Annotated in this window: 67 protein-coding genes and 1 pseudogene (1 of these 68 only partly in view); 33 read left to right on the top strand and 35 right to left on the bottom strand. The window is 55.5% G+C overall.

Annotated elements, in window-relative coordinates; translation table 11 throughout:
* Positions 1-1,126: the 5' portion of a hypothetical protein gene (locus tag ABIB48_RS12865; protein ID WP_354213224.1), read on the bottom strand. It extends 38 nt beyond the left edge of the window; the window shows 1,126 of its 1,164 coding nt (coding positions 1-1,126); its start codon is at positions 1,124-1,126; the stop codon falls past the left edge of the window.
* 140 nt (positions 1,127-1,266) lie between these two features.
* Here ABIB48_RS12865 and ABIB48_RS12860 point away from each other — a divergent pair, with 140 nt between their 5' ends.
* Positions 1,267-1,848, top strand: a complete 582-nt coding sequence (locus ABIB48_RS12860; RefSeq protein WP_354213223.1) for an HIRAN domain-containing protein — start codon at positions 1,267-1,269, stop codon at positions 1,846-1,848.
* Positions 1,849-1,884: 36 nt separating this feature from the next.
* Complete coding sequence (locus ABIB48_RS12855) at positions 1,885-2,343, top strand: hypothetical protein (protein ID WP_354213222.1); 459 nt, start codon at positions 1,885-1,887, stop codon at positions 2,341-2,343.
* Positions 2,344-3,293: 950 nt separating this feature from the next.
* On the opposite strand, the gene ABIB48_RS12850 is transcribed toward ABIB48_RS12855, so the two are convergent.
* From ABIB48_RS12850 to ABIB48_RS12810, 9 genes are all read right to left on the bottom strand, one after another.
* Positions 3,294-3,530: a hypothetical protein gene (locus ABIB48_RS12850; RefSeq protein WP_354213221.1), complete on the bottom strand. Its 237-nt coding sequence runs from the start codon at positions 3,528-3,530 to the stop codon at positions 3,294-3,296.
* Positions 3,531-3,556: 26 nt separating this feature from the next.
* Positions 3,557-4,006: a hypothetical protein gene (locus tag ABIB48_RS12845; protein ID WP_354213219.1), complete on the bottom strand. Its 450-nt coding sequence runs from the start codon at positions 4,004-4,006 to the stop codon at positions 3,557-3,559.
* 270 nt (positions 4,007-4,276) lie between these two features.
* A complete protein-coding gene (locus tag ABIB48_RS12840; protein ID WP_354213218.1) occupies positions 4,277-4,804 on the bottom strand; it encodes a hypothetical protein in 528 nt (175 codons plus the stop codon).
* A 95-nt stretch (positions 4,805-4,899) separates the two neighbouring features.
* Positions 4,900-5,142, bottom strand: coding sequence for a hypothetical protein (locus tag ABIB48_RS12835; protein WP_354213216.1), 243 nt, complete (start codon positions 5,140-5,142; stop codon positions 4,900-4,902).
* Between the two features lie 109 nt (positions 5,143-5,251).
* Complete coding sequence (locus tag ABIB48_RS12830; RefSeq protein ID WP_354213215.1) at positions 5,252-5,977, bottom strand: hypothetical protein; 726 nt, start codon at positions 5,975-5,977, stop codon at positions 5,252-5,254.
* A 62-nt stretch (positions 5,978-6,039) separates the two neighbouring features.
* Complete coding sequence (locus ABIB48_RS12825; protein ID WP_354213214.1) at positions 6,040-6,807, bottom strand: hypothetical protein; 768 nt, start codon at positions 6,805-6,807, stop codon at positions 6,040-6,042.
* A gap of 200 nt (positions 6,808-7,007) precedes the next feature.
* Positions 7,008-7,229, bottom strand: a complete 222-nt coding sequence (locus ABIB48_RS12820; RefSeq protein WP_354213212.1) for a hypothetical protein — start codon at positions 7,227-7,229, stop codon at positions 7,008-7,010.
* Between the two features lie 630 nt (positions 7,230-7,859).
* A complete protein-coding gene (locus ABIB48_RS12815) occupies positions 7,860-8,051 on the bottom strand; it encodes a hypothetical protein (RefSeq protein WP_354213210.1) in 192 nt (63 codons plus the stop codon).
* Complete coding sequence (locus ABIB48_RS12810; protein ID WP_354213208.1) at positions 8,038-9,543, bottom strand: recombinase family protein; 1,506 nt, start codon at positions 9,541-9,543, stop codon at positions 8,038-8,040. Before ABIB48_RS12810 ends, ABIB48_RS12815 begins: the two co-directional genes overlap by 14 nt.
* Here ABIB48_RS12810 and ABIB48_RS12805 point away from each other — a divergent pair.
* From ABIB48_RS12805 to ABIB48_RS12790, 4 genes and pseudogenes are all read left to right on the top strand, one after another.
* Positions 9,542-10,438, top strand: a pseudogene (locus ABIB48_RS12805) (ATP-binding protein); the annotation flags it as partial. The gene ABIB48_RS12810 and the pseudogene ABIB48_RS12805 sit on opposite strands and share 2 nt — an antisense overlap.
* A gap of 315 nt (positions 10,439-10,753) precedes the next feature.
* A complete protein-coding gene (locus ABIB48_RS12800) occupies positions 10,754-10,936 on the top strand; it encodes a hypothetical protein (RefSeq protein ID WP_354213207.1) in 183 nt (60 codons plus the stop codon).
* 67 nt (positions 10,937-11,003) lie between these two features.
* Positions 11,004-11,870, top strand: a complete 867-nt coding sequence (locus ABIB48_RS12795) for a toll/interleukin-1 receptor domain-containing protein (RefSeq protein WP_354213205.1) — start codon at positions 11,004-11,006, stop codon at positions 11,868-11,870.
* 97 nt (positions 11,871-11,967) lie between these two features.
* Entirely contained in the window at positions 11,968-12,264 is a 297-nt protein-coding gene (locus ABIB48_RS12790; RefSeq protein ID WP_354213204.1) for a hypothetical protein, read from the top strand.
* A 134-nt stretch (positions 12,265-12,398) separates the two neighbouring features.
* On the opposite strand, the gene ABIB48_RS12785 is transcribed toward ABIB48_RS12790, so the two are convergent.
* The 10 genes from ABIB48_RS12785 to ABIB48_RS12740 form a co-directional block, all read right to left on the bottom strand.
* Positions 12,399-12,893 (bottom strand): DUF3846 domain-containing protein, encoded by a 495-nt coding sequence (locus ABIB48_RS12785; protein ID WP_354213203.1) that lies wholly within the window; start codon positions 12,891-12,893, stop codon positions 12,399-12,401.
* Positions 12,894-12,962: 69 nt separating this feature from the next.
* Positions 12,963-13,499, bottom strand: a complete 537-nt coding sequence (locus tag ABIB48_RS12780; RefSeq protein ID WP_354213201.1) for a putative PDDEXK endonuclease — start codon at positions 13,497-13,499, stop codon at positions 12,963-12,965.
* A gap of 574 nt (positions 13,500-14,073) precedes the next feature.
* Entirely contained in the window at positions 14,074-14,724 is a 651-nt protein-coding gene (locus ABIB48_RS12775; protein WP_354213200.1) for a hypothetical protein, read from the bottom strand.
* A gap of 28 nt (positions 14,725-14,752) precedes the next feature.
* A complete protein-coding gene (locus tag ABIB48_RS12770; protein ID WP_354213199.1) occupies positions 14,753-15,283 on the bottom strand; it encodes a hypothetical protein in 531 nt (176 codons plus the stop codon).
* Between the two features lie 9 nt (positions 15,284-15,292).
* A complete protein-coding gene (locus tag ABIB48_RS12765) occupies positions 15,293-15,661 on the bottom strand; it encodes a hypothetical protein (protein ID WP_354213197.1) in 369 nt (122 codons plus the stop codon).
* The gene (locus ABIB48_RS12760; RefSeq protein ID WP_354213195.1) at positions 15,654-16,028 is read right to left on the bottom strand and encodes an HAD family hydrolase; all 375 of its coding nucleotides are present in this window, start codon (positions 16,026-16,028) and stop codon (positions 15,654-15,656) included. The genes ABIB48_RS12765 and ABIB48_RS12760 overlap by 8 nt, the downstream gene beginning before the upstream one ends.
* Before the next feature lie 704 nt (positions 16,029-16,732).
* On the bottom strand, positions 16,733-17,206 hold the full coding sequence (locus ABIB48_RS12755; RefSeq protein WP_354213194.1) for a J domain-containing protein: 474 nt from the start codon (positions 17,204-17,206) through the stop codon (positions 16,733-16,735).
* Positions 17,207-17,311: 105 nt separating this feature from the next.
* Positions 17,312-17,518 carry a hypothetical protein gene (locus tag ABIB48_RS12750; RefSeq protein ID WP_354213193.1) on the bottom strand — a complete coding sequence of 69 codons (207 nt, stop codon included), beginning with the start codon at positions 17,516-17,518 and terminating at the stop codon, positions 17,312-17,314.
* Positions 17,511-18,314 (bottom strand): ArdC-like ssDNA-binding domain-containing protein, encoded by an 804-nt coding sequence (locus ABIB48_RS12745; RefSeq protein WP_354213192.1) that lies wholly within the window; start codon positions 18,312-18,314, stop codon positions 17,511-17,513. The genes ABIB48_RS12750 and ABIB48_RS12745 overlap by 8 nt, the downstream gene beginning before the upstream one ends.
* A gap of 2 nt (positions 18,315-18,316) precedes the next feature.
* Positions 18,317-18,850, bottom strand: a complete 534-nt coding sequence (locus tag ABIB48_RS12740; protein ID WP_354213191.1) for a WhiB family transcriptional regulator — start codon at positions 18,848-18,850, stop codon at positions 18,317-18,319.
* Positions 18,851-19,487: 637 nt separating this feature from the next.
* Between ABIB48_RS12740 and ABIB48_RS12735 the strand changes: the two genes are divergently transcribed.
* Positions 19,488-19,835 carry a hypothetical protein gene (locus ABIB48_RS12735; protein ID WP_354213190.1) on the top strand — a complete coding sequence of 116 codons (348 nt, stop codon included), beginning with the start codon at positions 19,488-19,490 and terminating at the stop codon, positions 19,833-19,835.
* Positions 19,836-20,065: 230 nt separating this feature from the next.
* On the opposite strand, the gene ABIB48_RS12730 is transcribed toward ABIB48_RS12735, so the two are convergent.
* The 4 genes from ABIB48_RS12730 to ABIB48_RS12715 form a co-directional block, all read right to left on the bottom strand.
* On the bottom strand, positions 20,066-20,557 hold the full coding sequence (locus tag ABIB48_RS12730; protein ID WP_354213189.1) for a hypothetical protein: 492 nt from the start codon (positions 20,555-20,557) through the stop codon (positions 20,066-20,068).
* Positions 20,558-21,508, bottom strand: a complete 951-nt coding sequence (locus ABIB48_RS12725) for an ERF family protein (RefSeq protein WP_354213188.1) — start codon at positions 21,506-21,508, stop codon at positions 20,558-20,560.
* Between the two features lie 21 nt (positions 21,509-21,529).
* Complete coding sequence (locus tag ABIB48_RS12720) at positions 21,530-21,832, bottom strand: hypothetical protein (protein WP_354213187.1); 303 nt, start codon at positions 21,830-21,832, stop codon at positions 21,530-21,532.
* A gap of 331 nt (positions 21,833-22,163) precedes the next feature.
* Positions 22,164-22,499, bottom strand: coding sequence for an HNH endonuclease (locus ABIB48_RS12715; protein ID WP_354213186.1), 336 nt, complete (start codon positions 22,497-22,499; stop codon positions 22,164-22,166).
* A 327-nt stretch (positions 22,500-22,826) separates the two neighbouring features.
* Here ABIB48_RS12715 and ABIB48_RS12710 point away from each other — a divergent pair, with 327 nt between their 5' ends.
* The 4 genes from ABIB48_RS12710 (at position 22,827) to ABIB48_RS12695 (ending at position 24,662) form a co-directional block, all read left to right on the top strand.
* Positions 22,827-23,540 (top strand): replication-relaxation family protein, encoded by a 714-nt coding sequence (locus ABIB48_RS12710; protein WP_354213185.1) that lies wholly within the window; start codon positions 22,827-22,829, stop codon positions 23,538-23,540.
* A 500-nt stretch (positions 23,541-24,040) separates the two neighbouring features.
* Positions 24,041-24,289, top strand: coding sequence for a hypothetical protein (locus ABIB48_RS12705; protein ID WP_354213184.1), 249 nt, complete (start codon positions 24,041-24,043; stop codon positions 24,287-24,289).
* Positions 24,286-24,480, top strand: coding sequence for a hypothetical protein (locus ABIB48_RS12700; RefSeq protein ID WP_354213183.1), 195 nt, complete (start codon positions 24,286-24,288; stop codon positions 24,478-24,480). Before ABIB48_RS12705 ends, ABIB48_RS12700 begins: the two co-directional genes overlap by 4 nt.
* Positions 24,477-24,662, top strand: coding sequence for a hypothetical protein (locus tag ABIB48_RS12695; RefSeq protein WP_354213182.1), 186 nt, complete (start codon positions 24,477-24,479; stop codon positions 24,660-24,662). Before ABIB48_RS12700 ends, ABIB48_RS12695 begins: the two co-directional genes overlap by 4 nt.
* A gap of 58 nt (positions 24,663-24,720) precedes the next feature.
* On the opposite strand, the gene ABIB48_RS12690 is transcribed toward ABIB48_RS12695, so the two are convergent.
* The 3 genes from ABIB48_RS12690 to ABIB48_RS12680 all read right to left on the bottom strand — a co-directional run bounded on the left by ABIB48_RS12690 (position 24,721) and on the right by ABIB48_RS12680 (position 26,820).
* Complete coding sequence (locus tag ABIB48_RS12690; RefSeq protein ID WP_354213180.1) at positions 24,721-24,933, bottom strand: hypothetical protein; 213 nt, start codon at positions 24,931-24,933, stop codon at positions 24,721-24,723.
* Between the two features lie 1,162 nt (positions 24,934-26,095).
* Entirely contained in the window at positions 26,096-26,365 is a 270-nt protein-coding gene (locus tag ABIB48_RS12685; RefSeq protein ID WP_354213179.1) for a hypothetical protein, read from the bottom strand.
* Positions 26,366-26,460: 95 nt separating this feature from the next.
* Positions 26,461-26,820: a hypothetical protein gene (locus tag ABIB48_RS12680; protein ID WP_354213178.1), complete on the bottom strand. Its 360-nt coding sequence runs from the start codon at positions 26,818-26,820 to the stop codon at positions 26,461-26,463.
* 53 nt (positions 26,821-26,873) lie between these two features.
* Here ABIB48_RS12680 and ABIB48_RS12675 point away from each other — a divergent pair, with 53 nt between their 5' ends.
* The 7 genes from ABIB48_RS12675 to ABIB48_RS12645 all read left to right on the top strand — a co-directional run bounded on the left by ABIB48_RS12675 (position 26,874) and on the right by ABIB48_RS12645 (position 30,385).
* A complete protein-coding gene (locus tag ABIB48_RS12675) occupies positions 26,874-27,371 on the top strand; it encodes a PH domain-containing protein (protein ID WP_354213177.1) in 498 nt (165 codons plus the stop codon).
* A gap of 33 nt (positions 27,372-27,404) precedes the next feature.
* Positions 27,405-27,548, top strand: a complete 144-nt coding sequence (locus ABIB48_RS12670; protein WP_354213176.1) for a hypothetical protein — start codon at positions 27,405-27,407, stop codon at positions 27,546-27,548.
* 947 nt (positions 27,549-28,495) lie between these two features.
* Complete coding sequence (locus ABIB48_RS12665; RefSeq protein WP_354213175.1) at positions 28,496-28,702, top strand: hypothetical protein; 207 nt, start codon at positions 28,496-28,498, stop codon at positions 28,700-28,702.
* A gap of 50 nt (positions 28,703-28,752) precedes the next feature.
* Positions 28,753-29,094: a transglycosylase SLT domain-containing protein gene (locus ABIB48_RS12660; RefSeq protein WP_354213174.1), complete on the top strand. Its 342-nt coding sequence runs from the start codon at positions 28,753-28,755 to the stop codon at positions 29,092-29,094.
* A 12-nt stretch (positions 29,095-29,106) separates the two neighbouring features.
* On the top strand, positions 29,107-29,478 hold the full coding sequence (locus tag ABIB48_RS12655) for a hypothetical protein (protein ID WP_354213173.1): 372 nt from the start codon (positions 29,107-29,109) through the stop codon (positions 29,476-29,478).
* Complete coding sequence (locus ABIB48_RS12650; protein WP_354213172.1) at positions 29,475-30,008, top strand: hypothetical protein; 534 nt, start codon at positions 29,475-29,477, stop codon at positions 30,006-30,008. Before ABIB48_RS12655 ends, ABIB48_RS12650 begins: the two co-directional genes overlap by 4 nt.
* A 2-nt stretch (positions 30,009-30,010) precedes the next feature.
* Positions 30,011-30,385 (top strand): hypothetical protein, encoded by a 375-nt coding sequence (locus ABIB48_RS12645; protein WP_354213171.1) that lies wholly within the window; start codon positions 30,011-30,013, stop codon positions 30,383-30,385.
* 117 nt (positions 30,386-30,502) lie between these two features.
* Here the strand turns inward: ABIB48_RS12645 and ABIB48_RS12640 are convergent, their stop codons facing one another.
* Entirely contained in the window at positions 30,503-30,922 is a 420-nt protein-coding gene (locus tag ABIB48_RS12640) for a hypothetical protein (protein ID WP_354213170.1), read from the bottom strand.
* A 284-nt stretch (positions 30,923-31,206) separates the two neighbouring features.
* On the opposite strand from ABIB48_RS12640, the gene ABIB48_RS12635 reads away from it, so the two are divergent.
* From ABIB48_RS12635 to ABIB48_RS12590, 10 genes are all read left to right on the top strand, one after another.
* Entirely contained in the window at positions 31,207-32,904 is a 1,698-nt protein-coding gene (locus ABIB48_RS12635; RefSeq protein ID WP_354213169.1) for an Eco57I restriction-modification methylase domain-containing protein, read from the top strand.
* A 72-nt stretch (positions 32,905-32,976) separates the two neighbouring features.
* The gene (locus ABIB48_RS12630; protein WP_354213168.1) at positions 32,977-33,645 is read left to right on the top strand and encodes a PaeR7I family type II restriction endonuclease; all 669 of its coding nucleotides are present in this window, start codon (positions 32,977-32,979) and stop codon (positions 33,643-33,645) included.
* A 34-nt stretch (positions 33,646-33,679) separates the two neighbouring features.
* Positions 33,680-34,174, top strand: coding sequence for a hypothetical protein (locus ABIB48_RS12625; protein ID WP_354213167.1), 495 nt, complete (start codon positions 33,680-33,682; stop codon positions 34,172-34,174).
* 229 nt (positions 34,175-34,403) lie between these two features.
* Entirely contained in the window at positions 34,404-34,922 is a 519-nt protein-coding gene (locus ABIB48_RS12620; RefSeq protein ID WP_354213166.1) for a hypothetical protein, read from the top strand.
* Entirely contained in the window at positions 34,915-35,427 is a 513-nt protein-coding gene (locus tag ABIB48_RS12615; RefSeq protein WP_354213165.1) for a terminase small subunit, read from the top strand. The genes ABIB48_RS12620 and ABIB48_RS12615 overlap by 8 nt, the downstream gene beginning before the upstream one ends.
* Entirely contained in the window at positions 35,399-36,712 is a 1,314-nt protein-coding gene (locus tag ABIB48_RS12610; protein ID WP_354213164.1) for a PBSX family phage terminase large subunit, read from the top strand. Before ABIB48_RS12615 ends, ABIB48_RS12610 begins: the two co-directional genes overlap by 29 nt.
* Positions 36,713-36,728: 16 nt before the next feature.
* The gene (locus ABIB48_RS12605) at positions 36,729-38,681 is read left to right on the top strand and encodes a phage portal protein family protein (protein WP_354213163.1); all 1,953 of its coding nucleotides are present in this window, start codon (positions 36,729-36,731) and stop codon (positions 38,679-38,681) included.
* Positions 38,656-39,453, top strand: coding sequence for a putative phage head morphogenesis protein (locus tag ABIB48_RS12600; protein ID WP_354213162.1), 798 nt, complete (start codon positions 38,656-38,658; stop codon positions 39,451-39,453). The genes ABIB48_RS12605 and ABIB48_RS12600 overlap by 26 nt, the downstream gene beginning before the upstream one ends.
* A 47-nt stretch (positions 39,454-39,500) precedes the next feature.
* A complete protein-coding gene (locus tag ABIB48_RS12595; RefSeq protein ID WP_354213161.1) occupies positions 39,501-40,730 on the top strand; it encodes a phage protease in 1,230 nt (409 codons plus the stop codon).
* A gap of 2 nt (positions 40,731-40,732) precedes the next feature.
* Positions 40,733-41,107 (top strand): capsid cement protein, encoded by a 375-nt coding sequence (locus tag ABIB48_RS12590; protein ID WP_354213160.1) that lies wholly within the window; start codon positions 40,733-40,735, stop codon positions 41,105-41,107.
* A 206-nt stretch (positions 41,108-41,313) separates the two neighbouring features.
* On the opposite strand, the gene ABIB48_RS12585 is transcribed toward ABIB48_RS12590, so the two are convergent.
* The gene (locus ABIB48_RS12585; protein ID WP_354213159.1) at positions 41,314-41,652 is read right to left on the bottom strand and encodes a recombinase family protein; all 339 of its coding nucleotides are present in this window, start codon (positions 41,650-41,652) and stop codon (positions 41,314-41,316) included.
* On the opposite strand from ABIB48_RS12585, the gene ABIB48_RS12580 reads away from it, so the two are divergent.
* The 5 genes from ABIB48_RS12580 (at position 41,651) to ABIB48_RS12560 (ending at position 46,539) form a co-directional block, all read left to right on the top strand.
* The gene (locus tag ABIB48_RS12580; protein WP_502914134.1) at positions 41,651-42,319 is read left to right on the top strand and encodes an ATP-binding protein; all 669 of its coding nucleotides are present in this window, start codon (positions 41,651-41,653) and stop codon (positions 42,317-42,319) included. The genes ABIB48_RS12585 and ABIB48_RS12580 overlap by 2 nt on opposite strands.
* Before the next feature lie 92 nt (positions 42,320-42,411).
* The gene (locus ABIB48_RS12575; RefSeq protein ID WP_502914136.1) at positions 42,412-43,674 is read left to right on the top strand and encodes a DNA-processing protein DprA; all 1,263 of its coding nucleotides are present in this window, start codon (positions 42,412-42,414) and stop codon (positions 43,672-43,674) included.
* A gap of 105 nt (positions 43,675-43,779) precedes the next feature.
* Positions 43,780-44,829: an LCP family protein gene (locus ABIB48_RS12570; RefSeq protein WP_354213157.1), complete on the top strand. Its 1,050-nt coding sequence runs from the start codon at positions 43,780-43,782 to the stop codon at positions 44,827-44,829.
* Positions 44,830-44,894: 65 nt separating this feature from the next.
* Entirely contained in the window at positions 44,895-45,830 is a 936-nt protein-coding gene (locus ABIB48_RS12565; RefSeq protein WP_354213156.1) for a tyrosine recombinase XerC, read from the top strand.
* Between the two features lie 205 nt (positions 45,831-46,035).
* Entirely contained in the window at positions 46,036-46,539 is a 504-nt protein-coding gene (locus ABIB48_RS12560) for a DUF3145 domain-containing protein (RefSeq protein WP_110107372.1), read from the top strand.
* Positions 46,540-46,704: 165 nt separating this feature from the next.
* On the opposite strand, the gene fabF is transcribed toward ABIB48_RS12560, so the two are convergent.
* The 6 genes from fabF to ABIB48_RS12530 all read right to left on the bottom strand — a co-directional run bounded on the left by fabF (position 46,705) and on the right by ABIB48_RS12530 (position 53,330).
* On the bottom strand, positions 46,705-47,964 hold the full coding sequence (fabF, locus tag ABIB48_RS12555) for a beta-ketoacyl-ACP synthase II (RefSeq protein WP_110107374.1): 1,260 nt from the start codon (positions 47,962-47,964) through the stop codon (positions 46,705-46,707).
* 132 nt (positions 47,965-48,096) lie between these two features.
* Positions 48,097-48,342 (bottom strand): acyl carrier protein, encoded by a 246-nt coding sequence (locus ABIB48_RS12550; protein ID WP_354213294.1) that lies wholly within the window; start codon positions 48,340-48,342, stop codon positions 48,097-48,099.
* Between the two features lie 86 nt (positions 48,343-48,428).
* Positions 48,429-49,490 carry a beta-ketoacyl-ACP synthase III gene (locus tag ABIB48_RS12545; RefSeq protein WP_354213154.1) on the bottom strand — a complete coding sequence of 354 codons (1,062 nt, stop codon included), beginning with the start codon at positions 49,488-49,490 and terminating at the stop codon, positions 48,429-48,431.
* Positions 49,487-50,440 (bottom strand): ACP S-malonyltransferase, encoded by a 954-nt coding sequence (locus ABIB48_RS12540; protein ID WP_354213153.1) that lies wholly within the window; start codon positions 50,438-50,440, stop codon positions 49,487-49,489. Before ABIB48_RS12540 ends, ABIB48_RS12545 begins: the two co-directional genes overlap by 4 nt.
* Positions 50,441-50,667: 227 nt before the next feature.
* Positions 50,668-51,900, bottom strand: a complete 1,233-nt coding sequence (locus tag ABIB48_RS12535; protein ID WP_354213293.1) for a PucR family transcriptional regulator — start codon at positions 51,898-51,900, stop codon at positions 50,668-50,670.
* A 77-nt stretch (positions 51,901-51,977) separates the two neighbouring features.
* Positions 51,978-53,330: a DUF2254 domain-containing protein gene (locus ABIB48_RS12530; protein WP_354213152.1), complete on the bottom strand. Its 1,353-nt coding sequence runs from the start codon at positions 53,328-53,330 to the stop codon at positions 51,978-51,980.
* Positions 53,331-53,568 lie beyond the last annotated feature (238 nt).

Below are 53,568 nucleotides of genomic sequence, written 5' to 3'. Positions count from 1 at the left end.
ACGCCTCGTGTCGCGCTTCAAGGGCATCCAACAGCCGAACCATGGAAAGAAAGTTCCAGAACATCCATTCTAAATATTCTTCTCGTTCCTCGCTTTTCTGATTCACACGATGTCGGATTTCGTAGGTATTTGCGATCTTGAATATGTCGTCGACGTCACCCTTGGACGTCTTCCCTTCGAGATATTTTCTCTTGGGTTCTAGACGTCCAGCCAGAAGTGCTAGTGCGGCTCGTTTGTCGATGTTGTTAGCGTCACGAGCACGAAACATTCGGATAGCGTGCGCGACTTCATCAACTGGGTTCGCTTTTCGGTTCTCAACCTCGTCAGCCAAGAGCGTGTCTTGTACGCGGCTGAAATGGTGAATCAGTCGACCACGCTCAGCACCAACCATGCCTAACCTCAGGGCGGCCGTGTGCGATTCTAGGAGTGCGTTTACCCGCCAGCGATAGACTGCTTCGCCTGATTCCCGATTGTATTGTGAATAGTCGTATCCGCAGTTGTCCCAGTTATGCCACACTGCGGCACGGGGTCGTTGGGCATGATCGTGGAAATATTCGATCAAAGTGAACACGACCACGTCTGGGAGCAAACTGGCCGCCTCTGAAGTGAGAGGCCAGTCCACCTTTAGCTTCGTGGCCCGGCGTATCTCTTTGGAAACGTCTATGGAGTCTGACTGATCGTTGTCTTGGCATTCTTTCGGTAGGATCTTTGGAAAGTATCCCCCTGCGGACATCACTCCTATGAGCTCGATGAACTCCTCTCCCAAACTGATCCAATTACTCGGTTCTGAATCAACAAGACCGTCAGAATGACGTTCCGCGAAATAGACGGGGGACTGGTAGGCCCTTAGTCGGGACTCATCTGTCGTTAGAGCTTTGAGCCAGAGACGAGGTGAGTTTTCTGTCGATGGGGTCGGTGATGGAGTATCCCAAGAGTTGAGTACCAAGGTTGTAGTCGAAAACTTGGCCTCGAAGGTTTCTGGTGTTCCTTCGTCGTCGAACGATTCCCGTAGAAGTTGCTTGGTCCACGGGACTAGCTCGGATTCTTTGGCGTCATGAAGGATTCGCGTGGCCTCCCATACAAATAAAGTGCGGGGCCAAGACAAGGTATAGACAGGATCACTCATGGAATAACTCTAGTTGGTGACACAGACAACCAGGGTGCCAGTGAATCTAGGTCAATGTTTGACAAGCGCAGATTCTCGGCGCATCGCCGTCACTGTCTGCTCGTAATTATCTGGGATGGGGTCGCTGATAGGATTCGCTCATGGGGATACTGGGGCGCATTTTTGGTAGGTCGGAGCGGCAGAAGAGCGCCGAAGTGGCGAAGGTGGCGGAGTCTTTGCCCGTCGCGGAACCGGTGCAAGTGCGGACCGTCGAGGCTCCACCTCCGGTACAGCCTCGGGATGTGTTGCCGTCCGTACAGCCTCGCGAGGCCCCCGCGGAGCCAAGCCGGGCGGCGGGGGTAAAGTCCGTTATGTTGCCTCGCGGCGATTTGTCGATTCTCGATTTGCGAAGTGTCCAGTTCAAGCGAACGCGCATTGTCGGCTCGGCGTACTGGGTGACAGAGCGGGAGCGTTCAAGGTACGGAGGCACTGAGTATCTGCTCGTGCGGGAGCCTACAAACAAGTGGGACCAGTACGCCGTGGCCGTATACGGAAGGGGACGCAAGGTCGGGCACCTTTCCGAGGCGAAGGCGGCAGCGTTTGCGCCTATTTTGGATGCCCTCGGCTATGACGGTTACACCGTAGGCGGGGCGTCGGTGTCGGTAAATTCGATCCGGCTATGGGTAGATTTGCCGTCGATTCCGGCGCTTAGGAAGTTTGCGAACGAGCACGCGGCGGCTTAGTCGCTACGGGTCAGTGGCTCGGCTTAGGCTTATGGCATGGATACAAACGAAGTAACACTATGGGTTCAGGCTGGCGCTGTTGTTGTCGCCGTTGCTGCGTCGGTAGTTGCTCTTGTCGTGTCGGCCCTTGACCGAAAGAACTCGCGCCAGATCGCGGCGGCGGATCGGCGCGCAGCGCTGGAGCTGAGCCAGTTGTTGTTTCAACAGGAGTCCATAGTGAAGTTGGCTCAAACGTTGAAGCTTGCCCGTAATTCTGATACGGATGTCCGGGGAAGCCTCCTTGACGAGGCAGAGGCTCTGATTTATGCGGTAGGTCCTGAATTGCTGCCTCGGAACTGGGCTAAGGTCTCGACGAGAACAGATTCTAGAAAGCAAGAATTGATAGAGGGAGACAGCGTGAACCCAGAATTTCAGCGCTTGCTTGAAGTGCAGCTCGCATTGACCGGCCTGATGAACCAAATTAGAAAGCAAATGGTCGTGAAAGACGGGATTTAGTGTTCCATCATCAGTTCATGTGAATGCAAAAAGACCCCCGGCCTTTTGAAGGTCGAGGGTCTTTTTCTATACGGTGACCGTGCGATATTCGACGGGCCAGTTAGCCGCAAGCGCGAAAAGATCCCGTCTCCAGATGAAGAGATCGTGGTCTCGTTTTGAGGTGTTGCACGACTCGCACGCTCCGATTAGGTTCTTCGGCGCGTTTTAGCCCTCGCGACTCCGGGGCACTACGTGGTCGCCGTGCTCAGTCGGGGCCTCGCCGCAGTTGCAATAGATCCACGTATCGCGGCGCTCAATGCTCGGGAGGGTCTTCTCGTAGAGCCGAAATTCGGCGAGGCGGGCGCAGCGGCGCCAGTCGTCGCGTAGGCCGGTCGCCCTCGTGACGGCGGAGGCTACTTGCCCCGGTGTGCGGGCGGCGAGGCGCTGGAGAGTGGCGCTGGCGCTCGGCGTTGCGGTCAGATTCGACGCGGCGACGGTCGCGGGCCTTCACGGTTGCGGCGCCGGTTGGTGTCCTGATATGGGCGGCGTGCTCGACGGCTTTACACGCGGGGCACTGGAGCCGTCGGCCTCCGGGGCTATTGCGGTCAGCGGCCAGCTCCTTGGCGGGCGTGAGTACGCCACAAGTCCGGCACGTCGCGGCGTGTAGTACCTCGTCGGCGTCAGGGCCAGTGATCCAATGACGGACAGAGCCGGGGCGGGTACGCGAGCGCACGGCCTCGATTCGGATCTCTGGGGCGCTCATGCCTCGGCCTCCTTGGCTTTCTTGGCGGCGCGGGCTTCACGTCGGCGGCGGGCCTCGCACGGTCGGCATGAGTGGCGCAAGCCGTCAGTCTTGGATAGATCCACGCCGAACATGGCGAGCGGCAGCACTTCAGAGCACGCGGAGCACGTTTTGCCGCTGTGGCGCCGCCGATAGTCGAGGCGCTCTAGCGCCGCGGAGCTGAGGCCGGTCACTTGCTGGCCTCGGCGTAGGCCTCGCGGCGGCGTTCTGCCCGGCGGGCTCGCTTGGCGCGGAGTCGGCACGAGTTGCACTTGGGCCCGCGCCCGGTCGGCGAGGCGGTGCGCTCCGGGTACTTGAAGAATGGGCGGATCTGGCGGCAGCTTATGCACTGCTGGCGGGCGAGGGCGCCGCTGGCGTCGAAGTGCTGGGCCAGTGGGCCCGCGGGCGATTGGTAAATGGTTTCCATGGGATCTCCTTAGGGTCTGGGGCGAGCTACACGCCGCGGAAAAATCGAGCGAGGGCGGCGCGTAGCCGCGGATCATCGAGGGGGTGTGCCTTCAGGTTCTCGGCGCCCTTGGCGTCATTGATTGCCTTGGTCGCGAGGCTGGCGGCAGCTCGGGCCTCGGCGTGATTCCTGTGGAAGGTCTTGCCGCTTGGCGCCGTGACCACGATAGGCCGGGCGGGATCTTTGATCTTGCGCCAGTCCTTCGGGATATGCACGGTCACGCCAGAGTCGCCAGCGTAGAACCGGCCCTTTTGGAGCCGGTAGTTCTCGTGGGCGCCGTAGTAGGTCATATTGCGGTTGAAGTGGGCGCGTGCTTTGTCGTACCACTCGGGGTTAGGGGCCTTGACCTTATGGCCGCTGGCGTTCTTGTTGCCAGTGGGGGCGCCCTGCGGGCCTGAGGAGGGCGCGGCGGCGGGTTTAGGCTGAAATTCGGACACGGTTTGCTCCTTAGGACTTGACAAAAAGCTGAAAATTACTCGATTTTCTAAAAACCCCCAGACCCGCGCGCACAGTTGAACGCTATGCCGTAACGGTGCCGCGGCTACCCCGGCTAGGAGGTACCCCCCACCTCTCTGCGGCGTGGCTGGTACAAATCGGGGGCGGGGTTGGTACATAGTGCCGCGCCGTGGTGCGTGTAAACACTTTGCGCGGTTGGTGCTGAGTTGTTTACACGCACTGGCGCGGGCTGGCTGACGCTGGCGCTGGCGCTAACCTTCTACGATCGTGTACTGCTCCATGACTTTGTCGAAGGTGAAGGCTGTGAGCTGAGGCCTTTGCTCTTCGAGGATCTGGGCTACACGTTCAGGACTACCAACTAGGCAAGCGCGGAGATCGTCGAGGTGATTACTCACGCGCTCCTGTACTACTGCTTCCACCTGAGAGAGCCGGAGGGTGCGGGCCTTGATCGGCACGGCCCGGCCTTGGTGGGTGTAGCCTACTTGGCCGGGGCGATCCTTGCCGCGGGGGCTGGTGTGCCGGGGGGTATCTTTGCGCGGGCGAGTCTTGGGATGGGTAGGGTTGCGCCGGTTGGCGAGGGCGGGCACTGATTCAAGCGGGCCATTCACGCGGGCGAACTCGGCCATGGCTTGCTGTCTGATGCTGGTGAACTCCTCGGGCGGGAGCTGCTCGACGCCTCGGCGTGTGAGCTCGGCGCGTACCTCGCGGAGGTAGTAGGTCTTAGCCGCCTCGCGCCAGTGGCCGCGGCTGGTGAAGTGGGGGGCTGTGTTGGTGGTCATTGGCGAGAGATCCTCTCTTGATAGGGGTCAGGTATGGGGCGAGGGCGCCCGGCTTAGCGTGGATAGCTGGGCGCCCTCGTGGTTAGTGCTGGTGGTTAGCGGTTGGCTCTCGCTGCGGCGGCGATAGCGGCGGGGTCGAACTCGCCGCCGTTCTGCTTATCCGCGATCACTGCGCGGGCTGCATCCAATGCCTGTTGAGGCGTGATGCCTTCGGCGCGGGCGGCGGCTTCAAAGCGCTCACGTTCAGCGGCGGTGAGCTCGTCCACTGTTGCGGGGAGCTGCTGATTCTTCTTGATTACCCGGTCAACGATTGCGGGCACATCTTCCATGCGGACCATTTGAGGTCTCCTTACTGTGTGGGGTTGGGGTTGGATGTTGCCAGCGCAAGAGCGGCTCTGACGCCTTCGAGGTATGCCGCAACTTGCGCGGCGGCGAGTTCCTGGGCTTTCATTTGCTGCGTGCTTCCTTGGCGCGAGCCTTGAGCTTGAGGCTTGCCAGTTCGCCAGCCTCGCGCTCTAGCTGCATGGCGTCGAGGTCGGCCTGAGTGATTACCTCGGCGCCCTCGGCTGCGGCGGCTGCGGCGTCTACGTCGAAGGACACGAGAGCCCTAAGGGCGCGGAGCGAGACGCTGAAACCGCCGTCAAACTGGCGTTCGTCGGCGCCTGTTATCCGGTGCGGATCTCGGCCCGGTTTGCCTGCCACTTCATAGGCGCGGCGGGTCGTGGCGTACAGCTCTTCGATCGTGTCGAGGGCCTCGGCCAGCTTCGGCGTATTCTCGGCGATCACTGAGGCCGCGAGCTGCTGGCGGTCGAGGGTCGAGCCTTCGATCAGGTCGGCATAGGCGCGGGCTAATTTCCGGCCTTCGGCGGCGTGCGCTTTGGCGTCCGCATAGATCTCAAGGTGGGCAGCTTCGGCGGCGTCGAGCTGGGCCTGAGTGATCCGCTGCGCTGCGCGGTCGCGCCGGGCCTGAAGCACGATCTCGGCGCTTGGCGCGATCCGGGCCATGATCTTCTTGGCGGCTTCATTGTGGGCCAGCCATGCGGCGCGAGCCTTCGAGGCGCCACGGATAGCCGCGACTACGAAGGGCTCGAAGGGGTCGCCGTCGGGCTTGTGGTTGTAGCCGGTGAAGAGGGCGAGGCCGTTGTCAGTGGTGCTAATTGAGAGCTTGCTCATGGGTGTGATTCCTATCTGTGGTTGGTGGTGCTATTTGGTACCGCGAGGGGCGCTCGCGGGGTCTAGGGGTTAGGGAGCCGGTAGGTCTTCACACCGCCAGTGCCGCGCCACGAGGGGGCGAGGAGCTCGTCAGCGACGCGGTAGAAGATCCGGGGGCCGGGCGTCTCGTGGTCTGTCTCCTCGTCCTCTCGCCAGCACTGGAAGGAGTGCGCGGCGAACTGGTAGAGATCCGCGGCGGCTATCTTCTCGCCGGGCTGTGGGCCGATTGGGGCCGGGTCTTCGAGGGTCGGAATGAGTACCTCGGAAATCCACCAACGGGCCGCGGCCTCCTCGGCGGCGTTCTCGCGTTCGCGCTGCTTGGCCTTGCGCTGCGCTGGCGTCATGGCCGGGGGCCGTGGCGCGGCTGGTGGGCGCCAGACTGGGGCAGCTTGCCGGGTGGCTTTCAGGGCGTCGGCGAGGTAGGCGCTCACTGAGCCCGTATCGCCTTCAGTCATGAAAAGCTTCAGGTCTCGATACGGGCGCCCTGCGTCGGGCCGGTCCGGCAGACTGGCGAGGTCCTCGCGGAGCTGCTGGGCGAGGTGAACCATGTTTACCGGGGTCGGTTCACCCTCGGCGCCGTGGTCGCGGAAGAGGAGCGCGGAGCCGCTGCGGTAGACGTCGCGGGCGAGCTTCAGCGTCGGGAGCGCGAAGGTCTCGGCGAGGATACGGGGGCCGGGTACTTCGATCGTCACGCCAGAGTCAAGGCGGCGGGTCACTGGGCGGTCGGCGCGTGCCGGGCGGTAGGCGGCGCCGTCGCGGAGGGCGGCGAGGCCGTCGGCTGGAGTGGTCATTTTGGGGGTATGTCCTAACGTGGTGGTGAGGTCTAGTGACTGAAGATGTCACTAATGGTGTTTCTCTCTATTACTGGGTTACTTTTACGACGGCACACACACTAGAGAGAGGTATAGGGGCTACGGCTCAAAACACCATTCGTGACACATTGGTTCACTCATTGGCTTGATATGGGCACCGCCCGCCTCCCTCGGCGGATCTACCGGCGTAGGGCCCGCTCGGCCTCGCGCTGGATCTCGGCGAGTACGACGGGATCGGCGCCAGCGGCCAGCGCGGCGGTCATTCTGGCGAGGATCTCGGCACGTACCTCGTTACGTTTGTGGAAAGCGGCAACGCGGCACGAGGGCGAGCAATACACCTTGCGCGGGTCTGCGTCTTCGGCGATCTCGTGTGCTGAGTTGTGCTTGCATTGGCGAGCCATAGCGTCGCCTCCTTTCGTGGTTACATAACGGAAGATGGTCAATAAAAACGCGGTGGCTAGATACCCATCTACCGGCCCGGCCCTGAGAAGATACGGGGGTTAGTGGGTATCTTCAGGACCGGGCGCGGAGCGGGACCGCCACCACAGCAGGTTTGAGAGCTAGGAGCGCCGCGAGGGCAGCACTTTTTCAGGCTCAACTATGGAGTGGGCCTGAGAGCCCCAAGTGTGCAGATTTTGGCGAACTATTTTCGCCGGATCTGGAGCACTGCGGGCAGCTCTAGTGTCACCATAGAAGGGAGCCACGGAGCCCCAACTGTGCAAGATTTGGCAAACTATTTTTGCCGGATCTGGCAGTACGGGCAGCGCTTTTTGCCTCTATATAAGTAGCGGGCCACGCGGGCCCCAACTGTGCAAGATTTGGCAAACTATTTTTGCCGGATCTATGCCCCGCGTCGGGGCGGCAGCATTTTTGCTCTCATATACGTAGAGGGCCATGGAGCCCCAACTGTGCAAGATGGGGGCCTATTTTTGATAACGGCTCGGTAACAGTTGAGAGCCCCGCCAGAGACGCAAGAAGGGCCCGCGCCGGATCTGGCGGGGCCCTTCAGGGGGTACTTCTGGCGGTGGTGTTTACACGTCGGCGGGGCCGTCGTCCGATTCCTGGGCGTGTAAACGCGCCTCCTCGGCCTTCAGGACGGCGAGCGCGTCGGCCACCGTCCAGCGGTGCCAGTCGCGGCGGGTCGGGGCGGCGGTTAGTTCCATGGGCTGCGGGTCGTCGTAGATACGACGCCGTGCTGGGTTTAGGGGTTCACTCGGCGTCATAGTCTTCTACCTCCCCGGGGTTGGTCCACTTCCACGGAATATCGAGCCGTGTTTCATCCATGCGCCGGGAGCCTCTCACGGCGGGCTTGACGACGATAGGGCCGTCCAGCGCCGAGACAACCAGCTTGCGCCGTCCGTCCACGTCACGAGCCTGCCACGCCTCGGCGAAGGTCTCGCCAGTCGCCACGGTCTCACTCGTGACGACGGCGGGCGCCGCCTCTAGCTCGGCTCGCTTGGCGTCAAGCTTGGCGATACGGGCGGCGATTTCGGGATAGTCAGCGCCGGGTTGCTTCATATCCTCGGCGGCGGCGTCGATAGCTTGGCGGACCTGTGCCAGCTCGCTAACGTCTGGGGCGGTCTCGCGGACCTCGTAGACGTCGAACGTGCCAGCGACGGCGAGGAGATGCGCGGCAACGTGATCCTCTAGGGCCTCGGCGTTGATGCTCACCTTTGCCGGGCAAGCGCCAGCCGGGGCGGCGCACACATAGCGAGCGGCTCGCGTGCCGTCCTTTAGCTTGTTGGTGTAGTTGACGCGGAGCGGCCCGCCACATGTAGAGCACGCCGTCACTCCAGAGAGGAGCCTAGCGGCCCGCGTGCGGCCAGCGCCGGGCATGGAGTTGTAACTAGGGCGCCTTGCCAGCGCGGCCCGCGCCTGCGCCAGTTCGTCGGCGTTGACGATGGGAGGCCAGACAACCTCGGGGAGGCCGTCGTCTCCCAAGATGGGGCGGTGCGTGCGCGAGTTGTCGCCGGGGCGGCGGTGCGTCATGTGCCCCAGTAGTGAGTCGCGGCGGATCAGGTCGGCCACGCCTGAGGCGCTCCAGCGCTCGGAGCGGCGGGGCTTGATTCCGTCGGCGTTTAGGTCCTTGGCGATCCTGTAGCCGGTTTGACCGTCAAGGAGCGCGTCAACGATACGCCGGACTATCGCGGCCTCGGCGGGGTCAATTTCGAGGGCACGGCCCTTGCCTGATGGGTGAGGTATCGAGCGGTAGCCGTAGGGGAGCGGACCGGAGTGCTTGCGGGTAGCGCGTTGGTACTTGCGAGCGCCAGCGACGCGGGAGCGGATCAGCTCGCGCTCGGTGCGGCCCATGGCGGCGAGTAGGGCAACTTGAATATCCCAAGTGGGCGTATCGGAGCGTAGGCCGTCGGCGAGGGCTACGAAGAGCGCGGGGGAGCCCTTGGCCTTGCGGGCGTCGAGGACGTCCTGAAGGTCTGCCACAGCACGGGCGCCCATACGGCTCCACCTGTCGAACTTCAGGACGGCTATGACGTCGGCGCTTCGATCGTTTAGCATTTTTAGTGCAGTATTGGCGTTCTCTCGGGGCTTGCCACCACTTAGGCCGTCGTCGGTATAGGTTGCAACAATCTGCCATCCCTCGCGCTCGGCGAGCTCTTGCAGTTGCTTGTTTTGGCTGGCGATTGAAACGCTCTCCTCTTTGGAGACGGAGAGGCGTAGATAGAGGATCGCTTTCTTTGGGGCTGAAAGAATTGTCATGTGTCAATTATCAGATATTGGCCAAACCCTGCCAGCCTTTGTTCTGTTAGGACTTCCTGACGCGTCACTTTCGGAAGCTCGGGAGAGGATCCGTTCGGCATCGCAAAACTCTGGGATCCCTTTGAGCAGGAGGAAGATCACCGTCAATTTGGTGCCAGCATCGCTGCCCAAAAAGGGCTCGGGCTTTGACCTTGCCATTGTGATGGCAGCTTTGAATGCGGCCGGGGATGTGCACCGCACTGGGGGTACGGTATTTATTGCCGAACTGGGACTGGATGGGCGGCTCCGGCCAGTTCGTGGAGTCTTGCCAGCTGTCCTGGCCGCGTGCACGGCTGGTTGCGAGGACTTTGTTGTGGCCACAGCAAATTTGGCAGAGGCGCGGCTGGTGAAGGGGGCCAAGGTCCGCGGCTATGACAATCTTGCCCAAGTGGCTCTGGCTTTCAATGCAGACCCAAAGAAGCTGTGCGGGGTTCAAGGGGGCTGGCAGGGCGGGGATTTTGCGCAGATGGCCGGAACACCAGCTGCTGCGGCTCAACCGCAGGCGGATCTGGCTGAGGTAGCAGGCCAGCCCGTGGCACGGCTGGCTTTGGAGATTGCTGCCGCGGGCGGCCACCACCTGATGATGGTGGGGCCGCCGGGATCTGGCAAGACCATGCTGGCCGAACGGTTGCCAGGACTCTTGCCGGATCTTAGCGATGCCGAAGCCATGGAGGTCACGGCCATCCATTCCCTCGATCACAGAGGTTCCGGGCTAAGGGAGCTTCTCCGGCGACCGCCGTATGAGCGCCCGCATCATTCGGCCAGCACGGCGGCCATCATTGGCGGTGGCAGCGGAATTCCCCGGCCCGGTGCCGCCACCAGGGCACATCGTGGGGTGCTATTCCTGGATGAGGCTACAAATCTATTACACCCCATAGTATATTCGAAGAATAGGAAATGCCAAGACATTGATGGATATCAGGAAAATATCCTAGGAATGAGCTAGGAACATGGGCAATTGCCCTGACTGCTAGACGATCATATTTGAGAGAAGTTGAAGTGCAGCTTTATCCTGTACCTTCAAAGAAACGCCGCTGGCTTGGGTTGACTTCTTGATATATTGGAGAAAAACGGCTTCGTTCATTAGTGACTATTATATCAATTCTGGGCTTGGGTTAGAAGGGCTTTCTTACCCGTCGCATTTACCTGGGTAGCCCGCTATCGTAAATACATGAGCGAAAGAGCTGAGCACAAGGCGTGGGCTGCAATGGCGCTCCACGCCGCTCAGTTCGCCGCAGAGCATGGTGGAGACTCAATGAGTCCTGATGACCAGCTCACCTACGAGGGGCTCATGCAGGACGTCCAGGCGTCTGCTGAGCGGCATGATTCAGTTCGTGACGAGACGGGCTCTTGAACGGCCGGCTTTGTCTGTGCTCGTTGGTACGCTTGCCTGAGTAGCCAATGCGAACAAGGGGGACGTTTTGAAGGTTTTTATTAGCTGGTCGGGGGAGCGGAGTAAAGCAGTCGCTACTCAGGTCAAGCAGTGGGTTGGGCAAGTGTTCCAGGGGTCGGAAGTCTTCATGAGCGATGAGGACATTATGGCCGGTACGAACTGGTCCGAGCGCATCAAGAAGGAGCTCGCCGACACCACTGTAGGCATCATCTGTATGACACCTGAGAACCAAGACGCCAAATGGATAAATTTCGAAATGGGCGCACTCTCTAAAGAGGTGACTGACGGAGATACCCGGGTGATCCCTCTCTTGATCGGATTTGATAGTACTCAACAAGTCGGTCAACCTGCAGCATCTTTGAACATGGTCATGCTCAACAAAGACGGTTTTAAAAAAATAGCCTATTCGCTCAATCAGGTGATGGAGCACAAGCGCGAGCACTCTGCTGTTGATCAGGTCACCGAAATGTGGTGGAAGGAATTATCAGACGACATTGAGGCGGCAGCTAGTGAAGTACCTGACAAAGCGCCACCGCCACGTACAGAACGAGCAATGGTTGAAGAGATTCTTGATACGGTACGTGGCATATCCAAGCAATTGCCATTGACCGTAGTTAGGAAGAGTCGAACACCTAACATGTTCGATGAAAAAGAGCGTCAGGTCTACACTGGTGTCGTTTCAGAGATGATCGGGGATGATTTTGGATACATTCTCTACTCGTTTAACATTGAAAATGGGCTGACAATTAAGACGGAGAAAGAGATTACCGGAACCCTAGCCTTTGACATTACGTCGAGGCTCCGATCTGTCCGCCCTGAGATGTCGGTATCGTTTGATGTTTTAGATGGGTCAGAATTGGGTCTGGCGCAACAGATGAAAGAGGAATCTAGCTAGAAAACCATGTTGACTTTATTGATGTCGCGCCCAATAATCATGCGCAGCTAGGGATCGCAATAGGCGATTGCTATGTACATGAAAGCAGGTGATTGAAGTGGGATATAAATCAATCCGCACTTCAGACATCAGCGGGGAAGTCCTCGCAGATGACAAGGTGATCACTGTCGTGGTCCGGAGCGAAGGCAAACTGTTTGATGCCGCGGCTGAAGAGCTGACGGGCCTCAAGCGGCTGACCAACGTCGTCGAGGTTGAACTGCGTCATGCAGACGGCACGTCCGAGGAGTTCATTGTAAACAAGTCGGATTTCGACAAGGTCGTGACGGCCGAAGTCTTGGCCAATGCAGATTCCATCAGGGGTCGCAGAAATGGGTTCACCCCCAAAGCTCCTTAACTGGAGCTTCACAGCATCAAAGTCCCTATCTTCCATTCGAGCTCAGCTCTGGAAGGTAGGGACTGTTTTAATTTGGGGCAAGGAATAAGCCGTCACCACTTGGGTAACGGCTCTTCCACGGTTGGAACTGGCTTTCACGCGGCAATGGCTGAAATGACTCTGGCCTGGTCAACCAACGCCCACCGTTCAGCGAGTGAAGCAGCGGCCTTGTATGCATCCGTCCAGTCGCTGTAGCGCATCTGGTTTCCACTCCAAGTATGCATGTCGTTGAGGGTGGTGACCTGAACGGCGTAGCACGGGGTATTGAGGAGTAGATCAACCAACTCGGCCGGCACATCTTGGCTATCGCCTTCATCGTCAGGCTGTCCAACAATGATGACATCGCCAACCAAGATGTCGTTGCCACGGAAGCGGCTGTTGTGAATCCACAAAACCAGAGTTGCCCTGGCGTTCTGGTCAAGGCCGATCAACTTTCCATCTTCGTTGACAAAGATGGTGGCATCTGGCCGCTCGATGTCGATCGCTTCGATCAGTCCACCAACTGCGCTCTGCATGTCCTTCAGGCCGTTCAACTCGAGTACTTCAAGGGGCTTTGTTTGATCCGCCGGGATCAAGATTCCTCTGGGCATCGCAATCACTTCCAATCGTGGGATTGTCTCCACAGCCTCATAGCTGCGGAGGAAGCCCCGCGATCAGGGTTACTTCTTCTCCTTCTTGGGCTTCTTGTTGGAGCAGTACGGACAGTCCTTTACTAGGCACTTCTTCTCGCCAGGACTTACGATGTTGCCTGCACGGCACTCTTTCCAGGATGAACGGCTTTCGCTGGGCTTGATGTGGTCCTGGTCCACTACTTCACCGGTGGCAATCTTGACGATGGGAGCGCGTAGCTTCTTGATCTCCACCTTGTGTTGCTGAGTCTCTGCAATAAGGTCTACGAGGTCGCTGAAGCGAATAGTTGCCAGGACTTCGTCGTCAGCCTGAAACACCACTGTTGGGATTCGGCTAAAGCTGGCGCCACTAACTGCTTGCCGCCACCACTCTTTGATCTTGATGGTCTTGTGGTTCTTCACTTCTATATCTAAGGGGGTGTCTTGGAAGTAGTCGGATATGTCCATCTTCTGGTGGCTACCTGCACCACTTCGCTTGTCCCGACTTACGCGGGCACCCAACTTCTTCTTCAGGAGCTTGGCCACTTGGTTCTCTAGGCTCTTGCCCTTTTCGCTTGATTCACTCACATCACCTCCTTAGGTGTTTAAATTGCGTCCAGAATGCCTTGTTCCACCGGTAAGGTAATGAGCCCCCATTTCACCAAAGGTTGAACACCTTATCGGGGGAACAAGGCACTGCACTGAGATGAGGGTCTATCCCAGTGCAGTACTTCACAGTCTGAGTAGACGAGGAAAATGGAGAAAAACTCGTCTACCCGGTTGAGCGCATCAGGTAACTGTAAAAAACGTACGCAAGTCCTTTTAGGGTCTTATGTGATTTTTCATGATGCGTTCAACTGGTCTGCCTCGATCAGATTTTCAATGCGAGTGTTTGTTGCCGTGGAGGGGCTGGCACCTCGGCTCCACACGGTCTTTGAATTAACGGGCAACACCTCTTGCGCTACGGTTTGGCCGTCGCGACGACAACGCACAGGCTGTCGATTTCATGTTTCAGTTTCTTGTACTCGTTCCTTTGGCGGTTCCTGTTAGAGGTCCGGCGTTGCTCGAGTTCCATCTCGGACTCAAGCTTTTCAAAGGAAAGGTGTAGGGAATCGAGCTTACTAATATGCTTCCTCCTGCCAAAGAGTTTGAGGCTTTGGCGTTATATTGTCAATCCTTCATCCATATCAACGTTCGCGGATGCATATGGTGCAAGTTTCATGAGTCTTATCTTTTCGTTCAACTCCGCAATCGCCTGCTCCGGCCAAATAACCTGTTCATGTGCGATATATGATCTGACAGCCGCTCGTGTTAGATGAATCCACCCACCCACCAGCGCATGTTCCTGTTTGATTGCAAGCAGGTGGCTCGGAGAATTCTTTTGAGGATGCCCCCAACCCAACTTAGTAAAGATGTAATCTGTCATTAGCTTCGAGGTCTTCTGCACATAGCGGTATATCTCGGGAGCAATGAGACCAATCTCCTCAACTGCTTCGATTACTGGTCGCATTTCTGCGAATCTGGTGCGGATGGTGTCGTGATCCAATACTGCACTAGGTGACTCGAATCTATGAACGTCCTCCATTGTCGCGAAGAACTTCACGAAAAGGGCTGTTTTATGGTCCAGACTACGATCCCGGCGTTTGGCCTCGGCTTCGCGTTTCCAGCGCTCTTCGGTATCTTCGGCCTGCTTCTTCTCCCGCTTGCCAGTAAAGATGGCAGCAACTATCTGCGCTCCAACTGCGCCACTGGCACCGATGCCAGCTCCGCCGAGCGCCAAAAGGATTGCCTGTTGTGTGATTTCCCCTGCCATGTGATGACCCTACCAACTGATACGTTCGCTACATGATCTGGATGGGCCAACTGAAGTAGCTCACGGGTCGCATAAGGTCGTAGCGGTCAAAAACATCCTTCTTTGATTCAGTCAGAATGCCTCGATTATTGCGCAGCCACGTCACGCCCTGTGCATCGCGGAAGCAGATCTCATACGACGGCTGGAAGCCGGCGCCTGCCCAGCCTGCTGGCGCGGGCACTTCAAGAGTTGACTCTGGTGGGACGAGGCGAAGGATCTGACCAGCCTCGGGGAAAGCCGGAGGTTTCCCCTCGGACTCATGTCTGCCGTCCACCATGACCGCGTATATGTCGTAGACGACCGCGCCAGAGCTATTTCTAATCTTGGCATTGCCTGAGTAATCGTCGAACCAGGCCGTTACATCTTTCGCCTGGGCAGCGCGTTCTGCATTCTTGTGGCGGCGGCGCTCCGTGAAGAGTTGATAGACCGTTGCCAGGAAGGCCAACGTGGTGATGCCGCTGATGATCAAACTGGTGAAGTCAGTGCAAGCCAGGGCTCCCACGGTGCATATGTTGGACATTCAATCATCCTAGCCAGTGGTGCGTTCAACCTGGCTATGCCGCTGACACCAGAGCCACAGCTTGGTAAAAGCTTCTACTGGAGTCCAACCGAATTCATAGTCCGGTTCAAATTCGGCTCGGTACTTGTCTCCAAACTTCCACAGGCATATGCCAACGCCATTGACCGTCTTTGGAAGCTGGTTCAGCACTTCATCGACAATCGGCGCGGCAAACACGCGCGTGTGCTTTCCCCCAACTGTCAGATCCTCATAGTCCCCAGCTATCAGCTTCACCTCACCAGTCACGATGACTTGGTAATACTTGTAAACGGTGTCCTGAGGGAAGCCTGCCGCCTTCAGCTGTTTGGCTTGTTCGAAGCTGACTACGTAGTTATCCACGTTCAGCTCCCAGGTCGTATGTCGAGCCATCCTTACGCGTCACACGCATCGCTAGGATGTCGTTTCGGTTGAGTAGCCGGCAAACATCATCGCGGTCATCGTAGAAGACCTGAACGCCCAACTCTTTGCACTTAGCGAGCTTTAGTTCGGGGGATTGAGCTGGCGAATCAAACACCACCTCGTGCACTCTGACTGAATTCGGGAACCCCAGAACCGTTAGAGCTGTTGCGATCGTGCCGACTCGCCTGTGACCGACTGCGGAAATGACTACAACTTCATCACCGTTCTCCAGGTGCATCATCGCCAGTTCGCGGAAGTAGGTGGGGTAGTGGCTGATGACCTGCCAGTAGTCGAAGCCGACGATCATTTGGTTAGCTCCCCGGCATCGTCTAACGCGACCCCTAGTTTTAGGAGAGCCTTTAGTGGGTTGTCAGCAGACACTACTACGTGTGTAAAGAAGGAACCTCTTTCATCTGCGCCGCCAACATTCGCAACTGCTTGGATATTGCCGCCACTCTCTATCGATATATAGACACTGTCGCCATTGTAGGACTCATGGTACTTACGGATCAGCTTCTCGAGTAGGTAGTCAGAGGTATATTCAGGGATACTGGTCCCATTCCGGCCTTGCATCCTCTTGAACTCTCCGTTACTGAAAAGGTCGGTGTAACTCCACTGGGGGAAACTAGGCTGCCACCGTGTTCGCTCAAACACTTCCTTGCACAGTGCGAATAGTTCTTGGTCGATCATTACTTCTTATTCCTGATTACTTTTAATACGTATACGATGCCGTTCAGGCGCTTGTACGTCGTCATGGTCGTCAACCTGCCATCGACATCGATTGATACCTGGGAGCGCTTGAACAGCAGCTTGAAGCGCATTGCCCGTGTCATTGAGACACTTGGGCGCACGGTTCGGGGGTTGAACATGTTTGGGCTATTGATCACCCGAGAATTGACGGTTGTATAGGGCTTCATCACCAACCGCATCTTCCTGGGCGACCGTCACAACCATGACCAGCTCGTTGCCGGGGGCAAGCCTCAAAACGGTGGAGGAGACGTTGCCGCCAGGTCATGATTTAGACTCCCTAAACGCCTTTTGGACTTCTTCAAAAGCCTGCCGCTCACCTCCTTGATCTGGGTGGTGCTTCAGAAGCTGTTGTCGGTAGGCCGCTTTGATGACTTCCGGACTGGCAGTAGGTGCGACTTCGAGAACTTCGTACCAGAGTCGTGCCTGGTAGGGAGTGACGATTGTGGCTGCTGGCAGAGCTTTGAATCCTCGGAAGGCGGCATTCACCATCTCTTTGGCTCCCCAGCGGTCAAGACCACGTAGGGCCCCGATCGATAGTGCAATTGCATGGAGATTGTCGGCCACGCCGTTCCATCGGTCGCAGGGGAAGCATTGATCTTCGCCATTGAGAGTGAAGTAGACAGCCACACCTTTGTCTTCAGGAGTTGCCTGTTTTCCCCTGTAAGTGCCGTCGACATTGACGACCATATTTTGTAGATATGACAACGTTGGCTGCTCCCAGTAACCGGAGCTCAACCTTCAACTCTTCTCTGGCTGCAGCGAGCGGCGTCTTGAATTGCGATCGCTGCGGCTTCTCGGATCGAATCCATGCGGTAGGCCATTGGAGTGGATACGCAGTCATCATGACTGAACCTCTTTCTTGACGGCAAAGACTTGGCTGCCATTTAGGTAGAGGCCTCTACTGATTCCAAACAAGCCTGCATTCGGCCATACGCCTTCGTACGTCACGCCATTGAAAGTGATGATCGTGTAGAAGGCCTTGTCGTATTGGCCGTTGTATCTTGTGAACCCAGCTGGAACCGGGCGGTCCTTGCGTCTATTACTCATTCGTCACCTCCTCGGGCTGTCGCCCGGCTTTGATTATTTTGTCGGTTGCAGTGAATACCTGACGGATGGATTGGTCGTCCGGCTGTTCACCGCGCAACCAGTGTTGTACGTAGGCGCGACTTTCAGCTGCATCGAATTGGTCGTGTGCTTCGATCTCATTCATGACCAGATACGCGGTTCCTTCAGCTTGGAACTCCTTCAGTCCTCGATGCTGCAGATAGTCGTCGTGCTGCCCCTCTGATGTATGGCCGATGACTATGTGCCCTAGTTCATGGGCAAGTGTCTTCATGGGGTATTTGGCTACCGGATTGATGGCTAACTCTTGACCCCGCGAGAATCCTTGGGTGTTGCCGTTCAAGCTATCGAAGGCGACTTCGCGAATCGCCAGCGTAGCCATTGCACGTTCCGGGCTCCAGAGCTTTGGCTCGTATTCAGGGAGAGGATCACCTTCAGTGTCTGAGACGGTAAACAGGCAGTTGATCATCTTGAAGCCGCGCACCTTTTGTTCCTCGACACCCTGGTCGTCAGTTTCCTTGCGGAGCATCGGCCGCAGAATGCCCTTGGCCTTGCTGCCTTTCTGGACTTGCCGGCCCATGTCTTGCCACCGCTGGTAGGTATTAACGGGCTCCAGAACGCCCTGCTGGAACAACAGCACTTGGTTGAGCAAGCTGTAATTGTAGAAACGAGAGTAGGTGTCTGACATTCCGCCTGGCATAGTCAGAGCTTCTTCAAGTAGGTGCTGCCATTCAAGCTTTACTGGCTCTACTTCTTTGGATCGTCCGCTATGGCGCTCCATGATTAGTACGCCCTACTGACAGGCCGGGGGTACTTTGCTGCAGCGACCGCGTCTGCATCCATGTCCGTGCGTATCAAGGCAATATCTGCAATTGCCGTGGAGATTCCACCAATTGCGTTGTACTTACCCTCACGTAGATCCAGAAAGACGCCTCTGACGCGCTCCTCGAAGGTCAGTGTTGCCGTCCGGTGGTATTCGACAACTGTCGTATCGGCTTCGGACATTGAAGGGTACTCAACGTCAGGACGACGATAGGGTGGCTCTTCTGCTAACTCTCCGAGGTCATACTGATGCCAGAGCTTCAGTGCCCTAATCTGTGAAGGTGCAAGGCCCGCTGTGATACCTGTAATCTGCGTCCGTGGTTTGTTGAGTGCCTGCTCTAGGCAAACTGCTCGAATGGCGCACCCTCCACAGATGGCTCGAGCAGTCTGAGCTTCGAACTTCTGTCGCTGCGGGTTGATGTCAAAGTACTTCTCCGCGATGCCTGGAGCCAGCTCAGCACATGCGGCTCCTTCTAGATTTGGAACTTCACTCATATCACCTCCTTCTGGTGGGTCCTATCGGTTGATTTAGATAAACTGGGCTCGCCACCTTCGAGGTGTGCGATCTGCGCGATGGCGATGTACAGGCTCATGACATAGTCAACGCCTGCAATGCGACTGGCAACTGCCAGGACATAGATGCCCGACATGAAGATGCCTTGACCTAGGATGCGGAGTGGGAAGGCCAATATGGCTCGAACTACTTGCATTCATGTGTCTCCTCTTAAATTTGATGTGGTCCTTATCCACTCCCCAATCGCTTGTAAAGCGCTAACCGAGCGGGAACGCTCTATAAATATGGTTAGTTCAACGATGGGGGAGTGAGTAACGATCAGACTTTTTGCCGGCGCCGACAGAAAGTATCATTATGACCATTTTCGTGACGTCACGAAAATGGGTGTGGATAACTCGCGGATTCAATGCGAACATGCCGTGTCATGATTTGCGCCGTTGTAAAGGTACTGCAACACATTCCCAGCAGATTGCTAGAGGGCTACCCCTGTTCTTGACATCCAACACCAGTTGTTGCCTAGCTATATAGACACTGCTAACAGGGGTGGAAGCGTCCCACAATCTACGTTGGAGGTCGTGCGCCATTTACGCGGTTGCCAAAATTTGCTTAAGTAGCTGCATGTACGAAGAAGACGCGATGATCATTGAGCTAGCTTCCCAGGTGCCTAAGAAGCCAGCATGGATGATCAAAGAAGAACTTGGCAGCGAACGATCAGTCCGCCGTATTCAGGAAGTGATCAACCAGAATTTGGGCAGACGACCGTCGCGCCAGGCTATTCGTCGTTCCGACATGCTCCGTGACCGCGTTGTTGCTGCCATGGAGGCTGGTGGGTTATCAAGGTACTACTGCGGGTCGTGTCAGCGTCGGTGCTTAGAGGAACTCTTCATTCATCAGCTTCGACAGGATGACAGGATTGAATCGCTGATCTTCGTCTGCCGAAACTGTTCTGGTCCGGGGGACCGTTAGGCTTCGGCTTTGATGGCGGGCCTACGGCGGCTAATTCGACCACCAATTTTTCCGACCCTTCTGGCACGTTGTTTGCCAGTCAGTCCATCTCGTCCTTTGAATGGAGAGCCAAATCCACCGCCTGAGCCATTGCGGCCACCGATAGAGCCGATCTTGCGATAGAAGTCAGGATCATTAGCAAGGTTCTGCGCGGCGGCCTTTCTTCCGCCTTCGGCTGTCCCGGCCACGTCTTAGCCTCGTTTCCAGAAGCCGCGGCGAGCTTTGAAGTTGCGGATAGAAGTCAACAGATCTGTTAGCTTTTTGATCCCGCCAATCATGAACGACACTCGTCCGTCCAGGTTGTCCAAACGACTAAGGATGTTCTCATTAGCCAATCGGGCTTCCTGTTGTCCGTCAAGCAATTGCTGCACGTATTCAGGAGTGATCGGACGGTTAGGGACCATGTCTAGCTTCTGCTGCAGTTGATCTTCGGGGTATTTAGCCTCTCGCTGTGCAAGTCGCTGTGCAAGCTGCTCATCAGCGCGTTTCTGACCGTCTCTGGTGCGCTTAGCTTCCTTGATTGCGTTGAAGTTAGGCCAAGTCTTTGCACGACGAATTGCTCGTACTGATTCAGGGCTGATGTGGTTCTTGTCAGCAATTTGTTGGACGCTCCCAAAGTTGTCTTTGAGGTCGCGTGCGATCTTGTGGAATTGCTGCCTAGTGATGTTTTTACCGTGTGCCATCTAGTTGTTCTCCGAGGCTTGAGCCTCCTTAGTTTGTTGTTCTTCTCCCTCAGTGGCCTTATCAATGGTTTGGTCCATTACATTGAGCCAATCGTCAGGGAGAGTTGTCTCGCCAGCCTCTAGCCGCGCCACAAGTTTGTCCAGAGTGGCCAAGTCATCAGCGTTGCAATTTTTGAGGAACGGCTTGTCTGTGAAGGTATGGACGAACTTGTTGATCACCCTCTTCTCTGTCATGCCAAGTGCTTTGAGTCTGCTTTCAATTGATACAGCTGGCTCGTCGACTGACACATCAATATGGATGCCCTCATCATGGGGAACGCCGCCTTCGATCTCAAGAGCACGATCACTGGCCTCGATATCACGCACTCGTTGGGAAACCATCTTGGTTAGGTTCGCGATTGTGAGGGTTGCGTGGTCCCGAGTCTTTATCTTCCATACTTCTGATGCAATCTGCTTCGGTAAGTACTTCATAGCCAGACAAAGGGACTTGATCTGATCGAGTTGCTCCTCTGTTGGCTTGAGCTGCACTCCGCTGGCCTTATTGCCATCGTCATCATCTTCTTCAGATGTGAGTCCAAGCATGGCCATGAGGGCGTATCGACGAAGGTAGGTAATGGCCGAGCCATGCGATTGGGGATCAATCTTCGTCAGAGCCAGCTTTGTCGCTGACTGATATGAGACACCCGATTCATGAACCAATATTGTCAGTAGGCCGGCCTGCCCGTCGATTACAGTCGGTGGCTGCAGAACGCCGATCTTGTGCTTGTTGAGCAGTGCAAGTGCCTGAGTCATTACCTCATGAAGCGGCGTGTATTTACTACCGTATTCGTCGTTATTTGATGATCGTACAAGTGGCTTCAAACCCTTCTGTATAGAGATAACTGCTTTAGCGATCTCGATTGGGATCTCTGGGGCAGCTGCCGCTGGAGTCGTTTCAACACCTATAGCCATCGCAAGTTGCCCGCAGCACAGCTAGAATTTGCTGAAGTCTTCACTGAACACTGGGTGATCTTGCTTGATTCCGTCGAGGTACTTTCTGCCATTTAGCTTCTCCTTTCTGACTATCTCGTTGTAGTAGTCTCTTATTCTGTCGTTGTGTTGAAGTACTGCAGTGCTGAAGATATCGGATCGAGAGGGTTCAAAACCAAACTCTTCCTTATGCCATGCCTGGTACTTCTTGATGGCTGCTATGAGCCGAGGATCGAATCGTTCGTTGTATTGGCCTTTGAGCGTCCCAAACGACTGTTTGTAGGTTGGGTATGGGCTTTTTGCCATGGTTTGTTATCCTTTCGTGTAATAAGTTCAGTCTCCTTTTCTGAGTTCGTGATTGCGTAGGCTAGTTGCAAGCGACCAATCGTGATGTATGTCGTGCGTTCGTCCTGCAAAGCACTATGAGGCATTAGCTCTATTTTGTAAAGACACAATCAGTGTAATAAATACATCAAATACTGTGGAAAAGTCTGCAATTATTTCGGTGTAGGTCTCGCTATGGGGGCGAGCAAGGTATCGACCCACGCTAGAACGCTCAAATAGCCCTAGAACATGCGGCAATGGGCGCTAGACTGCTTCGTTGTATACTGACCACATGCGTATGACCGGAATATCATCACTCACTAAGGACGTTGAAACAAGCAAATTCTCCATGAATCGCCAAGGCAAACTGATCGTAGATATATGCTGCATATCGTTCATCTTCGTGAGTTCCAAGCCAAATGCGTGTGCCTGCAAAATCGAGCGAAGCAATCCATTTGTGTTGCCCGTCGAGTCTGTACACACCCTTGTATGGAGAAGTAGCCCGACGGCCCCCTTTTCTGTTCACAGTATTTTGCTGTGGGCTTGCACGACGGAGGTTGTTGCGTCGATTATCAAGCTGGTTTCTATTTACATGGTCGATATAGACTCCACGAGGAATGCGCCCACCAAGGGTTCTTTCGTATATCATGCGATGGATACTCTGCTTTCTTCCTTCAACTCTTGCGTGTGGTGCTCCGTGTCTCCCACTCGAATCGGCCACCCAAGAGTATCTTGCGAGGTCTTCGTCTTGTCGAGAAATAATAATCTCATCACCCCGTGCCGTTGTGATGACGACTTGGCCGTCTCTATAAATTACTGGTCTATCGCATCTCCCTCCAATATACGAGCTATTTCGGCATGTAAGGCTACAGAACTTTCGGCTGTCTCGTTCGTTTTTATAAACATTGAAACTCTTTCGACACTGCTGGCAATCTATTTTGTACTTCATATCGTTAGTATGAACGGATACATGTAAATGGCAAGACTAACAACCCGTGACGCTGAAATTATAAAATCAACCGACCAGTTCGGACAGCTTAGTTCTGGGCATATTTGGGATATTCATTTCGACAACACCAATAAGAATTCAATGGATCGTGTACTCAAACGTCTCGTTGGATTGAAGTACCTATCCAGGATCGAACGACGTCTCGTGGGTGGCAACGGTGGCGGCTCTGGTCAATACGTCTATCAGTTGGGATTGGCCGGTCATGACTTCCTTGGTAAACGTGGAAAATATACGCCCGCGCATAGGACGGTCAAACATCACTCACTAGAGATAGTCGATGCTTTCGTCCAGTTCACCAAGGCTGAAGAGGCCGGGGCTATCAAGCTCATCAACTACCTGACCGAGCCCGATGCCCATATGGATATAGCAGGTGCGAAGCTCAAGCCCGACCTGTTCGTGGAGTATGAACTCGTTGGCCTGGGCGAGAGTCAAAGCCTGTGGATTGAGGTAGACCGTGGATTTGAATCGCTATCTGTTATCAGCGCAATGGTTGGCCGCTATGCTCACGCCCTTGAGTTTGCAACCAAGCGGGATATAGAGACCGTGCCGGCCGTGCTCTTTTTAGTACCCGATGAGAGGCGTCTGCGCAACATACAAGGCGTGATACGGCGCGAAGCTGAGCAGTACCAGGACATGCTCAGAGTTGAGCTTGCAAGCGATTTCATGGCCTCTGTTAGTTAAGACTATTTCACAACGTTTTGGACTGATTGTGTATTTACACAATGTTGTTTATTTAGTAAACTTAAAGAGTACTAAATAAATGGGGAAAAGAAGAATGAATAAAATTCACTTGAACGGAGCAGACGCTGAGGCAATCGCCGAACTAATTGGCGGCACTCTAATAATGGTTAATGAGAGCGATGGCATCGCAACTATAGCGGGTGGTGATACCACCAAACTGAGCCGCCTATCAGGTCAATCAGTAACAGCGGAGACGCTCTAATGTACGTGTATAGCGAACAGTACGACATCTTTCTTTTTGACAATGACCTCTCTGAGTATCAACACTCGGACGAGGGCCTGGTCGTAGGCGGCATGATTACATACAACGACTATGACGACCTAGTAAGAGATGAAACACGGGCAACTGCTAAACAGCTACAGGATGCCTTTGAAGCCTACTGGAACGCGCGTAACGATACGGGCCTCCACTACGACGGCGTGAAGGGTGAGGCGTAGTCATGATTCAAGGACTATTCGCCCGCAAATGCGGCAAGTGTGGCCGGGGGATGCGCGAGGGCTACCTGGCTGATTATGAATACTACTGTTCGGATGCATGTCTGAGAATCGACTTTACGGATGAGGAGTGGGCCGAGCTGGCATCTGATGAATCAGATGACTTCTACTACACGGATTGGTCTGACTGGGACGACTCTACAGATGAGCTCTATACGGCAGATGGACGCGTAGTAACGGTGATGCTCTCATGATTGCCATGATTGAAATATCAAAAGAAGCGGCGGTGTGTGTCTGGACATGCGCCGCTGTTGAGCTCTATGAGCTCCACGACGATATGAGCGAGAGCCTCATCAAGGACGAAGAGCAGCTCCTCACGTGCGAACGATTCGGGATTGAAGGCGAGCTATTCGGTGAACCGTATCCCGAGCAGGCGGCCGCGTGAAGTACACCAATAGGCAGACGGGCGAGATACTCGACCTTGAGCCTCTAAATACGGAGAAGCAGCGCGCTCAGAGCCGCCGTGTGGGCCGCAAGTACCGAAGACGGTACACAATCCATCTTGATGAACCAACGGCCATAGCGCTGGCCATAGGCGCGGTTATCCTGCTCATCATGGCAAGCTGAACATCACCAACAGAAAAGCCCCGACATTGTGCGGGGCTTTTGCATATCCTGGAGGCACTTAGGCCTTGTCTACGGCGTCTGGTTCAGCAGCAGGAATTACGCCCTCAGTTTCCGCTCTCTTGTCCTCCATGCGCTTTAGATACACTTGGCTGCGCTTGAAGCCTTGGTCCATCTTCATGTTCTTGCTGCGCTCAGCCAGCGTAGGGCCGTAGTAGGGCACGTTTAGGATCTCAACTGTGTACGTTTTGTTTAGTAAGTCGCCCATCTTCATACGGCACATTATGGATCAAGTGCTTGTTTTTTACTAGACTCACTCGCCAACTGGTCAGCCGTCGGGTCGAGCCTATAATCGTATCCGAACTTTCCAGCTAAAACTTCTTCTAATGTTCCGAAGCTTCTTGTGATAACTGAATGATGATTGGGGCAGAGGCGATAGGTCTTGCCATGCCCTTCGTGATGATTTTCGGATAGAAAATATCCACAAGCTTCACATGGAGGGGTATTTCTTTGACGTACCTTGCGTCGCTCGCGAGCTCCTAGCCTGGCGTTTTCTCTGTTTCGTTCTTGCCGGCACTCATAGGAGCAGAGTTCTTTGTTTTGGTACGGTGTCTCAAACAGTCGACCGCAGATTGCACATTCTTTGACATAGGACATATTACAACTTAGTGTAAAACATCAAGTTTTCCACGTCAATCATTAAGATGTCCACAGTTCTTTTTTTGTTCTGATTGACTTAACGACGCCGTGCTTTATAGTAAAGCGTGGTAAGCATTCACGATCAATGATGTAAGTCTTGCCCCTGAATTATTGCCCATAGGGGGTATTGGTTTATCGTGTCTTATCATTTATAATGATAAGTGATCGTGAATGCTAAAACGCCTCCTAACAAGGGGGCGTTTTTCTTGTAGTCTCGGGAGTCCCTGACTGTTGGCTTCTAGGCAGACGTAAAATGGCCTAGTAAAACAGCTCAACGTTTTAGGCTATCGTATAAGCTCGCTTTGCACTGATGGGTAAAGTAAGATCAATATAGCTACCTTCACAATTCGGCAAGAGTTATAAAGAGTGACGGTTGGCGGTAGACCATGCTAGAGCCTCGGGTACGGCAAGCAATAGTAACGTTCTGCGCTTGTCCTCTGAAATAAGGGCGCTCGGTACTTTCCTGGGGATAGTCACGATAAATCCGAGCCACCGCCAGTGATCACTCTTTATAACTGTTCTCAATCGCAACGATTTGTTAGATCTTGAAGCTGTTGAATGTTATATGATTCTACCTGGAATTCAGGGGTGCATGTTAGATAACTGAACGCTGACGATTAAATAGCAAGGGGAGTTAGTACTCAACTTTACAAAGATGTGAACGATACAGGCCCGCCCCTCAGGTAGAGCTTTAGTACCCAACTCCCCCTCGCTCTTACGCGAAAAAAGGGAGTCACTTAGAGTGCTCCTTTGTCGTCATTCTTACCAGTCCGTTTGATCAGCTCAGCAGGAAACCAGTCAAAGTGCACCTTGTTGCGTGAGTCGGTCCACTCAATCATCCCGTGATGCCAAGTGTAGGCAACAGCCCGGCCATGGATGTCTCCAGCCCGTACAAGTGGGGCCTCAGCCGGGGCGAACTCTGTCATTGGTCCATCGCCAGGCACTTCTGATTCAGCTTTCATCCGCGCCATCATGCGCTCAAAGCCTTCTGCATCGAATTTGTTCATGAGCATCACCTTGCCAGCTAGTACTGACATTCTAGTACTTGGGGCGACGATCAAGCATGGGCATGGCGCGGTGGACAAAGCGCAGCCGCATGGCTCTACTTACTGGTGATTCCAACGGACACTAGAACGAAAGATGCAATTCCTAGTACGGCACAAATAGTAAACCATAGAACGAAGTCGATGTTCTTGAGATTTTTTGAAGTTGCCATCTTTTTCGTGATATATCCCAGCGCGGCTGCCATGCCAACAAACAGAACAAGGCCAAACGCTACCGCCCACCAGTTGGTAGTCGCCGTGAGGGAGCCAAACAACTCTTGAGCGATTTTCCAGGCAAAGTCAAGGCCGGCAACAATTAAGCCACCAACGACACCTGCCGCTACATTATTCGAGAATTGTGCACTGGTTTCTCTTTGGAACCAGTTGAGTGCATCTTTACCTTTTAGATTATCTGACATGGGAAAATCATATATGGCATTGCTCGCCGTTCTGGTCCATAGTAAATCCCAGCATGAACACGCAGCCAACGGTCATACGCAAGCACTGGTTTGGACTACTGGTTATCTTGTTGATTGGGGGAGCAGTGATGGGGCTCATCGCCGGCCTCATGACAATCTTTTACTACCAGAGCGCGTTGACGCTGACCTTGTACGTGGTCCTATCGGTTGTCCTGGTCACGGTCCTCGCTGCCACGGTCGTTACAGGCTACGTGTATCGGCTCTCGTTCATGGCCATCACTGACTCCCAGCTTGAATTCACCAACTGGTACACCCTCTTCTATGACAGCCAGAGCGTCTGCGAGTGGAGGAACATCGAGGACGTGAACGTGAAGCGCGGCGGCATCTTCGCGCAGATCCTGGGCTTTGGTACGTTACTGGTCCAGACAGCTGGCACCCAGAACAACCTCACGATGACTATGGTCCCCAAGGTAGAGGCCCTCCGAAACGAGCTGGCCAGCAGAGCGGATGCAGCTACGGCAAAAGTTCCCTATCCCGTAGAGCCCTATTGACCCAAGCGCTGGGCAAGTCCATATTGAAGCCAGATGAACGAGCACGCACCAATCGACCATCACGAGCTGCAAGAGCGGGTAGACCGCCTCTTTGATGAGTCTGATCGAGTTGTTGTGCAGATCCTTGGCAAGTATGTCGACGCTATTCGCCAACAAGAAGAAGATAGTTCGTTGTAGTTTGAGCAACGAACAACAGAGGTAAGGCTTCTAAGCATGCATATTGTGTCTTTACAAAATAAAGCAGTCGTGCTTAAATACATGCAGTTCAAACGAACATTAACAATTCAACCGCTACAACTGAGCAACCAGCGCACCTGTCTGTGAAATGCAGACCACGATACGAAACGTAAGTATCAAATGCAGTCGAGGTGCTTGGTTGTGGCGGTTGAATGAGTACATTGAAAATAACTAGATTGAGCGTAGTAGTGCTGGTAGTAAGGCAAAGAGATTAGGCAAGACCGATTCGTATAGTTCAACTGCTAGAACGTCCGCACCATCCATGTGGAAGACGACGCGTAAAACCCGCGAGCGAATCAGACGGGAGTCAGGCTAGCCCTGAGAGGTATTTACTACTAGCACCATACGCTCGATCAACAGCTAGTAGCGAAGCAGGTGCTAAGGCATTGCAGCGACAGTAGAGCAATCAAGCTTGAATCGCCGTTGCTTCCACCAAGAGCGGGTATCGAAGCGCCAGCTACTAGGCCATGTTTGCACAGAACAAAGATTGAACGTAGCTGTCGGGGCATAGAGGCTTCAAGATAGACCGGTTGTCGCTGGAAAGCGCTATGCGTGGAACAGTTCCTCATGCCCCACCACATACGTTCAATCACTCACAGATCCCCACCTGGTAGTCGACTCGTTCAACCTTTCCCCAAAGACTATTGATGCCTCGTCTACTACCAGCTGTGGCTCTATGAGCCAATCCATTATCCAAAGCTGTAGGGGCTGTGGAAACTGGGTACAAACCTGGCCGGTTCCTCCCACCCTCCGGCCAGGTCCAAATCTTCTAGCTCCAGTACTGGCAATGGCGTAATAGCATCCCACGTTGCCGGTACTGGCCCTAGCAGGCCTAGAGAACCAAAAAACAAATAACGCCCCCGCGAGTGGGCAAGGACAACACCAACATGAGTAAAACAACTCAAGAAACAACACGTACACAAGAAATCAAAGAACCAAAGACCATTGCGGTCCGCGAAGCAGTTCCCTGGCTGATCGTAGCCATCATGGCGTTTGCAATCGCTGGTCTCATCACTGGCTGGACTCTCCGGAGTGAGGTCGCGGTGAGTCAGCAATCAGCTGTGGCCGTAGCGTCAAAAGCAGTAGCCCGTTAACTCCCGTCAGTAACGAGCCAGCACCACAGACGGAACAACCTGTAGAGCATTTGCTCCAGGCAGCACCTATACAAGAAGCCGTAGTTGTCCGGGAATCCCGAACAACTGACATCGAGCAGATCGTTCGTGAAGCTGCCAGGAAGTACGGGCTCAACGAAGAGCACTTCCTCAGCATCGCTATGTGTGAATCAACGATGAATCCATCCGCGATTAATTACGGCTATTACGAGAACGGCCACCCGAGCGGGCTCTTCCAGCACCTAAGCGGTTATTACCCTGCACGAGCTGAGAAAGCCGGCTACAGCACTGACGTTTTCGACGCCTACAGCAATGCCAATACAACGGCAGCGATGTGGAGCGAAGGCCTGAGTCACCTCTGGGAGTGCCAATAACAGAACGCTTCGGTGGCTATGCGAGAGCTACCGAAGCGAACATCAACCTATAAACGAAAACAACTGAATATGAGTGCAAGCCAAACAGCCGACCAAATACTTGAACATGCAAACGTGCATCGTAAGCGTGCCGAGAAGCTCGCACAGCACCTGCTCCCGCTCAGCCTGGTCCAATTGATGATCGCTGTATCAGTTGCCTGTCTAGCGTCTAATGACCAGCTGCGATTGGCAATCATCGCAGCGATTATCCAGTTAACACTTTTAGGCCTGCAGACCATCCTCGGAAAGATTTCACGCTGGGATTCTTCTGTAGCAGCTGAGCTGGAGGCTGAGGGGGCCGCACTAAGTGCAGCGAACATCAATCGAGAGGAGGAAGAATCATGAAGCTACCTAAACGCTTCCCAACCCAACTAATTCTAATCAGCGCCACCATCCTTGGCATCGGCGCAGGAGCAACCCTATACATGGTCCAAGAAACACAACCAGCTGAAGAGAAAAGCTCCCTAATCGTCAAGCAAGACCCGCTTCCTCCGATTCAGTACGCAGAACCATCTAAGCCTGTCCTAGAAGCTCCTGCAGCGTCGTCAGTTAATGACACGACTACGAATCCATCTACAAACCCAGAAGCTCCAGAATCGCCTACAGTGCAGCCACAGGCCCATAAGTTCGCGGCCGAGATGGCAGCAGCCGGCATTTCAGAGTCTGACTTTGGAATCGTCGAGCAGCTTGTCCTCGACAACAATGGATGGCGCGTCTACTCAGCAAACCCTGATCAACCTATATGGCGCCTTGCACGTCAGACTAAGGGTGAACTCACCAGTCAGCTCAAAGATGTCGTCCTCTACGTCCAGGTCACCTACGACGGTTCATGGAGCGCTGCCCAAGACAGCTATGTAAATCGAGGGAACTTCTAGCTATGGCTACTGACCACTTTGAAGGAATGGAGCACATCGTTACCGGCTCCCGGAAGCACGGAGCTACCCAAAAGCAGTTTCAAGAATTCATCCGAGCCGCTGACGCTGGGCTACGTGTAGAGATGCATGGGCAGAACTACGTGGCAATGAGCCGGAACATGTACGACGAGCTCAAGACCAAGTACAAGGCCGCACCGGTCGCGTTCTTTGTGGACGAATCGGACAAGCTAACCGAAGACCAGCTGGCCGCGATTCGCAAGATTCAGATACGGCCCGTCGATAGCGCCAATTCAGAGCCAATCCAGGTGATTAGCCCGACAGCGCCGAGGCAGACAGCCAATCCAAGTCCCATGTACGGGCACAGGGGAGGGCGATAACTATGGCTCCTCCAATTAAGTTCCGAGCATGATTCAAGGATAAGGCGCCTGCGTACCCGACGATCAGGCAGGTGTTCAGTGCGACTGACAAGATCCTGAAGGCTGGGCGCGAAGCTGTTACCAACCAACCGATTTGAGCAAGGCGAAGAGAGCACCCGAAACGGCTACGAGTGCGATTAGAACCGGAACTGCGAACTCGACAGAACCATCATCTGTTTTAGTCTTCGCGTGGGCCTTCGATAGCAGTGAACTGATAAGTGTGAATCCAGACTTGATTGAGGCCCAGATTCTGGCTTTTGGCACCATGAAGAGTCCAGACAGAGCCAGAATGAATATCAGGGCAAGAACTGTGACTGAAGTCTGCTGCCAATCCGTCCAACCAGTAACTGCCGCCGCCAACATAACGGCAATTGCGACGACACCTGTCGATATAGTACTCGCACCTACGCCTTGCCAAAATTGTTCTTGTTTGAACCAACCTAGGACCAGTGTGCGCTTCGTAGGTGCATCTCCAGCAGCTATCGTTGAATCAGCCATTTTTCCCCCAGTAAATTGAATGAATGTCCCACTAGCCTACCCTCGAGAAATTCTCTGCATGCGTAGAAGCTCAGACCTCGCGTGAGATGACCGGGTTTACTGGGATATGGCTTTAAAGGCTACAACGACTACGGGCACCTAAAACTTGGAGCGCCTTCCACTGCGGCTATTGGGGGACGCCACCGTTGAAGGACAGATGCGACGGTACCTGGGCTATGAGTCACAGCAACGCATGAGCACTTTATGCCAGCCGTGTCGGGGGGCTCGGATAGTCTTAACGGACTATGACGATCGCAATGTTACCGGGGCTGCCCGCTGAACTACTCGTGACTCCAGCAGAGAAGAGCTATGGACTCGAGGAGAAGAAGCGCGGCGCGATTTTCACCAAGCAGCCTGTTGTCGACTTCATGCTTGATTTGATCGGATACACGGCTGACAAGCCGCTCTTTGAGAAGCGACTACTTGAGCCAGCGTCGGGCGGTGGGCGCTTCATGACCACGGCCGTGGCAAGGCTTATCAAGAGCTGGAAAGCACAGACAGACAGCACGGACTATCGCCAACTTCTACCATCGCTGAGAGCTGTAGAGCTCGATACGGAGACGTATCTTGCGTTCAAGGAGTCCCTAGGCGGATTGCTTGTGTCTCAAGGCTTCAACGCGGTTGAAGTCAGCGAACTTGTTGCCGCTTGGCTCATACACGACGACTACCTGTTGACGGACCTTGAGGGGCCATTCGACTTTGTCATCGGCAATCCGCCATATGTACGCCAAGAACTCATTGATCCTGAATTGCTCGCGGCCTACAGACTCCAGTTCCCGACGATGGTCGGCCGAGCGGATCTCTACGTCCCCTTCATTGAACGATCTCTGGATTTGCTGGGGGACAAGGGGCAACTGAGCTTCATATGCTCAGATGCTTGGACACGCAATGAGTACGGTCGACTTCTGCGCTCAAAGGTAGACGCCGGATTCCACCTGAAGTACTACGTCGATATGTATGGTGTCGATGCCTTCGAAGTCAGCGTTGGTGCGTACACCTCGATCACTGTTATAGAGAAGGCTAAGCAAGGCCCGACCGTCGTCGCAAAAGCTGAGGATGCAGGCAATGATTACCTGACTGAGCTAGAGGCTTGCCTGACTGACTCGAAACGACAGGCAGAAAATCCAGCCGTGCGTGTGATCGATAAGGCCACTAAGGGAGAGTCGCCCTGGCTTCTCGGCATCGGGGATGAGCTGAAGATTATTCATCATATGGAACGGAAGTTCAAGACGCTTGCTGACGTCGGTTGCCGGATTGGCATTGGGGTTGCATCCGGAACAGACAAGGTCTACGTCGTCGACTATGCGACAACAGACGTTGAAGTGGGCCGGCTATTGCCATTGGCCACTAATAAGGACCTGAAAGATGGCCAGTTGCAATGGAAAGGCAAGGGGATACTGAACCCTTGGGCCGATACGGTCAAGCCTGAACTTGTCGACCTAGCGGAGTACCCGAAGCTTGCAGCGATGTTTGAACCACACCGTGAGCAGCTAATGAAGCGTTATGTTGCCAAGAAGAACCCGGACAAGTGGTTCAAGACAATTGACCGCATCACCCCAAGCCTGACGTGGGAACCAAAGCTTCTAATCCCCGACATCAAGGGCAACGGCGACGCCATTGGATACGACGAGGGCAACCTCTATCCGCACCACAACCTTTACTACATCACTTCAACGAAGTGGAACTTGCGGGCTCTGCAGGCACTTCTACGCTCGGGAATCGCACATCTGTTTGTGAAGGCCTACTCAGTCAAGATCGGCGGAGGTTATTTGCGCTTCCAAGCCCAGAACCTCAAACGCATCCGACTGCCAGAATGGAACGACATCTCTCAAGATGATCAAGCTGTCATGGTTGAAGCCGGCGAATCAGGCGAGACCTTGGGACATGACTTGTTGGCTCGCATTTATGACATCAATGAAAGTGACTTAACAGCGGTTCTTTAGCAAGATCGAGGGGTGCATCTAACTCCCGAAGATATTGACGACCTGACCAGACGAGCAGTCCAGCATTTTTGGATGGTTCGTGACAACGCAAAGACGAAGGGTGCGGGCAACGACCGGGGCAATCGCTCTGGCGCAACTTCTGGTAAGAATCTCGATGGCTTCGTTGAAATCATGGCGGACCTCATCGCGGAGGCAAAGATCGAAGGTCTCGTTACTGGCACGACCAAGACTCAAGTCAACCTTCCAGGCTATTTGCGTCCGAGTAAGGACTGGGACCTAGTGCTTTCCCGCCAAGGCGAGTTGCTCGCTGCAATCGAGTTCAAGAGTCATGTTGGGCCATCGTTCGGTAACAATTTCAATAACCGTGCTGAAGAAGCCATGGGGTCATCACTCGACTTGAGGACAGCAGTCCAGCATGGTGTCTACGGCGACGGTCACAGGATGCCGTTCTTGGGTTGGTGCATTCTCGTTGAAGATGCCCCGAAGTCACGCGCTGAGACTGGTATAGCGTCCCTAATCCGCACTTTCAAGCCGATGGAAGAATTCCGCGGCGAGTCCTACCTTGGCCGCTACGACATCTTCTGCCAGCGATTGATGGAGCAGTCCTTCTATACTGCCGCATCCGTCATAGCGTCTCCTGAGCTTGAGGGTTTGGAATCAGGGGACTACTCGGATATGTCAGAGGCAACAAGCTTTGAGGCATTCATTCGTCGGTTCTGGGAGCACTTGGCTACCGTTTAATGAACTGGAAAAACTCATTCTCATAAGGAGCTGCATGACGACGGTTGACGCCAACGAAGAAGAAGCCACGGTCTTACCGTACCCAGTCGAACAGTTGAAGCTTCTCCATACTGAGATTGATAGACAGCGATCGATGCTAGCCCAGCGTCTGGCCAACTTGCACACCAGAGCCGCCATCTTGGTGACTGCTTCGGGCATCCTGAGTACGCTGATCATTGCGAATTGGGCTTCCTACTGGCAATTTATCGGCGTAGTAATTGGGGCCATCGCGGCCGTGATCGGTTTGTGGGCAATGAAGCCTCGACGGGGCCCCGAGGCAAGAGCGACGCAAAGGTTCATCGAACGATTGGGGGCTGATCCGTTTAGCACGGAGTACAGCATTGTTGATGATAACCGCGTAGCACTGGAAGACGACTATGATCGGGTTGAATCAACGGGTTCACTCGTAACACGAGGCTATGTAGTGCTCGTTGTCGCTTGGTTGTTCACACTTGTTGTTGCCGCACTGACAAGCCTAAATTGGATATAGAAAGATGGATGAATGTCTGAAGATAAGCCGAAATACAACGTTGTCCCGCCTATCCGGATTCCAACAACGAACGTAATATCAGTTAAAGAATCTGGGTCGTTCAGCCATGGCGACAGAGAACAGGCGTCACCAAAGGAAACCAAGAGCAAGTAGAAAAGAAGTAGCCAGCTCGTCATCAACGGGTTGGCTATTTCAATTTAAGGCCGTTTGTGCATAAATAGACGCACACATGACAGATGTAAAATTGCCTCGTAGTACCATTCTCAAAGATGAGGTCGTTACAGACGTCTCGCAGTTTAGAAGTGCTACATCTGGATTTCATTCAGAGCGTGAATTCGTTGATTTTATAGAGACCAACCTTGAGAAATTCATGTTGGAAGAAGCCGGTCTAGTCTACAAAGAACATCGCCGTGAGTGGAGGCTCGCCAAGTTCTCCCCTTACGGAGGCAATAGGGCTCGGATCGATCTTATGGTTGAGAGTACATCAGGCCGGCGAATCGGAATTGAGTGCAAGTTCCCTACAATAGGTACGTTCAATGACATGTCGAGAGCCCTGTCACAAATCCTCGCGTATTCGGTGATTGCTCGCGAAAATGAGGCACCCTTCGATGAGCTCTACTTGCTAACAACTGCCTACGACGATGTCGTGCACAAGGTCATCGAATCGTTCCATCTTCCAATCAACGTAATCGTCTTCTCTCGTAATGAGCGGGCAAAACTAGTAATGAATGGAGGTGGTGATGAGTGAAGTAGAAAATACAGAGACTGAGCAACCGAAGAAAGCTATGGGACGTCCATTGAAGTACCAGACTAAAGATGAACTTGAGGTCGCTATTGACTCGTACTTCAATACGCAGGACCCTCACATCGAGGAGCGCCTAGTTGAATCTGGAACGACCGAGAAGGGCGAATCTATCTTCACGATGCGCAAGATCATGACCGAGCAGAAACCATACTTGGTCAGTGGCCTTGCCATCCATTTAGGTGTCACCCGTCAAACCTTGTTGAACTATCGTGAGCGCGAAGACTTTTTTGACTCGATAGCGCGAGCTCTCGGTCGCTGCGAAGCATATGCAGAAAGCCAGCTCTACGGATCGCACGCAAGAGGAGCGATCTTCAACCTGCAAAACAACTACAAAGGCGAGTTCCAAGACTGGTCAGACAAGCAATCGATTGACCACACCACAGGTGGCGAGCCGATGACCGCGCTCGTGGAGTTCATTGGTGGCGGTACCAAACCAAGTACGGATTAAGTTCCTCGAAGAGTATCGGGCTCTATTCGATGAGACTCTGCGTAACATCGTCTTCTACGGAGGACGTGGCTCAGGTAAGTCTCAGCACGTAGCCATCGCCCTCATCTTACGCGGTCGGCAGAAGAAGCTGCGCATCCTTTGTACCCGTGAGTTGCAGAACAGCATCGCTGATTCCGTGCACAAGCTTCTATCCGACATCATCAACAACAACGGATTCACTGACTATCAGATTACTGAAAACGTCATCCGCAATACCTTGACCGGCACTGAGTTCATCTTCAAAGGTCTCCGGCACAACTCTATGGAGATCAAGTCCACCGAGGGTATCGACATCGCCTGGGTGGAAGAAGCCCAAAGCATCAGCGAGGCAAGCCTCAAGATCCTGGTCCCGACAATTCGTAAGCCGGGTAGCCAGCTTATTTACACGTTCAACCGCATGAACGAGCTCGACCCTGTCTATGTTCGCTACATCCGTACTCCCCGCAAACGTACTCACGTTGCCAAGGTGAACTATGACGTACTGGACCGAGCCGGCCTCTTACCGCCAGAGCTCCGTGAAGAGATGGAAGCGGACAAAGCAACCTCTCTGGACCTCTATGCGCACGTCTGGTTGGGTGAGCCAATGTCTCAGGCTGATAATGCCATCATCGGCCGTGAGGGCGCCATGCAGGCCATGGAGCGTGAGGTAGAGGACGATGGAGCAATCGAAGTCGGTGTGGACGTGGCCAGGATGGGAAGTGACCGGACGGTATTCATGATGCGTCGTGGCCACAAGAAGATTGGCGAGCAAATTTTCAGCAAGTTGCGGACGGATGAAGTCTCCGATCAGTTGGAGAAGTTCGTCGGTTTCGATAAGTCAGTGATCATCAAAATTGACGATACGGGCGTTGGTGGAGGTGTCACTGACCAGATGCTTCGCCGTGGTTATCGTGTCGTGCCAATAAACTTCAATGACAAGGCAAACGACCCGGATAAGTACCCGAATATGATCAGCGAGGGCTGGTTCTATTTGGCCGATCTAATGGATCAGATGCAGATCAGTCTCGACGAAGACTTGCTCATGGAGCTGACTACCCGGCAGTGGAAGATGGACTCCAAGGGGCGTCGTGCCGTCGAGAGTAAGGTTGACTACAAGAAGCGTGGATTTAGGTCACCGGACAAGGCTGATGCGCTCATTCTTTGCTACTACAACGTCATGCCTGGGGACTTCGATTACAAGAGTGATAAGAGCTCAGATTCCTACGATTCCCCGATTACTTCGGGCTTGTTAAGTAGTCGCTTCTAGTTTAAATTGAAGGGAGATGGCATCCCAGTCAAAAAACAAAGTTCTGACCTCTTCTGAAATCGGTGACACCGGTGTTCAGATATTCAATGGCATCATTACCGGCGAAGAGTACAACCGGAACCTAACTGGCTATCGAGGCCTACTTGTATGGGATGAAATGCGTCGCTCTGACGCTACTGTGGGCGCCTCACTACGTGCTGTAAAGCTTCCTATCAAGTCCACCAAGTTCTTCATGAACCCAGCGACTGATGATGACCTAGACGTGCAGATCAGTGAATTCGTGAACTGGAACTTGTTCGAACGCCTCAAATGGAAGCAAGTACTAGGGGAGATCCTTACACACCTCGAGTTCGGTTTCTCGGTCCACGAGATGGTGTTCGGCGTTGAGACCGTCGAGGGCGTTGAACGCGTCGTACTGATAAAGCTCGCCTTCAGGAAGCAGACCAGTGTCTCTAGCTGGGAGGCGGACAAGACTACGCCTGGCGTCACGTTCAGGAAGGCTGACGGCACGACCGTCCCGATTCCACTTGAAAAGATTGTGGTCTTCACCAATGAGCAAGAAGGTGACAACTACGAAGGTCGCAGCATCCTGCGTACGGCTTACAAGCACTGGTTCTATGTGGACAAGTACTACCAAATCGATGCTGTCGGACATGAGCGCCACTCCCTTGGTGTCGTCAAGATCAAGCACCCGACAAGCGCCACTGATACGCAGCGCAGATCTGCACGAGCTGCCGCACGCAACCTCCGTGCCAGTGAAGAGTCGTACATCGAAGAGCCCCAAGGCTGGGACATTAATTTCATGGACATGCAGGGAAACAGTCTCAAAGATATCCAGCCGTCTATCAATCGCCACGACCGCCAGATTACCAAGAGCGTTCTGGCTCAGTTCCTAGAAATTGGTTCATCGGGAAGTAGCGGCACCCGTTCAACGAGTGAAGACCATCGTGAGCTTTTCAACCAATCTGTACAGGCTGTCCTTGACTACGTGAAAGACACTATGGGCTACGTCGTGAAGACACTGGTAGACCTGAACTTCAACGTCGATGCCTATCCAACTGTTGGGTCGGGCAAGGTAGACCAGAAGAGTATCGGCGTCCTGGCTGAAGCCCTGTCAAAGTTCAACGCTGCTGGACTGATCACCGTGAGCGATGAAGACGAAGCCTATGCTCGAAACTTACTGGGATTCCCTGATATGAATCCTGACGATGCACGCGACAAACCCGAACCAGGGGCCAACAAGACTGAGACTAAGACAGACGTCAAGGACAAAGAATCAGCGGACGAGATCAAGGCTGCCCGCCGCGGAAATGCGATTGAAGCACAGGTGAGCGCTCGTGAAGTGGACGGGCTACTAGATGGCATTGACATGGTCCCTGAGGACAGGGGATGCATCATGCTCGACACTGAGCTGCTCGAAGTCCGTAAGTTCGTAGAAAATGCAGACGATGACCTGGCTGAGAAAGACGGCTTTGGTGGGGGAGCGGTTGCTGAGACTGAAGCACATGTGACCTTGCTATACGGCCTACTCGAGAACGGCAACATATGGAAGAAGAACGTCGACAAGGCCCTTGAAGGCTGGTCACTGGACTCTGTAACCATTGATCACGTCGACAAGTTCGACTTGGGGGATAGTTACGCCATCGTGGCGCACATCGAAGCAACTGAAGAACTCATAGATGCACATGATCGACTGACGTTACTGCCAAATGCGCAGACATTCAGCGAGTACAAGCCACATCTGACAATGGCGTATGTCAAACATGATGACGAGATAGCTACCAAGTGGATCGATGCCCTGGGCGCTCAATACAACGGCAAGACGCTCAAGACCGCGGGTATCAACTACGGTGACCTGCCTGACGAAGATGGCATTCCTAAAGAAGCGAATGCACTGAAGAAGATGGCAACGAAGGTCTCCGCATCACTTACAAGGATGCTCTATGGCAACAAGACAAGAACTCCTTAAGGCTCGCGAAGAGCTGCACGTGGCCATTCACGCTGCGGAGGAGTGGCAAGACAGCTACAAGGCGAGTCCTGATACGTTTGCCAAGCTACTGAAGCTAGAAGCGGCCTTAGAAACAGCCACAGGTGAGTATCTACATGAACTTGCGAGCCGTGCGCCCAAGTATGTGGACTGGTCCAAGTTACCCGAGCCAATCAAGGCCGATGCCGGCCCGGTGTTCAACAACGACGATGCTGTTTGGCTCTATGAAGAGCAACTGCTAACTGCTGCGGTCATCGACCTCATTACTGAACTCATTGCTACTGGAGCCATTGCGGGGGAGCACCTCTACGGCATTCCCATGGGCTTCAACACCTTGGATGAAGCGATCATGCAGGCTGCCCGACTACACGTAGCCACTATGGTCAGAGGCATCACCGACACTTCGCGCAAGCTGATCCGCGAGTCAGTTGCCAAGAGTATCGCCCTGGGGGAGAACGCTCACGAAGCAACTATTCGCCTGATGGACATCATCGACAACCCAATACGTGCTGAGCTCATCTCGCAGACAGAGCCAGTGAATGCTTATCAGACTGGATTGAAGCACTATGCGTCTTCAACTGGAGCCAAACGCAAGATATGGGATGGACTGGTGGGCGCCTGCCCTCTATGTGTTTCAGCCATCAATCAAGGTGAGATAGACATTGACGCGAAATTTACTCTCTCGGACGGTCGTGAAGTCGATAGGCCTGCATGTCATCCAAGAGACAGGTGTGGAGTAATTTACATTTACTAGTAATTCTCTTGACATTTATTATCGCCTGATAGATGTTATAGACAGATATGACCAAGATTCAAGGATTAATTACCAAAGTAGCTATTAAAGCAGATGCACAAGGCAATGCGCCGGCATCAATTGAATTACTCCGAACTGGTGACTGGCAAACTATGTGGCACGGTGACTTTGAAGTCACTATGGCAGACCTGCATGAATACGCAGCTAACTTCGCCAAAGGCATCAGCCTGGTAGAAGGTTCTAACCGTGCTCCCATCAACTACGCTCACGATTCCTGGGACAAGGCCGCTGGCTGGATCACCAGCATCTCAGTAGACGACGCACGTGAAGCACTCGTAGCCAGCGTGGAATGGACACCAGAGGGTGCGCAGGCACTCAGAGATAAAGAGTGGGCGTATATTTCTCCGGAATTTAATCCGCGAGGCTGCCCATGGTCAGACGCTGAGGGTACGGAAGACGCTGACGGCATCCCTACATTCGTCAACAACGTCCTCTCGGGAGCTGCCCTTACCAACATCCCATTATTCAAGAAACTGAAGCCAATTATGGCATCGCGCCTTCCTAGCAAGACAGTGAAGGCGTCTGCCGCTGGCAACAGTGAAAAACATAACGAAGGAGAACCTATGACGTTAGAAGAGATTCGCGCCAAACAAGTTGCTGACCTGAACGATGAAGAGAAAGCGTTCTTGGTTGAGCACAAAGCCGAGCTAACAGCTGAAGAGCTGAAGACTCACGGCCTAGAAGCAGAAACACCCGAAACTCCGGAAGAGCCAGAGACACCTGAGGTTCCAGAAACTCCGGAAGTCCCTGAGACTCCAGAGACACCTGCCTCAATCGAGGCAAGCGCTAAACCAGTAAGCATTACAGCTTCTGAACTAGCAAGCCTCAAAGCCGACGCTGAAGCAGGACGTGCAGCTAAGCAAGAGCTTGAAGCTAGCAAAGCTAAAGCAATCGTGTCTGCAAGCGTAAATGCTGGCCAGATCAAGAGCGGTGACGCTGACCGATGGACTAAGACGTTGCTTGCATCTCAGGGTGCTCAGCGGACTGAAATCGAAGCCCTACTAAAAGGTCTTCCCGTCAACGCTTCGCTCGAGCAAGAGCTTGGTGATGCAGGCGCAACTGTCGTAGCTGATGCCTTGAAAGAGGTGGATACCCGCGTCAAGAAAATCATGGCAGATGGCCGAGATGCCAACAAGACGGTGTCCTACGCAGAGGCACGAATGCAAGTGCTCGAAGCTGACGCCAACCTTAAAACACAGATCCAGGAGGAGAAGTAACCATGACAGCATTCCAAACTGGTGAGCGTACAACCCGAATCGCAGGTGAAGACCTGACCGGCAAACGCTACCAACTCGTAAAACTTGATGCCAATGAGAAAGTCGTCTTGGCATCTGCCGCAACCGACGCAATCCTCGGTGTCCTAGACACTGATGCAAAAGCCGGTGACGTCGTTGATGTTGTCCTGCTAAACGGCGTAGGCACCTTCAAGGTCCGCCTTGCAGCTAACACAGTGAAAGATGCCTACCTGACATCTGACGCAAACGGTAAAGCCGTTCTTACAAGTACAGCTGGTGACCGTGTATTCGGTCGCCTCATCCGTGCTGGTAAGGCAGGTGAAATCGCCGAATACATCAAACATAACGAAAAGTACTAAGGAAGGCATAACGCACCATGGCCAATCAACCTACATACATCGACCAGGCGCTAAGCAACGTTGCTAACGCTTGGGAGAACACGCAAGAAGACTTCATTGCGGACAAACTGTTCCCAATCGTTGAAGTCACTAAGAAAACGTTCCAAATTGCTGAATACGGAAAAGAGAACCTCCAGCTGCCAGGCAACTCGCTTCGTACGGGTCTTTCAGCAGCCGCTAGCGTCGCCTGTCTCCTCCACTAGGTCAATGTAGGCTTCCAGATCTTTCATGCGACGGTAGAGCCTGTCCAGTTGCCAGGCAATAACGATGTCGACTTCGCCGCGTTTGATGGCTTCAACCATGCGCATGTAGGCGGGACGTGGCTTGCCTGAGTAGGCACTGATTGAATTATCAACCTCGACAAGCGTCACTTCCCAGCCGTTCCGCTCGGCCAGTGCTCGGCAGGCCTCTTCCTGGCGCTCTACGCCAAGGCCCTCGCCACGCTTGTCGTCGCTGATTCGAGCATAAATTGCACATCGTTTGGGGGTGGAGTTGGTATCTTGCATGGTAAATCTCTGCCGATCACTATGCGGCAAGACGTGGGGTACTGTCAATGGTCTTGCCGAGGCGCCGGAATTTGATAAGCGCGTGTTGGATGCGCTGAGGCAACCGTTGGAGAGCGGGGAACTTATCCTGCACCGCTCCGCCGGAACGGCCTCCTACCCGGCCCGCTTTCAGCTCGTCATGGCCGCAAACCCGTGTCCCTGCGGGAAAGCAACGGGGAAAGGCATCCATTGCGAATGCACTCCCATGGCTCGGCGCCGCTATTTTGGCAGGCTCTCAGGGCCTTTGCTGGACCGGGTTGATATCCAACTTCAAGTCAACAAGGTGCAATTGGCGCAACTGGCGGACTCCGGTCCTCGTGAGTCGAGCCGGCAGGTGGCCGCACGGGTACAACTGGCCCGCAACATTGCCGGTGAACGGTTGAAGCCGTGGGGACTGGCACATAACGCGGACCTGAGCGGCAGGGTGCTCCGTGGTCCCTTGCGGCTGTCTGGGCGCGAGACAGCGTTGCTGGACAAGGCCATGGGCACGGGGGTCCTCAGCGCCCGCGGCTATGACCGTGTGTTGCGGCTGGCGTGGACGGTGGCAGACCTTCAAGGACGGGAAAAGCCGGGCAGCGAAGACGTTGGCTTGGCGCTGACGTTGCGGCAGCGAGGAGAAATACCATGAACGGCGCAGAATTAGATGGCGCAGACGCGCAATTGAGGCAGGCAGGGGTGAGTCAGTCCCTGCTGATCGCCAGGGCCGCATTGTCCAGGCTGATGGAACCCTCTGATCTGCCCGGTCTAGCCCTCATCCAGGTGCTCGGAGCGCAGGACGCGCTGGCTTTCATTCGAGGCCGTGACAGTTCCCATGCGCGTGTGGAGAAGGAAATGACCTCCGTCCTCTCAGCAGCGGGCTGTGAACGGTGGGCCGGGCTAAGCGAAGTACTGACACGGTGGCGTCCACGGTTAGTGGATGTTGCGCCGGAACGTGATCTGGCCACGGTGGCACGGTTGTATGGGCGGTTGTTGGTCCCAGAAGATCCACAGTGGCCTCCGGCGCTCGAGGATTTGGAACTGGCCGCACCCATTGCTCTCTGGTGCCGGGGCAGTCTTACCGCGTTACCTGCACAAGCCAGGTGCATCTCCGTGGTGGGCTCACGGGACAGCACCAGCTATGGGGCAAATGTGAGCGCAGAAATTGCCAGCACTCTTGTGCAACATGGCTTTACCGTGATCAGCGGAGGCGCCTACGGAATTGATGCCCACGCTCACAGAGGAGCGTTGAGCGCGTCCCGGCAGCCCTCCCGGCAGCCTTCCCGCCAGCCCTCCCCTCAGCAGGCACTGCTCGAGCTAGGGCTGGAGCAGACGGCAAAGCCGGGGCTTGCAGGCACCAACGCCGTCAGCGGCGGGTACCGGCCGGCAGAAGACGTCCCGCCCACCATTGCCGTTATGGCGGGCGGCGTGGACAGGTTCTACCCCTCAGGAAATGAAGATCTGCTGCGGACCATTGCCGAGCGAGGACTCGTTGTCTCAGAGGTGCCACCTGGCACTAATCCCACTCGCTACCGCTTCCTACAGCGCAACCGCCTCATCGCGGCGCTGAGCTCCGTCACCGTTGTTGTCGAGGCTCGCTGGCGCTCAGGGGCCTTGAATACCGCCCACCATGCAGAAGCTCTGAGCAGGCTAGTGGGGGCGGTGCCTGGTTCCGTGTACTCGGCGAATTCTGCTGGCTGCCACCGGCTGCTCAAGGAGGGTTCTGCCGTGTGCGTCACTGATGCTGCGGATATCGCCGAACTGGCAGGCGGCATAGGCGAACATCTATCCACGGAGCCGTATGTTGAAGCCGCCTTGCATGACGGGCTGGGGACCTCAGATTTGCTGCTGTTGGATGCCTTACCATTGCACTCAGCCACCACCTTAGAAAAGCTGTGCGTAGTGGCCGGGCTCAGTGCAGCATCTGTGCTTTCGGGTTTGGCTCGTTTGGAAGTCTTGGGGCTTGCTGAACGATTAGGCGGTGGCTGGAAACGAAGCCGCAGATAGTGAGGTGCCAGAACCACGCGTAACGTTCCGGGAATCCTTCGGGGGATAGGTAACGGTTGCTACGGTGGCACAGACAAAACCTCAGGGCGGTGGCATCATGACACTATGAGTCATGACTCTATGAGCATCGAAGCGGATCGGCCTGTTCCCGCCCGCCGCCGGCGCAACACCGGGCGGAGTATTCTGCTGGTCTTTCTCGCAATCTTCGTGATTGCAGCACTAAGTAGTGTGGCTTTTATTGCCAATCTTGCCCACACCTTCAATAGCCAGACCCAGAGTATCCCTCAAGCATTCCCCCAAGAGAGATTCCGGCCCGTCAAACCGACGGAAGGGCCAGCTGCACAGGCCCAGAATATTTTGCTGCTAGGCAGTGACAGCCGCGGAGACGGCCTGAACCTCGCCGAAGCAGGCGACCCCTCCAACCAGCGCTCGGACACCATCATGTGGTTGCACGTGCCGGCGGATCGCCACCATTTGTATTTGATGTCAATCATGCGTGACATGTGGGTAGATATACCCGGGGTGGGGCCAGCCAAAATCAATGCGGCTATGGCTTACGGGGGTGTTCCTCTGGTAGTCCAAACACTGGAAGGACTGTTTAAAACCAGGATCGATCACGTGGCAGTTATTGATTTCCAGGGGTTTAAGTCAGTCACTGACGCCTTGGGGGGTGTGCAGGTCAACGTACCGTTGGACTTCACTTCCGTTCATGGCAACTTCACCTTCAAGGCCGGTCCGCAAAAACTCGACGGCGATCAGGCTCTGGCGTTCGTAAGGGAACGCTACGCCTTTGTTGACGGCGATTATCAGCGGGTGAAGGATCAGCAACTATTCCTGAGGGCAGTGCTGAACGAGGTCATGTCACCGGCAACAATGACCAACCCCTTCAAAGTGGCAACGCTCGTGAAAGAGATTTCTCCCTATGTCAGTGTGGATTCCACCCTGAATGCCGCAACTCTAGGCGCGCTTGCCTTGAGTCTGAATGGTGTCCGTGGATCAGACGTGATCGCTTTTACCTTGCCTACCTTAGGGACGGGAACAAGCGCAGACGGGCAGTCCATTGTCTTGGCCGATGACAATGCCCTGACTGCTATAGGGAAGGCCCTGAATAATGACACGCTCGGGGAGTACCTCCAAACGGCAGGTCTTGGCTGAGTAGAGTTTCTCCCAGTACGGCGAGGTAACTTGCCCATGTCAGCCCGCTGGCGCACAGTGGGTGTGTGGAATCAGAAGAACGGGCCGCCCTGCCGCCTGCCCTTGCCAGCGCAGCTGACGCCTTTGCCCGCTATTTACGTCACGAGCGGGGACGGTCAGAACATACGGTGCGGGCTTACCTCGGGGACATAGATGCGCTACTGATCCACGCCGTCACCGAAGGCAATACGCACTTGGCCGAGCTGGACCTCAGCTCACTGCGGCGTTGGCTCGGCGAGCAAAGTAGCGCTGGGCTGGCCCGCTCAACCCTTGCTCGGCGTGCCGCCACGGTCCGAAGCTTCACAGCGTGGGCGCTTCGAGAAGAGATCATCACGGTGGATCCGGCACTTCGCCTCAAAGCGCCCCGGAGCGAGAAGACACTGCCGGGGGTATTGCAACAACAACAAATACGCCGGCTCTTGGAGGAACTCACTGCCTCAGCGCAGTCCGGGGACGCCGTAGCAGTGCGGGACCTAGCCATGGTGGAGATGCTCTATGCAACAGGTATTCGCGTTGGAGAATTGGCGGGCCTGGACGTGGGGGACATCAACCGGGAACGGCGTACATTGAAGGTTCTGGGCAAGGGCAACAAGGAGCGGATTGTTCCCTTCGGTGTACCGGCAGAGAAGGCCGTGGGGGATTGGTTGGAGACTGGCAGGCTTACCCTGCTGAAAGCAGGGGCAGGATCTGCCTTGTTCTTGGGCAAGCGCGGAGGGCGGATTGACCAGCGTGCAGTGCGCACCGTGGTAGACCGGCTTTTGCGTGCCATGGGTGATACCTCCGCAACCGGACCCCACACGTTGCGTCACACTGCGGCCACGCACCTCCTGGACGGTGGGGCTGATCTGAGGTCGGTGCAGGAAATTCTTGGTCACACATCATTGGCCACAACCCAGTTGTACACACATGTTTCCGTTGAACGGCTGCGGGAAAGTTACCGCACGGCGCATCCACGGGCTTGAACAAACGCCCTCCAAGTCACTACGGTGGCGTAATGTGATCCGCTGCGGCACAATGAGAGGAAGCAAAAGCAATAGAATCTATTAATAGCCCCGAAGGACGGGTAAAACACACAAAAATTTAGGCCAGCACAGAAGCTCGTGTAACCAGAGTTTCATCCATAAGAAGGTCGTTGGGGAAGACGCACCTACTGCTATGGAGGATGGAATGAAGGTAGTAACCACGCGCGGTGTCTTATTTGTGCACTCAGCCCCGGCTGTCATGTGCCCACATATTGAGTCATCCATCGCAGGGGTGATGGAACAACGCTCGGACTTGCACTGGACTGCACAGCCCGCGGCGCCAAATGTGCTGCGCACAGAAGTCCTCTGGCAAGGACCCGCAGGAACAGGCGCCCGGCTGGCGTCGGCTCTCCGCGGATGGGCCAATGTCCGCTATGAAGTGACAGAAGATCCCAGCCCCGGTGTGGACGGCTCGCGCTGGTCCCACACCCCTGAACTAGGTATTTTCCATGCCGTCACGGACGTGCACGGAAACATCATGGTTTCAGAAGATAGGATTCGCTACGCCTACGAATCCGGTGCTGGCGATCCCACGGTTGTCTACCAGGAGCTCTCTCTAGCCCTTGGCGAAGCCTGGGATGAGGAACTTGAACCTTTCCGCCATGCGGCGGCAGGCGCCCCTGTCCGGTGGCTCCACCACGTAGGCTAAGCAACTCTCTGTTTTTCTCGCCGCGATGGACACCAGTTCCATCAAGGCATAAAAGAACGACGGCGGCACCCACCAAAAAGGTGAGTGCCGCCGTCGTATTTTAATCCCGCCCTCTGCTACTGCGAAAAATCCGATGTCCGCAAGAGCCATAAAAAAGTGGGGAAATTAGGAGAGTTCAACCTTCGGGCCCGTGCTACGGATTGCCACAACAGCGTTGTGACCGCCGAAGCCGAATGAGTTGTTCAATGCCATGATCTCACCCTCGGGCAATTCACGCGGGGAACCGGTGACAACATCAAGGGGGATTTCCGGGTCCTGGTTCTCCAAGTTGATGGTGACAGGGGCCAAACGGTGGTAGACGGCCAGAACGGTCAGCACCGACTCCACAGCACCCGAGGCACCCAGCAGGTGCCCCATCTGCGACTTCGTGGCGGAAACGCACACGTTATCGACGTGATCGCCAAGGGCGGCCTTAAGCGCGGTGTATTCCGGCTTGTCACCGACAGGCGTTGACGTGGCGTGAGCATTGACATGCACCACGTCCTCAGGCATTGCACGGGCATCGAACAAGGCTGCCTTCAAGGCGCGGGTTGCACCCAGGCCCTGGGGGTCCGGAGCCGTGATGTGGTAGGCATCTGCGGTGACAGCAGTTCCAGCCAGCTCGCCGTAGATACGGGCGCCACGGGCCAGGGCGTGCTCCTCGGCTTCTAGCACCAGTGCGCCGGCGCCCTCACCCATGACAAAACCGTCGCGGCTGATGTCGTAGGGCCGTGAAGCAGTCTCGGGGGAATCGTTGCGCTTGGAGAGCGCCTGCATGGCGGCGAAGGAAGCCAGCGGCATGGGGTGGATGGCGGCTTCGGCACCACCGGCCACCACCACGTCGGCCTTGCCCGAGCGGATCAGCTCAAGGGCAATATGCAAGGCTTCGGTGCCTGAGGCGCAGGCGGAGACGGGAGTGTGGGCTCCGGCACGGGCGCCAAGGTCCAGGCTGACGGCTGCTGCCGGGCCATTGGGCATGAGCATGGGAACCGTCATGGGCAGAACCCGGCGCGGACCCTTTTCACGCAGGGTGTCCCACGCGTCAAGAAGGGTCCAGACTCCGCCGATCCCGGTGGCAAAGGCTACTGCGAGGCGGTCGTGGTCAACCTCTTCGATACCGGAGTCTTTCCACGCCTCACGAGCCGCCACTACTGCGAACTGTGTTGAGGGGTCCATGCGCTTGGCCTCGACGCGGCTGAGCACCTCGGTGGCAGGAGTTGATGCCTTGGCGGCGAAATGCACTGGAAGGTCGTACTTTTCCACCCAGTCGTCGGTGAGGGTGTGGGCGCCGGAAACACCCTTGAGGGCGTTCTTCCACATGGTCGGGACGTCGCCGCCAATGGGTGTGGTGGCACCCAAACCGGTGATGACTACTTTGCGGGCCATGGTTCAACTCTCTACAAAAATTTGGGGGCAGGTCGGGGGGGTGGTGATGTGGTTGGCCGGTGTCCTGCAGATCCGGCCAACCACGGTGTCACAGTCCGCTACTGCGGGTTGAGACGAACACAGGGCTCAGGCTTAGGCCTGTGCGCTTGCGATGAAGCTGACAGCGTCGCCAACGGTCTTGAGGTTCTTGACTTCCTCGTCCGGGATCTTCACATCAAACTTCTCTTCAGCGTTGACAACAATGGTCATCATGGAGATGGAATCGATGTCCAGATCATCTGTGAAGGACTTATCCAGCTCAACTGCCTCGGGGGCAAGTCCGGTCTCTTCGTTAACGATTTCGGCCAAACCAGCCAGGATTTCTTCGTTGCTAGCCATTGACGGCTCCTTTTCTTCTTTTGCTGTGATCAAGGACTTGATCATTTCAGGCATGATGATCACCCTCGGTTGAGGGGGATACGTTTTTAGGGCAGACGCACAACTTGGGCGCCAAACACCAGTCCGGCACCAAAGCCGATCTGAAGCGAAAGTTTACCGGAGAGCTCGGGGTTCTCTGCCAGCAAGCGGTGTGTTGCCAGGGGGATAGAGGCGGCGGAGGTATTTCCAGCATCGGCAACGTCACGTCCAATGATGACGTGCTCAGGCAGTTTGAGCTGCTTGGCAAGCTCGTCAATGATGCGCATATTGGCCTGGTGCGGCACAAAGGCGCCCAGATCCTCGGCGGTGATGCCAGCATCGACGAGGGCCTTCTTGGCCATCTTCGCCATTTCCCACACGGCCCAGCGGAACACTGTCTGGCCGTCTTGGCGCAGTGTGGGCCACAGCGTGGAGTGGGCCTCGTCAGCCGCGGCGAGGGCTACGCCGTCGCCCTTCATGGCCTGCTCGCTGAAGTCACGGATATCCAGCTGGGAGTGGGTCATGCCAATGGTGTCCCACTTGCTACCGTCCGAACCCCACACGGAGGGGCTGATGCCGGGATCCTCGGAAGGGCCTATCACCACGGCGCCGGCGCCGTCACCGAGCAGGAAGGAAATGGTGCGCTCATGGTTGTCGATGACATCGGAAAGCTTCTCAACGCCGATGACCAGCACATATTCCGCGGTTCCTGAACGGACCAAGGAGTCCGCCTGGGCCACGCCGTAGCAGTAGCCAGCGCAAGCTGCGGAGATGTCGTAGGCAGGGGCAGGGGTGGCACCGAGACGGTCGGCGATCAAAGTGGCAGCCGAGGGTGTGGCGTACGGGTGCGTCACTGTCGAAACCAGCACCGCACCAATCTGGGAGGCCTCAATGCCAGCTTTTTCAATGGCCTCGGCGCCTGCCGAGACGGCCATGTCCACCACGGAAACGTCCTTGGGGGCGCGGTGCCGGGTGACGATGCCCGTGCGCTGGCGGATCCATTCGTCAGAAGAATCAATCCACTGGCACACGTCCTCGTTGCTGACAATGATGGACGGGCGGTAGGCGCCAATGCCCAAGATCTGGGAACCGGCCCGCGTGGGGTTTGCCTTCAAAGTGGGGGTGCTCACAGTGATCCTGCTTCCGATGAAAGGTGTGCTGCCAGCACTTCTCGGGCAGCTTGGAGATCTTCGGGTGTTTTCACCGCAATGGTGGCCACCCCGGACATTCCGCGTTTGGCCAAGCCTGTCAACGTGCCAGCCGGGGCCAGCTCGATCAGCCCGGTGACACCCATGGTGGACATGGTTTCCATGCACTTATCCCAGCGCACGGGCCGTGACACCTGGGCGATGAGTGAGGCAAGTGCCGCTTCCCCGGAAGGTACTGCTGCGCCGTCGTAGTTGGAGAGTAGCGCCACCTTGGGTGTGTGCGGAGTAAGTGACGGAGCCAGCGCTTGCAAGGCGGAGACGGCCGGGCCCATGTGGTGGGTGTGGAACGCGCCGGCAACCTGCAAGGGGATGACCCGGGCCTTGGTGGGAGGGGCCGCGACCAGGGCCGCAATCTGCTCCAGCGTGCCCGCGGCCACGGTCTGGCCCTTGGAATTCATATTTGCCGGGGTGAGACCGGCGGCTTCGATGGCGGCGATGACCTCTTCGGGATCCCCGCCCACAACAGCTGCCATGCCGGTGGGTGTGACGGCAGCGGCCTCGGCCATGCGGTTGGCCCGCTCCCGCACAAAGGCCATGGCATCGGAGTTGGAGAGGGTTCCGGTCAGGGCAGCGGCCGTGATTTCACCGACGGAGTGGCCAGCTACCACCATGGTGCCGGGAACCAGCGCAGAGGTTGCGTCTTCGCCCAGGAGTGCCTGGGCTGTGATGAGCCCGGCAGCCACGATCAGCGGCTGAGCAACGGCTGTGTCCTTGATGGTTTCCGCATCTGAAAGGGTGCCGTGGGTGAGCAAATCAATGCCCGCGGCCTCGCTCAGGGAGGCCAGTTGTTCTTGGACACCAGGGAGTTCTAGCCATGGCGAAAGGAATCCTGGGGATTGAGAGCCCTGACCTGGGCAGACTATTGCAAGCACATTAACCAGCTTTCCAAACTTAACAGCATTTTTAGGGTGTTTCCATACACCAAGCTCTTCGGCACAATTTGTAGGAAGTCTACAATGCTCCCGGGTCTCGGCGCGTCATCGTTACGTCTCTTGGTGGGATATGCACAGTGTGCTGGCCTGAAAATTCAGTGGCTGCAAGTGCGCTCCGGGCCATTCCTGGCCGCCGGTAAACGCTCCCGGCCGTCCCAAAGCGGCTCTCACGGGGCCTTGCCAGGCTGCTTGGGGCTTTGTGTGCCTGCCAGTTTTGCCGGTGTGGCGAGCCTGCCCACAATCAAGGCTGTTTGGAGGACAAACGCTTCACGGGGAATGAGCGGGTCCCATCCTGTGACATCGCACACGCGTCGCAGCCGGTAACGGACGGTGTTGGAGTGAACAAAAAGGTCACGGGCCGCAGCCTCCAAGGAATGCCCACCCTGCAGGTAACTGCTCAGGGTTTCCTCCAGGCCATTGGATGCTGCCACAAGCGGGCGGTAAATGCTCGTCAGCAGGACTTGGCGGGCAGAGTCATCGCCCCCTATGACACGCTCAGGCAACAGGTCCTCAGCTGACACCGGACGCGGGGCGGCGGACCAGCCCTTGGCTACTGACATGCCGGCGAAAGCCGCCTTGGCGCAGGCGGTAGCCTCGGCCAGCGTTGTTGCCAGCGGTCCATACACAACCGGTCCCGGGGCAAACAGTTCGCTCAGGCGCACATAGGCTGAATCGGGATTCGCCACGTTGCCCAGCACCAGAATTAACTTATCGCCTTGAATGCCCACCATGACATCTTCGGCAAAACGTCCTGCTGCGCGGCGCAGCGTGGAGAGGAAAAGGGCATCCGGTTCTGACGGCGCGGGGCCCACCATGATGGTGAACCGTCCGCGCGAGGTCCAACCCAAGGCTGAGATGCGTGATTGGAGGGCATCGGAATTCTCCCCGCGGAGGATGCCATCAACAGCCAGCGCCTCTAACCGAGTATCCCAGGCACCCCTGTTTTCCGCGGCACGGGCGTAGACGTCTGCAGCGGCAAAGGCCACCTCGCGAGAGTAGCGTAGAACGGCTTCGCGCAAGGCCACTTGTTCCTCCGGCGCCGCTAGCTCAGGCACTCTGTCCTCGACCACTTGGACAACGGTCCGGATCAGTTGCAGCGCCCGCTGCAAGCTGATTGAGCGCGTGAGCTCGGTGGGAGCTGTGCCGAAGACATCAGAAAGGACCCAGCTAGGAGATGACGGGTGTTCGTACCAGGAGACGAACGCGGCTATCCCGTTCTGTGCCACGAGACCTAGGGATGAACGTTCGTCGGCGCTGAGCCTCCGGTACCAGGGAAGCGTGTTTTCAAGTTCCCTGCGCATCATGGTGGACAAGGGGCCAATGTTGGCTCGCAGCCGTTCCAGGGTATTTGATCCGCCATGATCCCGCGCCACTGTAGCCGGTGATTTCTTTACTGCCATGTCTTGAGGATATGTCCTGAGCTGCGAGTCAACGCTATTGGTGGCGCTCAGGCGGGCGGTGATGCCTATCTGTGAGCTCATAGGCTGGAGGCTGATGGCGGAAGCTGCTCCGTATTCGCTGCCACCAAGGCTCGCGCGCTTTCCAGTAATTCTGCCGTTTTTTGGGGCAGATGTCCGGCTGATTTGATGGCAGTTTCCATGTTTTGAGCCTGATGGAGAATAACGGGCCGGTAGGACCCGGCATGGTCTGACCAGGACAATTCCTGAAGTAGTTCTAGCAAACGCTCGGCAACTTCAGGATCACTGGTCCCGTAGAGGCGTGGCTGCGCCATGGACAAGTCAAGAAGGTCTGCCAACTCTGGAAGGGTCAAGACCACTCGGACTCTGTTCTGCTCATCCATCAGACACTGTGTGCCGGGCATTCTGGCAGGGAGCTGGCAGAGGAGTCCGGAAAGGTGGCCGAGAACGTGCACAGCGGTGGTGGGGTCGTTGACCCCGGGGGAGAGCGCTCGTGCAGCAACGTCTACTAACTGGCGGAAGCCAAAGGCCACATCCTGAACGTGAGTGCGTTCGCTGCCGGTATGAATGGCCTTAGTGCTGCCTCTGGCCAACCGTTTAGCTGTTTCCAGATCAAACTCAAGGCTGGAATCCAGCGGCCAGGCAGTGGCGAACGGTACCCCTTGGATCACGGAGCTTCCCGGTGTCTTATCAATCCTGATCACCGCCCCTTCAGCTACGGCAAGGCGGATCAGTTCCCGGTAGTCAACCGATGTCAGAAATCCTGTCCGAGCGGCTTCGATCCTGATAAATCCAGGCCCTGCGGGCGGGGCGGGACGCCACGGCGCCCGGTCTGGCGGAAAGCAGCGTTCTAACGTGGCCCTGGTTTCGTCGGCAACGCGTTGCATCATGGTTTCTGCCCGGATTTCCCGAGTGAGGTGTGCCAAGAACAAGACGAGTCCTAGAATGCTGGCAATTGAGAGCAGGAAGGCGAGCGTGACGGAAATTTCCGGGACAAATCCTGCTGTTGGGCCGCTGGCGCTCCGCACAGTGCGCAGCACTGTCAAGGCAAATGCAAACGCGGACATGAATAGGGCCAGGGTGTAGTGGACAAACTTATCGGCAGCAAAGGTCCGTAGGACCCGGGGAGAGAATTGGCTACTGGCCAATTGCAAGGTGACCACTGTCAGGGAGAAAGTCAAGGAGGTGACTGTAATGAGGGAGCCTGCAATGGCTTGCAGTACGGCCCGCGCAGCGTCAGGTCCGCCACCGAAAAGGAACCCCGAGATGTTCCCCGGCAGTTTGGTATCCAGCGCAGCATCTAGTGCTGGTAGTACTGTCCCCAGTGCCAGCGCTACTAGTACTGCAATAGCCGGTACAGGCCACAACTGCGTGCGGAGCGCATCTGCGATCCGGGCCGTTCTGCTGTTCATTGAAGCCTCCACGCATCCTGAAAGTGCCTAGAAGGAGCCGTCTTGAGCTCCTCTGAATTTGGGGTGTGATGGCTGTGGCCGGTGAAACCAGAAAGGTTCACCGGCCACAGCCGTGCGTTGCGCCCCAGCCCGAGTAGGGCGTGGGGTGGGCCCACGCCGGCGAGGGACCCGTTTTATCTCGCGCTTAGCGCGGGATAAAACGGGAGCCGGTGGGGACTAGCCTTCGCCGCCGGCGTTG

This window comes from Arthrobacter sp. UYCu511 (genome assembly GCF_040547105.1).
Taxonomy (GTDB): Bacteria; Actinomycetota; Actinomycetes; order Actinomycetales; family Micrococcaceae; genus Specibacter; species Specibacter psychrochitiniphilus.
The sequence above is the reverse complement of the archived record's forward strand: the minus strand, read 5'-3'. Positions and strand labels throughout refer to the sequence as shown.

Bases quoted from the DNA above. Each gene is read 5' to 3' on its own strand.
- ABIB48_RS12860 (WP_354213223.1), top strand. From the start codon at position 1,267: ATGGGGATACTGGGGCGCATTTTTGGTAGGTCGGAGCGGCAGAAGAGC.
- ABIB48_RS12855 (WP_354213222.1), top strand. From the start codon at position 1,885: ATGGATACAAACGAAGTAACACTATGGGTTCAGGCTGGCGCTGTTGTT.
- ABIB48_RS12850 (WP_354213221.1), bottom strand. From the start codon at position 3,530: ATGGAAACCATTTACCAATCGCCCGCGGGCCCACTGGCCCAGCACTTC.
- ABIB48_RS12840 (WP_354213218.1), bottom strand. From the start codon at position 4,804: ATGACCACCAACACAGCCCCCCACTTCACCAGCCGCGGCCACTGGCGC.
- ABIB48_RS12835 (WP_354213216.1), bottom strand. From the start codon at position 5,142: ATGGTCCGCATGGAAGATGTGCCCGCAATCGTTGACCGGGTAATCAAG.
- ABIB48_RS12830 (WP_354213215.1), bottom strand. From the start codon at position 5,977: ATGAGCAAGCTCTCAATTAGCACCACTGACAACGGCCTCGCCCTCTTC.
- ABIB48_RS12825 (WP_354213214.1), bottom strand. From the start codon at position 6,807: ATGACCACTCCAGCCGACGGCCTCGCCGCCCTCCGCGACGGCGCCGCC.
- ABIB48_RS12820 (WP_354213212.1), bottom strand. From the start codon at position 7,229: ATGGCTCGCCAATGCAAGCACAACTCAGCACACGAGATCGCCGAAGAC.
- ABIB48_RS12815 (WP_354213210.1), bottom strand. From the start codon at position 8,051: ATGACGCCGAGTGAACCCCTAAACCCAGCACGGCGTCGTATCTACGAC.
- ABIB48_RS12810 (WP_354213208.1), bottom strand. From the start codon at position 9,543: ATGACAATTCTTTCAGCCCCAAAGAAAGCGATCCTCTATCTACGCCTC.
- ABIB48_RS12800 (WP_354213207.1), top strand. From the start codon at position 10,754: ATGAGCGAAAGAGCTGAGCACAAGGCGTGGGCTGCAATGGCGCTCCAC.
- ABIB48_RS12785 (WP_354213203.1), bottom strand. From the start codon at position 12,893: ATGCCCAGAGGAATCTTGATCCCGGCGGATCAAACAAAGCCCCTTGAA.
- ABIB48_RS12775 (WP_354213200.1), bottom strand. From the start codon at position 14,724: ATGGCAGGGGAAATCACACAACAGGCAATCCTTTTGGCGCTCGGCGGA.
- ABIB48_RS12770 (WP_354213199.1), bottom strand. From the start codon at position 15,283: ATGTCCAACATATGCACCGTGGGAGCCCTGGCTTGCACTGACTTCACC.
- ABIB48_RS12760 (WP_354213195.1), bottom strand. From the start codon at position 16,028: ATGATCGTCGGCTTCGACTACTGGCAGGTCATCAGCCACTACCCCACC.
- ABIB48_RS12750 (WP_354213193.1), bottom strand. From the start codon at position 17,518: ATGAGTAATAGACGCAAGGACCGCCCGGTTCCAGCTGGGTTCACAAGA.
- ABIB48_RS12745 (WP_354213192.1), bottom strand. From the start codon at position 18,314: ATGGAGCGCCATAGCGGACGATCCAAAGAAGTAGAGCCAGTAAAGCTT.
- ABIB48_RS12740 (WP_354213191.1), bottom strand. From the start codon at position 18,850: ATGAGTGAAGTTCCAAATCTAGAAGGAGCCGCATGTGCTGAGCTGGCT.
- ABIB48_RS12735 (WP_354213190.1), top strand. From the start codon at position 19,488: ATGTACGAAGAAGACGCGATGATCATTGAGCTAGCTTCCCAGGTGCCT.
- ABIB48_RS12730 (WP_354213189.1), bottom strand. From the start codon at position 20,557: ATGGCACACGGTAAAAACATCACTAGGCAGCAATTCCACAAGATCGCA.
- ABIB48_RS12725 (WP_354213188.1), bottom strand. From the start codon at position 21,508: ATGGCTATAGGTGTTGAAACGACTCCAGCGGCAGCTGCCCCAGAGATC.
- ABIB48_RS12720 (WP_354213187.1), bottom strand. From the start codon at position 21,832: ATGGCAAAAAGCCCATACCCAACCTACAAACAGTCGTTTGGGACGCTC.
- ABIB48_RS12715 (WP_354213186.1), bottom strand. From the start codon at position 22,499: ATGATATACGAAAGAACCCTTGGTGGGCGCATTCCTCGTGGAGTCTAT.
- ABIB48_RS12710 (WP_354213185.1), top strand. From the start codon at position 22,827: ATGGCAAGACTAACAACCCGTGACGCTGAAATTATAAAATCAACCGAC.
- ABIB48_RS12705 (WP_354213184.1), top strand. From the start codon at position 24,041: ATGATTCAAGGACTATTCGCCCGCAAATGCGGCAAGTGTGGCCGGGGG.
- ABIB48_RS12700 (WP_354213183.1), top strand. From the start codon at position 24,286: ATGATTGCCATGATTGAAATATCAAAAGAAGCGGCGGTGTGTGTCTGG.
- ABIB48_RS12690 (WP_354213180.1), bottom strand. From the start codon at position 24,933: ATGAAGATGGGCGACTTACTAAACAAAACGTACACAGTTGAGATCCTA.
- ABIB48_RS12685 (WP_354213179.1), bottom strand. From the start codon at position 26,365: ATGAACAAATTCGATGCAGAAGGCTTTGAGCGCATGATGGCGCGGATG.
- ABIB48_RS12680 (WP_354213178.1), bottom strand. From the start codon at position 26,820: ATGTCAGATAATCTAAAAGGTAAAGATGCACTCAACTGGTTCCAAAGA.
- ABIB48_RS12675 (WP_354213177.1), top strand. From the start codon at position 26,874: ATGAACACGCAGCCAACGGTCATACGCAAGCACTGGTTTGGACTACTG.
- ABIB48_RS12670 (WP_354213176.1), top strand. From the start codon at position 27,405: ATGAACGAGCACGCACCAATCGACCATCACGAGCTGCAAGAGCGGGTA.
- ABIB48_RS12665 (WP_354213175.1), top strand. From the start codon at position 28,496: ATGAGTAAAACAACTCAAGAAACAACACGTACACAAGAAATCAAAGAA.
- ABIB48_RS12650 (WP_354213172.1), top strand. From the start codon at position 29,475: ATGAAGCTACCTAAACGCTTCCCAACCCAACTAATTCTAATCAGCGCC.
- ABIB48_RS12645 (WP_354213171.1), top strand. From the start codon at position 30,011: ATGGCTACTGACCACTTTGAAGGAATGGAGCACATCGTTACCGGCTCC.
- ABIB48_RS12640 (WP_354213170.1), bottom strand. From the start codon at position 30,922: ATGGCTGATTCAACGATAGCTGCTGGAGATGCACCTACGAAGCGCACA.
- ABIB48_RS12635 (WP_354213169.1), top strand. From the start codon at position 31,207: ATGACGATCGCAATGTTACCGGGGCTGCCCGCTGAACTACTCGTGACT.
- ABIB48_RS12630 (WP_354213168.1), top strand. From the start codon at position 32,977: ATGGTTCGTGACAACGCAAAGACGAAGGGTGCGGGCAACGACCGGGGC.
- ABIB48_RS12625 (WP_354213167.1), top strand. From the start codon at position 33,680: ATGACGACGGTTGACGCCAACGAAGAAGAAGCCACGGTCTTACCGTAC.
- ABIB48_RS12620 (WP_354213166.1), top strand. From the start codon at position 34,404: ATGACAGATGTAAAATTGCCTCGTAGTACCATTCTCAAAGATGAGGTC.
- ABIB48_RS12615 (WP_354213165.1), top strand. From the start codon at position 34,915: ATGAGTGAAGTAGAAAATACAGAGACTGAGCAACCGAAGAAAGCTATG.
- ABIB48_RS12605 (WP_354213163.1), top strand. From the start codon at position 36,729: ATGGCATCCCAGTCAAAAAACAAAGTTCTGACCTCTTCTGAAATCGGT.
- ABIB48_RS12600 (WP_354213162.1), top strand. From the start codon at position 38,656: ATGGCAACAAGACAAGAACTCCTTAAGGCTCGCGAAGAGCTGCACGTG.
- ABIB48_RS12595 (WP_354213161.1), top strand. From the start codon at position 39,501: ATGACCAAGATTCAAGGATTAATTACCAAAGTAGCTATTAAAGCAGAT.
- ABIB48_RS12590 (WP_354213160.1), top strand. From the start codon at position 40,733: ATGACAGCATTCCAAACTGGTGAGCGTACAACCCGAATCGCAGGTGAA.
- ABIB48_RS12580 (WP_502914134.1), top strand. From the start codon at position 41,651: ATGGTAAATCTCTGCCGATCACTATGCGGCAAGACGTGGGGTACTGTC.
- ABIB48_RS12585 (WP_354213159.1), bottom strand. From the start codon at position 41,652: ATGCAAGATACCAACTCCACCCCCAAACGATGTGCAATTTATGCTCGA.
- ABIB48_RS12575 (WP_502914136.1), top strand. From the start codon at position 42,412: ATGGAACCCTCTGATCTGCCCGGTCTAGCCCTCATCCAGGTGCTCGGA.
- ABIB48_RS12570 (WP_354213157.1), top strand. From the start codon at position 43,780: ATGAGTCATGACTCTATGAGCATCGAAGCGGATCGGCCTGTTCCCGCC.
- ABIB48_RS12560 (WP_110107372.1), top strand. From the start codon at position 46,036: ATGAAGGTAGTAACCACGCGCGGTGTCTTATTTGTGCACTCAGCCCCG.
- fabF (WP_110107374.1), bottom strand. From the start codon at position 47,964: ATGGCCCGCAAAGTAGTCATCACCGGTTTGGGTGCCACCACACCCATT.
- ABIB48_RS12550 (WP_354213294.1), bottom strand. From the start codon at position 48,342: ATGGCTAGCAACGAAGAAATCCTGGCTGGTTTGGCCGAAATCGTTAAC.
- ABIB48_RS12535 (WP_354213293.1), bottom strand. From the start codon at position 51,900: ATGGCAGTAAAGAAATCACCGGCTACAGTGGCGCGGGATCATGGCGGA.
- ABIB48_RS12530 (WP_354213152.1), bottom strand. From the start codon at position 53,330: ATGAACAGCAGAACGGCCCGGATCGCAGATGCGCTCCGCACGCAGTTG.